This window comes from Streptomyces sp. ME02-8801-2C, from assembly GCF_033793965.1.
In the GTDB taxonomy this organism is placed as follows: domain Bacteria; phylum Actinomycetota; class Actinomycetes; order Streptomycetales; family Streptomycetaceae; genus Streptomyces.
Genome location: NZ_JARAXP010000006.1, coordinates 510029 through 566408 on the forward strand (window position 1 = coordinate 510029; position 56380 = coordinate 566408).

The following is a 56380-nucleotide window of genomic DNA, read 5'->3' on the forward strand; positions in this document are numbered from 1 at the left end:
AGCACCGCCCGAACCCCGAACCCGAACCGTGGGACCACCGGCGAGCACGTGCCGAGGACCGTATACGGGCCGCCCGTGCCGCCAGCCCGCCCGGCACCTCTCCAACACCGGCCCGCACCCCCAGTCCGCGCCGCACTACTCCGAAACCGGCCCGCCCCTTAGCCCGTCCGGCACCTCTCCAACACCGGCCCGCACCCTCAGCCCGTCCGGCGTTTGAGGACAAGGCCCGTTCAGGGCCGTAGGGGGGTCTGGGGGCGCAGCCCCCAGAAAGGGATGGGACGGGTAAGGGCGGCGGGGGCGAAAAACACCCCCTACCCCCGAGGCACCCCCGAAGACCCCCGAACCATCAGCTCCCCCCGAACCGTCGCGATCCCCCCGGGCGGCGGCTCCTCCCGCCCCATCGCGATCCGCCCCGCCCGAGCCCCCGCCTCCGACAACGGCAACCGCACCGTCGTCAGCGAAGGCACCGCGTCCACACTGAACGGCAGATCGTCGAACCCGGCCACGGACACGTCGTCCGGGATCCGCCGCCCCGAGTCGCGCAGCGCCGCGCACGCCCCGATCGCGACGGAGTCGTTCGCGGCGACGACGGCCGTCAGCGACGGGTCCCGGCGGAGCAGCTCCAGCGTGGCCTCGTACCCGGACCGCCGGTCGTACCGTCCGTGGACGGTCCACCGTGGGTCCTCCTCGATGCCGTGGACCGCCAGCGCCGCCCGGTGGCCCTCCAGCCGGTGCCGGGTCGTGGTCCGTTCCTCCGGGCCCGCGATGTACCCGAGCCGCCGATGCCCGAGTCCGATCAGGTGTTCGGTCAGTTCCTGCCCGCCCCCGCGGTTGTCGAAGGTCAGGGCGATCGCCGAGGTGTCCGGCGCCGGCGGACGCCCGCACAGCACCACCCTCGTACCCGCGTCCGCGAGCCGCCGCAGCTTCGCCGACACGGCCGCGAGGTGCGGCTCGATCTCCACCGCGCCCCCGGTCAGCACGACCGCCGCCGCCCGCTGCCGCTGCAGCAGGGTGAGGTACGTCAGCTCGCGCTCCGGCGAGCCCCCCGTGTTGCACACGACCGCCAGCCGCTCGCCGCCCGCGCGTCCGCCCGGGCCCGAGACCTCCGACTGGATGGCGCTCGCCATGATCCCGAAGAAGGGGTCGGCGATGTCGTTGACGAGGATCCCCACGAGGTCGGACGTGGCCGCGGCGAGCGCGCTCGCGGGGCCGTTGAGCACGTAGTCCAGTTCGTCCACGGCACGCAGCACCCGCTCGCGGGTGGATGCGGCCACGGGATAGTTCCCGTTCAGTACGCGCGACACCGTCGCGGGCGAGACCTGCGCGCGGGCCGCCACGTCCGCCAGGGTCACCGTCATCTCGTCGTCCTCCGGTCGCGCAGCATGTAGTCCATCGCGTGGGCGTCCATCGTGTGGGTGTCCGTCGCGTGGTCCCCCATCGCGTGGCCGTCCATCACGGTGTCGTCCAACGCGTGGTCGTCCATCACGTTGTCGTCTATCGCGGTGCTGTAAGTTGTCGTATTTTGCGTCTTCAGGTCCATACCGATGCAGACCCTATGACCTTTCCCCCTCGTTGTTCGCCCCCTCGAACAATTCGGCGCCTCTGTGCTCTTGTCCAGACCGCTGCACAGAGGCTAGCTTCTTCCTAGATAGAAAGCGCTTGCTGTGACGCTTGCCAGTGGGGCTGCCGGGGGCGGCTCTCCAACCGGGCGTACGCGGCGCGACACCGCGTACCCCGCCCCCTGTGGCACCTACGAAGGGAATGACGTGACACGCAAGACGGTGCGTATCGCCATGAACGGCGTGACCGGGCGCATGGGCTACCGCCAGCACCTGGTCCGCTCGATCCTCGCGCTGCGCGAGCAGGGCGGTCTCGACCTCGGCGACGGCACCGTGCTGTGGCCGGAACCGATCCTGGTGGGCCGCCGCGAGCACGCGCTGAAGGCGCTCGCCGAGCAGCACGGCCTGGACCCGCAGAACGTCTCCACGGACGTCGACGAGGTCCTCGCCGACCCGACCGTCGACATCTACTTCGACGCGCAGGTCACCTCGGCCCGCGAGGAGTCGATCAGGAAGGCGATCGCGGCGGGCAAGCACATCTACACGGAGAAGCCCACCGCCACCGGCCTCGAGGGTGCCCTGGAGCTGGCCCGTCTCGCGAACGCGGCCGGCGTGCGCCACGGCGTCGTCCAGGACAAGCTGTTCCTGCCGGGCCTGCTGAAGCTCAAGCGCCTCATCGACGGCGGCTTCTTCGGCCGCATCCTCTCCATCCGGGGCGAGTTCGGCTACTGGGTCTTCGAGGGCGACTGGCAGGAGGCCCAGCGCCCGAGCTGGAACTACCGCGCCGAGGACGGCGGTGGCATCGTTGTCGACATGTTCCCGCACTGGGAGTACGTGCTCCACGAGCTGTTCGGCCGCGTGAAGTCCGTCCAGGCCCTCACCGCCACCCACATCCCGCAGCGCTGGGACGAGAACGGCAAGCCGTACGACGCCACGGCCGACGACGCCGCCTACGGCATCTTCGAGCTCGAGGGCGGCGCGATCGCCCAGTTCAACTCCTCCTGGACGGTACGGGTCAACCGTGACGAGCTGGTCGAGTTCCAGGTCGACGGCACGGAGGGCTCGGCCGTCGCCGGTCTGCGCAACTGCCGCGTCCAGCACCGCAGTTCCACGCCCAAGCCGGTCTGGAACCCGGACATCCCGGCGACCTACTCCTTCCGCGACCAGTGGCAGGAGATCCCGGACAACACCGAGTTCGACAACGGCTTCAAGGCCCAGTGGGAGCTGTTCCTCAAGCACGTCTACGCCGACGCGCCCTACCAGTGGGACCTGCTGGCCGGCGCCCGCGGCGTCCAGCTCGCCGAACTGGGCCTGAAGTCCTCGGCCGAGGGCGTCCGCCTCCACGTGCCGGAGATCTCGCTGTGACCATCCAACTCCCGGACGCCACGGGCGTGTTGCGGGCCTACGAGCCCCGCGCCACCCCCCTCGCCGTCACCGCGGGCACCCCCTTCACCTCCCGTACGGTCTACTCGGCGGCCCACGTCGTCGCCGACCCGTACGCCGACGTGTCCCCGGACTCCCCGGCCGCCGTCGACTGGGACGCGACCCTCGCCTTCCGCCGCCACCTGTGGTCCCACGGCCTCGGTGTGGCGGAGGCCATGGACACCGCCCAGCGCGGTATGGGCCTGGACTGGGCGGGCGCCGCGGAACTCATCCGCAGGTCCGCCGCCGAGGCCAAGTCGGTGGGCGGCCTCATCGCCTGCGGCGTCGGAACCGACCAACTGACCACCCCCGGCGCCTCGTTGGCGGACATCCGCAAGGCGTACGAGGAGCAGCTCGCCCTCGTCGAGGAAGCGGGCGCCCGGACGATCCTGATGGCGTCCCGGGCGCTGGCCGCTGCGGCGCAGGGCCCCGAGGACTACCTCGAGATCTACGGCCATCTGCTGCGCCAGGCCACCGAACCGGTGATCCTGCACTGGCTCGGCCCGATGTTCGACCCGGCGCTCGAGGGCTACTGGGGCTCGAGCGACCTCGACGCGGCGACCGACACCTTCCTCGACGTCATCGCCGCGCACCCCGACAAGGTCGACGGCATCAAGGTGTCGCTCCTCGACGCCCAGCGCGAGATCGACATCCGCCGCCGCCTCCCGCAGGGCGTGCGCTGCTACACGGGCGACGACTTCAACTACCCCGAGCTGATCGCGGGCGACGAGCAGGGCTTCAGCCACGCCCTCCTCGGCATCTTCGACCCGCTGGGCCCGCTGGCGGCGCAGGCGGTACGCGTCCTCGACACCGGGGACACGGCCGGCTTCCGTGAACTCCTCGACCCCACGGTCGAGTTGTCCCGCCATCTCTTCCAGACGCCCACCCGCTTCTACAAGACGGGCGTGGTCTTCCTGGCCTGGCTGGCCGGTCACCAGTCGCACTTCACCATGGTCGGCGGCCTCCAGTCGGCCCGTTCTCTCCCGCACTTCGCCCGCGCCTACCAACTCGCCGACGGACTGGGCCTGTTCCCGGACCCGAAGCTGGCCGAGGAGCGGATGAAGAACCTGCTGTCCCTGTACGGAGTGGCCCAGTGAGCGGCGACCTGTCCCGTTTCTCCATCAACCAGATGACTGTCAAGCAGCTCTCCCTGCCCGAACTGGCCGACGCCTGCCTCGAGTTGGGCGTCCCCGGGGTGGGTCTGTGGCGGGCGCCGGTGCAGGAGTACGGCGTCGAGGCGACGGCGAAGCTGCTCCGCGACGCGGGCCTCGCCGTCACCACCCTGTGCCGGGGCGGCTTCTTCACCGCCATCGACCCGGCCGAGCGCGCGGAGGCCCTGGCCGACAACCGCAGGGCGATCGACGAGGCGGCCACGCTCGGCACGGACACCCTGGTCCTGGTCTCGGGCGGCCTCCCGGCCGGCTCGAAGGACCTGCACGGCGCCCGGGAGCGCATCGCCGACGCGCTCGCCGAGCTGGGCCCGTACGCCGAGAGCCACGGCGTCCGCCTGGCCATCGAGCCGCTGCACCCCATGTACGCGTCCGACCGCTGCGTGGTCTCGACGCTCGCCCAGGCCCTCGACCTCGCGGAGCGCTTCCCGGCCCAGCAGGTCGGCGTCACGGTGGACACGTACCACATCTGGTGGGACGACACCGCGCCCGCGCAGATCGCCCGCGCCGGCGCCGGTGGCCGTATCCACACCTTCCAACTCGCCGACTGGACAACGCCGTTGCCCGAGGGTGTCCTCAACGGCCGCGGTCAGATCGGCGACGGTTCGATCGACATGCGCGAGTGGAGGGCGTACGTCGAGGCCGCCGGTTACACCGGTCCCATCGAGGTCGAGCTGTTCAACGACGGCCTGTGGGCCAGAGACGGACGCGAGGTGCTCGCGGAGACGGCGGCACGGTTCGTGGAGCACGCGGCGTAGGGGTTGCCCGTGTTGTAGGTGCTACAGGGCCAGGCGTTCGCGCCTGGCCCTCCCTCATACGCGGCTCTCCCAGTCCTCAGACGCGGCTCACTGCCCTCACGCGCGGATCTCGATGCCGTGCGAGCGGTCGTCGGTGAGGATCTCCATCAGGGCGCGGTGTTCGGTGCGCAGCCGGTCGACCTTGCCGGTGACCTTGTTGCGCACCTCCAGTTCACAGCTGGTGATCTTGGTGTTGAGGCAGTGTTTGATGCCGCCGGGCGGGTTGTAGTAGTTGAGCCCGACGAACTGCTCCCGTGCCGCCAGGAACCGCCCGTTGACGGTCACGGTGTCGTCGCCCGTGCTGAAGTCCCAGTGGAAGTAACCGAATTGGGCCTTCGCCGTCAACGCCCGCCGCATCGACACGAGTTGGTACTCGCGGTCGTCGTGCCGCAGGACCAGGAAGGTCGCCAGCGGTGTCCGTACCGGGCCGATCTTCGCGCGGGCGGTGACGATCTCCAGGAAGCTGTCCGGGGCGTCGTCGAACCCGGCGACCTGCCCGAACGCGTAGTAATCGGTGTGCTGGCTGCCCCAGTTGTGGTTCTGGCTGCCCGTCCAGCCGTCCACCTCGACCGTCTCGCCGTCGACCGTGAGCGAGCCGTCGAAGCGGGCCAGCGGCATCCCGACCAGGCTCTTGGCCTTGGGGAAGCCGCCGGCGTACATCTTCTGCGGCAGCAGGAACAACGGAGGATCGGTGCCCTCGTACGTCAGGTCCCAGCCGACCGCGCCGTTCGGGCCCGTCGCCTCGCCCTTGAGGCGGCCCGGTTCCAGCACCCGGTCGCCGACCCGCGCGCCGAACGCCCCGCGCCGGAAGTCGCATTCGGCGATCGGATACTCCTCCTTGGCGACCACGTGCCGACCGGTCACCCCGTCGAAGTACACCGCCCACAGCTCCCCGATGGCCGCCTCCGGCATCCCGGCCGGGCTGAAGACGGTGTAGCGGATCCAGAAGGCGCGCGGCTCGGTCGGATGGTTCCCGCGCTGGTAGAAGCTCTCGTAGTGGCCCTGCGGCCGGGCCGGGTCGTACTGGACCGTGTTGAGCGGCAGGGTGTGCGGATCGTCCTGGCGCGTCACCATCAGAGGCTCCAAATGCGTTGCTGTGGCAGAGAGTTGGACGAGTTGGACGGTGGGCTTCGCATGGCTCAGTGTCGTGGGCGGCGGTCGTGCAGGGTCATCACCATGCCGTAGCGGGGGCGCAGGGTGATCGTGGCGTGGTCGACGACCCGGTGGGACGGGACATGCCGGAACTCGTAGCGTTGCAGCAGCGCGGCGAGCAGAAGATGCGCCTCCATGAGGGCGAAGTGCTTGCCGATGCACAGATGCGGCCCCGCGCCGAAGGGCAGATAGGCGAACCGATGCCGTTTCTCCCGTCCGGGGCCCTGCTGTACGCGGAAGCGGGCGGGGTCGAAGCGCTCGGCGTGGGGCCAGTGGGCCGGGTGGCGGTGGATGTTGTGCAGGTTGACCAGGACACGTGAGCCCTCCGGTACGAGGTGGCCGCCCAACTCGACGTCTTTCAAGGTCAGTCGGGGCACGATCGGCGCCGACGGGTACATCCGCAGCGACTCCTCGAAGACCCGCAGTGTGTACGGCATGGCGGCCAGGTCCTCGACGGTGGGCAGCCGTCCGCCGAGGGCGCCGTCGACCTCGCGCTGCACCGCCGCCAGGACGGCACGGTGGCGGGAGAGGAGGTAGAAGGTCCAGCTGAGGGTGACGGCGGTCGTCTCGTGACCGGCGGCGAAGGTGGTGATCACCTCGTCGCGCAGCTGTCGGTCGTCCATGCCCAGGCCGGTGTCCTCGTCCCGGGCGTCGAGCAGCATGTCCAGCAGATCACCGCGCCGGACACGCCCGGATTCTCCCGTCGCTGTCGCTGTCGCTGTCGCTGTCGCTGTCGCTGCCGCCTCGACCCGGCGTTCGCGGATGATGCGGCCGATCAGGGCATCGATACCGTCCATGACCTCCCGGAACCGCCGGTTGCGCGGGGTCGGCCAGTGCGTGGGCGGGCTGAACGGGTTCTGGAGCCGGTCGAACGCGAAGTTGATCGCCACGTCCACGGCGTCCGGCCCGAGTTCACCGAGCCCCTCGGTGATGTCGGTGCTGAACATGCACCGGCTGACGATGTCGAGGGTCACCCGCATCAGCTCGGTGTGCAGATCGACGGCGTCCCCGGTGCGGTAGGTGGCCGCCATGTGGGTCAGCTGGTCCTCGACCGAGCCGGCCATCGTACGGAACATGGAGGTGAGGGCCTGTTTGCCGTAGATCGGCTGCATCATGCGCCGGTTGGTGAGCCAGCTCTCGTGGTCGTCGCCGGTCAGCAGGCCCTCGCCGAGCACCAGGCGCAGCGGGTTGTCGGGCCCGAGCTTGCCGTACGCGGCGCTGTCGGTCAGCACCTCGCCGGCCAGCTCCGGGCTGGACACCCCGTGCACGGAGACGGGCCCGAGCCGGTAGCGGACGAGGTCGCCGCCCTCCCGCCAGCCGGCGCGCATCGCGGCGAGGATGTCCCGCCGGAAGGCCGGCACACTGCCGAGGACGGGCAGCCCGGCGACCTCGGGAGCGGTCGGGACACGCACATGACCGCTCGCCCTGCTGCACGCGGGACCACCCACCGGACTGGTCGCCGGACTGCCCACCGGACCGTTCACCCGGCTGCTCATTTGCTGCCGAGGGCGCAGACCCAGCCGAGGGAACGGCGGGGCTCGGCGACGAACCGGGTGTCCTTGAACCCGGCGACGTCGAGCATCGCCACGAGTTCGGCACCGGACAGGATGCGCAGCCCGTCCCGCTCGGACCGCTCGGTGAAGCGCCGCCCGAACAGCCGTTGGGTGAGCGTCGGTACGGTGGCCGCCTCCCGGCTCATCTCCAGGGTGACCGCCAACTGCCCGCCGGGTTTGAGGACTCGGTAGGCCTCGGCGAGTCCGCGCAGCGGATCGGGCCAGAAGTAGAACGTCTCGATGGCACTGACGCGGTCGAACTCGCCGTCCACGTACGGAAGTTGACCGACGTCCCCTTGTCGGATCGCGACCCGTCCCCGGCCGACGGCATCGGCGTTGCGCCGCACCGCCTGGCGGACCATGGTGGGGGAGTGGTCGAGTCCCGCGACGAAGCCCAACTCGGCCCGCCGGGCCAGCAGTTCCACGGCCATGCCGCTGCCGCAGCCGAGGTCGAGCACATGATGGGTACGGCGGACGTCGAGATGTTCCGCCGACCACTGGGTGAGCCCCCGATGCTGCACGGTCATCAGATGCCCGACCAGGGCACCCGGTGCACCTGCCGGGCGCCGGAAGTTGTCCTGCAGCAGCTGGTAGGGACCTCTGGTCAGGGTGTTCGTGCCGGGCATGGGCTCCCCCTCGTTTCTCGCTCGTCCCTCTCGGTCTCCACCAGGTTTTACGATCCCTCGCGCCGACGTCCCTCGTACGGATTCGCGCCGACTTGGGGCGGGTGTCGCCTTTCACACCGTGTTCCGCACCCCGCGATCGAGCCGTTCGAGATACCGACGCAGTGCCACCCGCCCCACACCACCGAGCGGCAGCGTGGGAGCGGCCGACCGATGCCAGGGCAGGGACGGCCCGCTCCCGCCTCCCCGACCGCCCGCCAACTGCCGTGCCACATAGGCCCCGTGGGCGACGGACAGGGCCAGCCCATGACCTCCGCACCCCCCGATGAACCACATCCCTGGTGCGTCGGCGGCGGGCCCCACCACGGGCATGTCGTCGAGGGTCACGCCGATCCGGCCGGTCCACCGGTGAGTGACGGCGATGTCGGCAAGAAACGGATGCAGGCCGCGCACGCGTTCGGTGAGCCACGCCCAGGTCGCGAGACGGGCCCTGTCGTCCCGCCACCCCCTTGCCGTGCCGACCGCCCCCGGCAGCGAGGCCCGCCCACCTCCGACCACCAGCCGTCCGTCGGGCGTCAGCCGAAAGTACGGCGCCAGCCGAGCCGCATCGATCAACGAGGCCCCAGACCCCTCCCCGAGCACCTCACGCGCCGCAGGCTTCAACGGCTCGGTGGCGACAGCGTGCACCTCCAGCGGGACGACCGTGCCCACTGGGAGGCCGAGGGCACCGGCGCCACCGTTGACGGCGAACACCCCGGCGCCGGTACGGAGTTCACCGCGCGGAAAGAGCAGCCGGGTACCACCACTGCCGGTGCCGGACCGGCCGACGACCGGTGAACGCCCGTACAGCCGGGCACCGCCCGCCTCGCAGGCCCGCGCGAGGGCGGCCGTGAGCTGGGCCGGGTCGAGGGTGGCCGCCCGCCGGTACAACAGCCCCGCCTGACAGGGCACGTCGACGCGCTCGCGCACCCCGGCCGCCGACAGGGACGGTACGTCCAGGCCGAGGGCACGACAGGCCGCCGCCTGTCCGGACAGCCGGGCCAGCCCCTCCGGTGAGCGGGCCACGACCAGCTGCTCGCCGGTGCGCACGGGAACGTCCAGGGCACGGCACAGCTCCAGGGCTCCGGCCACCGCGTCCTCGCTGGCCAGGTGCATACGACGGGCCGTGTCCGGGCCGTGGCGGCGGATCGCGCGGTCGACGGGCGGACCTGCCCGGGGCCCCAGGAGTCCCGTGCCGTGGCCGCTGGCTCCCGCCCCTGGGTGACCCGAGTCGACGACGGCGACATCGGCGCCGGGTGCGTACCGCAGCAGGTGGTAGGCGGTGGACAGGCCTGCCAGTCCGGCGCCGACGACGGTGAAATCGGCGCTCACCAGGCCTCGTACGGACGGGAGTTGGCGATCATCGGGACGCCGGCCGCGCCACGGCGGAGCCACCGTCACGGGTACGGGTCCGCCGAAGAGGTCGTCGCCGTACGGCTGCCGCTCACCCGTGGAAGGCATGGCCACCCTGTCCATGAAAGCCGCGGTCGTACCAGAGCAGCGGGCGCCCGGTGCCGGTGTGGGCGGCGAGCACCTCGCCGACGACCAGATGGTGGTCGCCGTACGCCCGTATGTCGGTCACCGCGCACACGGACCAGGCGAGGGCGTCGGTACGGACGGGCACGTCATGGACGTACGCGGCCTGCTCCTCGCCGAAACGCTCGGCGGCGCTGGCGAGCGGGTCGGCGCAGCGCTCGGCCCAGGGACGGTGCCGTTCGTCGAGGACGTGGAGGGCGAAGGAGCCGTGAGCGCGGAGGGCGGCGAGGGTACGGGAGCCGTTGGCCAGACACAGGGACATCAGCGCGGGTGCCGCCGAGACGGCCGCCGCCGAGGACACGGTGGCGCACACCGGCGGCCCGGCGGCACCCCGGGTGCTCACGACGCACACGCCGGACGCCAACTTGGCGTACATGTCCAGGCATTGGGCGACACCGGGCCGAGTGGCGAGGGACGACACCGGGTCAGCCATGCCGGGCGGCGGTGAGGTTCAGCGGGGCCATGGGGGCCACCCGGCCCATGAGCCCTTCGAGGATGCGCAGGATGTTGTCCCGCAACGTGCTCTCGGCGACCGGGTCGAGGATCTCCGCGAGGGAAGGGATGCCCAGATCGAAATCGGACCGAAAGGTGACCACAGTGACAGAGCCCCCTCCCTCCCCTTCCCGCTCCTCGCACGCCCAGGAGCCGCGGAACACCTCGAAGTCGCCCTTGATCTGCTCGAACTCGACGGTCAGCGTCTCCGGCACGAACCGGTCGAGCTCGCTCCACCGCATCAGCCCGTTACGGAAGATGACACTCCAGTCCGACCGCAGCGACCCGTCGGCTTCCGGCGGATGCACCACGACCTCGTTCACCTTGTCGGTCAGCTCGGGGTAGCGGCGGAAGTCGCAGATCAGGTCGTACGCCTGACGGGCCGTGCGTTCCTCGGTGACCACCTGGACGATTACTTCACGCATGTGCGGTGTACTCCTTTTCCGAAGTCTGCCGGGATGTCAGAAAGCGTTGGTTTCCCGCCCGAGCCGCCACAACGCGCCCGCCCGGACTCGTTTTCCCTGGAAGGCGATGTACTCGGGCAGCACGACATGCGGAGCCCATTTCTCCTTGTATTCGAGCTGGGCGGCGGCGGGATAGACCCGCTCACCGTGCTGACCGAGAAAACGCAGGACACGCGCCACGGCTCCACTCGCGCCGGGAACTTCGAGGGCGGGATCGAGACCGACGAACGGCGTGAATCCGAAGTGCAGCCATTGGTCGCCCTCTGCTCTCATCCGCTCGATCGCGGTCGAGTTGATGAGTTCCATCGTGCCGGGTGGGGCGTCGGTGCGACGCCGACTGAGATCGTGCAGCCACCCCGGACGACTGCCGAAGGCGGGGGAGTAGCTGATGTACCCCACGATGCGCCCGTCGAGGGAACCGGTGAAAACACGCTGATGCTTCTGCTCGGGCCCACCCCGCTCCCCGACGAGAAACCGAAGCTCTTTGGTGTGCTTCCCTTTCCCGCGCAGCCATTCACGATCGATGAGATCGAGCTCACCCGAAGCAGCCGAAGCACACGTGGGGTCGACCTCGGCGACCTCCACTCCCGCCCGCCGCGCCCGGGAGATTTTGTTGCGCAGCCGCACGAACGGCGACCCGCGCAACGTGAACCGCGCCAGATCGACGGCGTACGAGGCCCCGATCTGATTCACGGTGAACCCACGGGACGCATACAACTGAGCGTCAACAGCCTGGAGTTGTACGGCGATGACGCGCCGCCTCCCGGCCGATGCCCGCTCGAGAAAGGCATCCAGCAGCCCGGCACGGTCGCCGTCGGAGGCGAACGGGCCGCCGAGCTGGAGGAGATGCCGCCCCGCCGGCCGAAAGGCACAGACGCCGTCATGACGCTCGTCGAGAAAGAACTCGTTGCCGCTGTTGAGGGCGAGAAAAGCACTGGGATTGTCGGCGTGGGCGGACACCAGATCAAACGCGGACGGCATCGCGCTCCTTCCCTTCGTAGTCCCGCTGGAATGTCGCGAAGGCCGGATGGGCGGCGGGCTCGAAGGACACCCCGAAGGGTTTGAGGGAGTTTCCGAAGAGGGCCCGGTCGCCCATGAGGTGAATCGGCAGCGCGAGCAGCGCCCATTCGAGCCCGACCAGCCAGCTCCACAACCCGGCGAAGACAGCCCAGGTGACCAGCGAGTGCATGAGGTTGTAGGCGACGTAGTAACCGCGCCCGATGAGCCCGTCAGGACTCCGCCGAAAGGCAATGGCGCCCGGAATGTACCCGACGAGATCGATGGCGAGGAAAAGAGAAACGAATAGCCACCAGCGGATCTCGGAAAGATGTGTCAGGGCGGCAACTCCGGAAACGCTGAGCGCGACCGCCCATTCAAGCCGAACGAGCCGGGACGTGATTCTGGTGTCGAAGAGATTCCTGGCATCCACAAAGGCCCCCGTACGCCCGGAGCGAGACAATGAGCGGGACATTCTCAACTGTCTTACGGCCGTGGATGGAGCGTCCCTCGCGAAAATGTCGAATGGAGGGCGGAGGGTGGATCGCAGTCGTCGAAGCGGTGGCCCATCAGGCCCTCGAACGCCTTCTGCCAGCAGACAGCGTCTACGCTGTGACCTGCGGCAACCCCATGATCGTTGGTAGCGGAGGGCTTGTGCAACGTGGCGAGGTCTGGTGGGTTCAGTTCGACGAGCGGAGGTTGGTCGTACTGCTGTCAGGAGACGACGCGTCCGGGTTCCAGGTGATGCAGGTCGTCGCTCCGGCGGGCCTCGACATCAGCGGTCTGGGCATCGAAGTGGCGGTCGGCGCCGGTGAAGGGCTGCCGATCGAAGGCGTGCTGCGGCTCGCGTTCCCGCGTCCGGGCTTCACCCCGTGCACGTGGCTGACCACCGTGGACCGGGACGACCTGATGGAGCGGGCGGCCGTCCTGTCCGCCAGGAAGCTCGGCGAGATCGACGATGCCCTCCGACTCGCTGAACAAGCACAGGAGCCGACCCCGGCAACGACCGCGAGGCTCAGCGAGATGAGGGACGCCCTCCGTCGCGGTGAGCTCGGGTAGACGGAGAAGGAGCCGCCGCCCGCGACGGCGTGGGTGATCTCGGGCGAGACGACCCACGCTGGACACCTGCCGCCTCGACGCCCCTCAGACGGCGACGCCACCGTCCTTGACCGCCCCGACGAACGCCGCCCAGCCATGCACCGAGAACCCATCGCGAAGCACAGCCTCTGGACTGGTGAGCCCGCATGCTGCGCGCTCCCGGACGGCAGCCACCCCGTGATCGCCGGACGCACTGCCTGGCCGCTTCCTACAAGGCGTTGTCCAGTGTCAGCATGAGCTCGGCGATCCGCCACCCACCGCCGGACCGGCGCAGGCCGAACGTGTAGACCCCGGTCGAGATCACCTGGATGCTCTCGCCGGTGTTCCTCGTCTGCACCAGATAGGCCCGCACCTCAGCGGTGGCGGCGTCTGTCGTGGTGACCACGACATTGCCCAGGTGGTGCCGCACCTTTCCGGTCTGGGCCGTGTGTCCGTCACGGACGAAGTCGAGGACCGCCGCACGTCCGCTGACCGGGCCGAGCACTCCCTGTCCGGGCATCGTGAAGGTCCAGGTGGTGTCTTCGGTCAGGATCGCTTCCAGTTCGGGCACATTCAGTTCGTCCAAGGCGTGGGCGTAGTGCGCCACCACCTGCCGGAGTTCGGCGATCACGAGACCACCGTCAGCACGATCTTGCCTTGGATGTGGCCCTGCGCGGCCCGCGTATGTGCGCTGCCCGCCTCCGGCAGCGAGTAGGTGCTGTCCACCCCGACCTGGAGCTTGCCCTCGTCGAACAGGTGCCCGATCTCGGCGAGCTGGGGGCCGTTGGAACGCACCTGAATGTTCGAGACGGTGATGCCCAGACGCGCCGTCTCTTCCGGGTCGTACTGGGCGAAGAACACCGGAAGCATGGTGCCGCCGCGCTTGAGCACGGTCAGGAAGCGTGAGCTGTGCGGGCCACCGACGGTGTCGATCACCAGGTCGACGCCGCTGACCACGTCCGCGGCCTGTGTCGTGGTGTAGTCGATGAACTCATCGGCGCCGAGCTTCCGCAGGAACTGCTCGTGCCGGCCCGAGGCCACCGCGATGACGTGTGCCCCCTTCCATTTCGCCAACTGCACCGCGAAGTGACCCACTCCACCGGCGGCCCCGTTGACCAGCACGGTCATCCCCGGCGTGATCGGCACCGGCTGGTGCACCTGACCGGTGAATGGAGACGGCACGTCGTGGCCGAGCTCAACCAGGAACTGCCAGGCCGTCAGCACGGCCATCGGTGCCCCGGCCGCCTGCACGTGGTCGATACCGGCCGGCTTGAGAGCAAGGTCCGAAGCAGGCGCGGCCACGTACTCGGCGTACGTCCGGCCGTCGAATCCGGGGAACCGCAGCATGCCGAAGACCTCGTCACCGACGGCGAACCCCGGCACGTCCGGAGCGACCGCCTGGACCACGCCCGACATGTCCGTTCCAGGGATCAGGGGGAACTCCAGCTCCGGCCTCATCTCGGCCGGCATGACCTTCATCCCCTCACGCAGGTACCAGTCCGGCGGGTTGATGCCCACCGCGTGCACCCGGACGAGCACCTCGCCCGGGCCGATCTCGGGAACCGGCACCTCGATGTACCGCAGAACTTCCGGCCCGCCCGCTTCGTGGAACTGGATCGCCTTCATCACGCCTGCCGCTTTCTCGGGGAAACGTTGCTCCCTCAGTCAAGGTCCAGGACGGCACGGCCGTCCAAGACCGGTTCGGCAACCTGCTCATTCCGAAACGGCATGACACGTACGCTGCAAGGGTGAACGATCTCGGACAGGACCTGGAACTGCGGCTCGTGCGCTACTTCACCGTGGTGGCAGCGCACCAGCACTTCGGCCGGGCCGCCGACGAACTGCACGTGGCCCAGCCGGCACTGAGCCGCCAGATCCAACGGCTCGAGAAACATCTCGGCACACGACTGCTGGACCGCATCCCCCAGGGCACCCGGCTCACTCCGGCCGGCCAGACGTTCCTGCCCCGGGCCCAAGCCCTGCTCCAGGCCGCCCGCCAGGCCGAACTGGCCGTGCGCGAACAGGGCCGGACCGAACGAATCGTCATCGGCTACGTCGAGGACCTGGTGGTCACTGCCGCCGTACGGGAACTGCGCCGCCGTCACCCGGACGCCGAGATCGCCACCCGGCATCTGAGCTGCCACGACGTCGGGGCACTGACCGACAAGCGCGTCGACGCCCTGATCGCGCGAGCTCCGCTGCCGCTCGCCGCCGACGACCTGTTCACCACCCCGCTGTACGACGAGCCCCGGATGCTCGTGGTCCCGCACGGCCATCCCCTGGCCGACCGCGAGTCGGTGACCGCGGAAGAACTGGCCGGCGAACAGGCGGCGCCGTGCGCGTTCGAGACCGCGGACTGGACTTCCTACCGAGTCCTCGGCGCCGGCCTGCCGCCGATCGAGAGCTACGAGGACAAGCTCGAACTCGTCGCGAGCGGCGAGGCGATCGCCGTGCTACCGGTCGGCGACCGACGCAGCTCACTGCGTCCCGACCTCGTCACCGTCCCGATCGAGGGCGCTCCCCCCAGCCAGGTCGTCCTGGTCAGCCGCAAAGGCGACCTGAATCCGATGATCAGGAATCTCCGGCTTGCCGCCAAGGCCGTCCTGACCGGGACAGGGCCCGGGCCCGGGGCCGGGTCGGCGATGGCCATGGGCGGCAGGTCTCCCAGGGCATGCTGAGCCGGTGTCCGGGCCCTGCGCGATGTGGCCGCCGGGCTGGCGGTGTCTGTCCGGGGAGCTGGTGCAGGACCTCCACGGAAGTCCTCCAGGACGGGGCGGTCGGCGATGAAGCAGAAACCCCACGGCGCGAGCCGTAGGACTCCCCCTCGTTCACGAGGGGGAGGAAGTCAAGTGAGGATGCTGGGCATGTCCGGTCGTGCGCTGAGTTTCGGAGTGGTGGCGGAAGCCTACGAACGGTTCCGGCCGGGGTATCCCGTCGAGCTGTTCGACATGGTGATGGCGTACGCGGGCCATCCGGTTCGGACCGCCCTCGAGATCGGCGCCGGGACCGGCAAGGCGACGCGTCTGTTCGCTCAGCGGGGGGTCATGGTGACCGCTACCGAGCCTGACAAGTCCATGCTCGCCGAGCTGCGCAAGCACGTGCCGACGGACGTCAGGACGGTGCAGGCCGCGTTCGAGGATCTGCGACCGAATGGTGAGCGGTTCGGGCTGGTCTACGCGGCAGCGGCGCTGCACTGGACGAACCCGGAGGGCCGGTGGTCACGCGTGGCCGAACTGCTGGAGCCGGGTGGCGTGTTCGCCTCGTGCGGCGGGCCGTTCCGGCTGGCCGACCCGGCTGTGGAGGACGCCGTTCGCGCGGCGCGAGCCCCGTTCCTGGAGAGCGACGAGATACCGTCCCCGGACGGGACGCCTCCGGACCACGACATGCAGTGGCCGGGTACGGAGCTGCGACGGTCCGAGTGGTTCACCGACGTTCAGCAGTCCGTGATCGAACGGCGCGTGACGGTGAGCGCCCGCGACTACGTCGGTCATCTCTCCACCGTCTCGGCCTATCTCGTCCTGCCGGCCGCGGAGCGGGACCAGGTGTTCCGGCAGATCGCGCGGGTACTGCCGGACACCGTCGACATGACCGCCGACATCACCGTCCATCTCGCGCGTCGGCGCCGCGAAGACTGATCCGGGCCCCCTCTCATAGGAAAGAATCAGTGAAGCTCACCCAGCCCCAGCCCCGCCCGAGCAACGGAGCCCCCACCCATGTCCCTCGCCCGCGTCCACAACTTCACCATCTCGCTCGACGGCTTCGGCACCGGCGAGGGCCAGTCCCTCGACGCGCCGTTCGGTCACGCCGGTGAGCGGCTGCACCAGTGGATGTTCACCACCCGGTTCTGGCACGAGATGACCGGCTCACCCGGCGGGACCGGTGGCGTCGACGACGCCTTCGCCCAGCAGTTCGCCCCCGGGATCGGCGCCGAGATCATGGGCGCCGGGAAGTTCGGCCCGCCCGGATGGCACGAGGACCCGGAGTGGAAAGGCTGGTGGGGTCCCAACCCTCCGTTCCACACCCCCACCTTCATCCTCACCCACCACCCGCGTCCCTCGATCGAGATGGAGGGCGGCACGACGTTCCACTTCCTGGACACGTCACCCGCCAAGGCGCTCGAGGCGGCCCGCGATGCGGCGGGCGGCCAGGATGTGCGGATCGGCGGCGGCCCCACCGTGGTCCGCGACTTCCTCGCCGCCGGACTGATCGACCACCTGCACACCGTGGTCGTCCCGGTCCTGCTCGGCCGGGGCGTACGCCTCTGGGACGGCCTGGAGGACCTCGAGAAGGACTACCAGGTCGAGGCCACCTCCTCGCCCACCGGAGTCACCCACGTGACCTTCACCCGTACGGCCGGCTGAACCGACCCAGGCCCCGCCTCAGAAAAAGACCGCCTCAGAGGAAGACCGCCTCAGAAAAAGACCCCGCACCGCAGCAACACATTCGCGTACGGCCGGGCCTCCCCCGTCCGTACGACCAGCCGTGCCCCCGCCGACAGCTTCTTGAGCCGCTCGTGCGTGACGAGCGTGAGGTCGGGGCCGGGGAAGCGCCCCTCCAGCAGCTTCGCCGCCCCCGGATTCGCCTCCCTTACCTCCGTCGCCGCTGTCGCACCCTCCACCACCAGCTCGCTCAGCAACCCGTCGAGGACCTCCGCGAAGGACGGCACCCCGGCCCGGAAGGCGAGGTCGACGACGCGCGGCCCGGCCGGGATCGGCATCCCGGCGTCGCACACCAGCACCCCGTCACCGTGGCCCAACTCGGCGAGCGCGCCCGAGAGATGACGGTTCAGGATTCCTCCCCGCTTCACAGCGCGTCGACCTCCTCGGCCGTGGGGAACGACTCCTGGGCGCCCGCCCGCGTCACCGCCGCCGCGCCCACCCGGGCCGCGTACGCCGCCGCCTCGGCCAACGACTCGCCCGCACCCAGCCGCCACGCCAGCGCGGCGGTGAACGCGTCGCCCGCCCCCGTCGTGTCCACGGCGTCCACCGGCACCGACGGCACCCGCACCCGCTCCCCGGCCCGTACGGCGATCAGCGCGCCCTCCGCGCCCAGCGTGATGACGACCGAGCGCGGCCCCAGCGCCAGCAGCGTCTTCGCCCAGTCCTCCGGCGAGTCGCCCAGCTCGGCGTCCGCACCGGCGATCACCCGGGCCTCGTGCTCGTTGACGATCAACGGGTCGCAGGCCGCCAGCACTTCACGCGGCAACGGGCGCGGAGGCGACGGGTTGAGGACGAACCGCCCCTCGGGGGACAGGTTCCGGACGACCTCCACGACCGACTCGAGCGGAATCTCCAGCTGCGCGGACACCACCCGGGCCGCCTGGAACAGGCTCCCGGCGGCCCGGACATCCCCGGGCACCAGCCGCCCGTTGGCACCCGGTGACACCACGATGCTGTTGTCGCCGGAGGGGTCCACCGTGATCAGCGCGACCCCCGTGGGCGCCCCGCCGACCAGGACACCCACCGTGTCGACACCGGCGTCCCGCAGCGAGTCGAGCAGCAGACGTCCGTGGTCGTCGTTGCCGACCCGGGCGAGGAGGGCCGTACGTGCCCCCAACCGGGCTGCGGCGACCGCCTGGTTCGCGCCCTTGCCCCCCGGGTGGACGACCAGGTCGGACCCGAGCACCGTCTCACCGGCCGCGGGCCGCCGCTCGACCACGGTGACCAGGTCGGCGTTGGCCGATCCCACGACCAGCAGGTCGTAGTCGTACATGAAGAGTCTCCCCATACAGATCATTTGTACCGGCTGACGGACGGTCAGTCGGCAAAACGCCCGGTTCGGTCGGCCGGTCCGGCAGCGGGCAGGCCGGGCGGCCTCGACAAAGAGGCGCCGCCCGGCCGTTCCCGCTCTCCCCGCTACCCCTGGTGGGGGGCGGGCTCAGCCGCCGAACGCCGCCACGTTCTCCTTCGTGACCACCTTCACCGGCACCATCACCGCCTTCTCGACATCCTTCTTCTCGGCAACTCGCAGCGCGTTCTGCACCGCGATCCTCCCGAGCTCCTTCGGCTGCTGGGCCACCGACGCGTACAGCGAGCCGTCCGCGACCGCCTTCAGCCCGTCGGGTGTGCCGTCGAAACCGATGACCTGCACCGACTTGCCGGCCTTGCTGCCGAGCGCCTTGATCGCGCCGAGCGCCATCTCGTCGTTCTCGGCGAAGACACCGGTGATACCGGGGTTGGCCTGGAGGAGGTTGGTCATGACGTCGAGGCCCTTGGTGCGGTCCCAGTCGGCGGGCTGCTTGGCGACGACCTTGATGCCCGGGTAGGCCTTCAGCCCTTCGGCGAAGCCGGCCCCGCGCTCACGGCTGGCGGAGGTGCCCGCCTGGCCCTGCAGGACGATGATCTCGCCCTCGCCGCCCAGCTTCTCGGCGAGCGCCTTCGCGGCCAGCTTGCCGCCGGCCGTGTTGTCGGAGGCGACGAGCGTGGCGGTGTCGGCGTTGTTGACCGACCGGTCGACCGCGACGAGTGGGATACCGGACTTGTTCACGGCCCGTGCGGCCGGGCCCGTCGCGTCCGAGTCCACCGGGTTGACGATGATCGCCCCGAGGCCCGAACTGGTGAAGTTCTGCAGCTGGTTGGCCTGCTGGGAGGCGTCGTTCTGGGCGTCCGTGACGGTCAGGTCCACGCCCAGCTTCTTGGCCTCCGCCTGTGCGCCGGCCCGGATCTGCACGAAGAAGGGGTTGTTGAGCGTTGACAGGGACAGGCCCACCTTCTGGCTCGTCGCGGACGACGAGCCACTGTGGAGCAGGGAAGTGGCACCCACGACGGCCGTCGCGACCACAGCGGCAAGGACGTACGTCAGCGCCTGCTTGCGCCGGTCCCCACCACCGGCCGCCCCGGCGGGCGCCACCGTCGCCCCGCTCTTCCTGCGCACCGTGTCGAGCAGCACCGCCAGCGCGATCACGACACCGATGACGACCTGCTGCCAGAACGCGGACACCGAGAGCAGGTTGAGGCCGTTCCTGAGCACCGCCAGGATCAGCGCGCCGATCAGCGTCCCGGACGCCTTACCGGTACCGCCGGCCAGCGAGGCGCCACCGATGACCACCGCCGCGATGGCGTCCAGCTCGTACCCCTGCGCGGCCTGCGGCTGCGCCGAGGACAGCCGCGACGCGAGGACGATGCCCGCGGCGGCGGCGAACAGCCCGGACAGGGCGTAGATCGCCAGCTTCTGCCGCTTCACCCGCAGCCCGGAGAGCCGGGCCGCCTCCTCGTTGCCGCCGATCGCGTACATGGAGCGACCCAGGTACGTACGGCCGAGAATGAACGCGGTGATCAGCCCCATGGCCACCATCACCAGCACGGGCACCGGCAGCCAGCCGCCCAGCGTGTCACCGAGGTGCGAGACCGAGTCGGGGAACGCGATCGGCGAGCCCTGCGAGATCACCAGGGACAGTCCGCGCCCCACCGACAGCATGGCGAGCGTCGCGATGAACGGCGGCAGCTTCCCGTACGAGATCAGGAAGCCGTTGACCAGGCCGCACGCGATGCCGGTGAGGACGGCCAGGACGACCGCCATCGCGACCGGTACGCCCTCCGAAGTCGCCGCCCAGGCAAGGACGGTGGCCGACAGGGCGGCGACCGAACCGACCGACAGGTCGATGCCCGCCGAGACGATCACGAAGGTGACGCCGAAGGCGAGAACGGCCGTCACGGCCGCCTGGACACCCACGTTGAGCAGGTTGTCCGTGGTCAGGAAGTCGCCGGACAGCGCCGACATCGCGATGACGAGGACGATGAGCGCGCTCAGCGCGCCGTTGTCGAGCAGGACGCGGCGCAGGCCGCTCGTGGCGCCACTCGCGCCCGTAGTGCTCTTGAGCGTGTCAGTGGCCACGAGAGCCCTCCACAGCAGTAGTTCCGGAAGTTCCGACAGAGGTGGGTGTGCCGACGGCGAGTGCCATCACGGAATCCTGGGTGGCCTCGGCGGCCGTGAGTTCACCGGCGATCCGGCCCTGTGCCATCACCAGCACCCGGTCGCTCATGCCGAGCACCTCGGGCAGATCGCTGGAGATCATCAGTACGGCGGCGCCGGCGGCCGTCAGCTCGTTGATCAGCTGGTAGATCTCGACCTTCGCGCCGACATCGATCCCGCGCGTCGGCTCGTCGAGGATCAGCACACTGGTGTTCGCGAGCAGCCACTTGCCGATGACGACCTTCTGCTGGTTGCCCCCGGAGAGGGTGCGCACATGCTGGCCGAGCCCGGCCATCCGTACGCCCAGCTGCTCGGCGACCTTCACGGCGGCGGCCCGCTGCCCCTTGAGGTCGACCAGGCCGCCCCTGGTCGCGGCCCGCAGGGTGACCAGGCCGAGGTTCTCCTCCACGGAGGCGTCGAGCACCAGCCCCTGCCCCTTGCGGTCCTCGGGCACGAGCCCGATCCCGGCGGCCATGGCGGCCCCGACATCGCTCCCGCGCACGGCGGCGCCCGCCACGGTCACGGTCCCCTGGTCGTAGGGATCGGCGCCGAACACGGCGCGCGCGACCTCCGTACGCCCGGCCCCGACCAGCCCCGCGATGCCGACGACCTCACCTGCCCGCACCTCGAAGCCCACGTCGTGGAAGACACCGTCCCGGGTGAGCCCCTCGACCTTGAGGAGGGCGGCGCCGGTCTCGGGGGCCTCCCTCGGGTACTGCTGTTCGATCGACCGTCCGACCATCAGCCGTACGAGCTCGTCCGCCGGCGTGTCGGCCGGCACCTGTCCGACGCTCCTGCCGTCCCGGATCACCGTCACCCGGTCGCCCAGGGCGGCGATCTCCTCCAAGTGATGGGTGATGAACACGATCCCGACACCGTCCTCGCGCAGCCTGCGCACAATCGCGAACAGCTTCTCGACCTCCTCGGAGGTGAGCACGGCGGTCGGCTCGTCCATGATCAGGACCCGTGCGTCCAGGCTCAGCGCCTTCGCGATCTCGACCATCTGGAGCCGCGCGATACCGAGTTCACGCACGCGCGCGCGTGGAGACACGTTCACACCCACGCGCTCCAGGAGGACGGCGGCCTCGGCCTCCATCCGCTTGCGGTCGATCACCCCGTAGCGACGCGGCTGCCGCCCCAGGAAGATGTTCTCGGCGACCGTCAGATCGGGGACCAGGTTGAACTCCTGGTAGATGGTGGCGATCCCGAGCCGTTCGGAATCCTGCGCCCCGTGGATACGGGTCTCCTCGCCGTCGACGAGGACTCGGCCGGCATCGGGGCGGTAGGCGCCGGAGAGCATCTTGATGAGGGTGCTCTTGCCCGCGCCGTTCTCCCCGAGCAGTACGTGCACCTCGCCCCGGCGCAGCTCGAAGTCGACGCCGTCGAGCGCGACCACACCGGGGAAGGACTTCCGTATGCCTTCGATGCGCAGCAACTCGTCCGGGTTGCTCACGGCTGGCTCCTGTTCGTCACGGGGGGCTGTGCAGAGGGGGTCGCGGGGGCCGGCTCACCGCACGACCGCCGTACGACGAGACGCGCGGCCAGCGTCACGGACTGCGGGGGCCGTCCCTCGATCAGGTCGACCAGCGCCCGGACGGCGGCCCGCCCCAGCTCGCCGGTCGGCTGCGCTATGGCCGTGACCGGCGGATCGGTGTGCACGAACCAGGGGATGTCGTCGAAGGCCGCGAGCGCGATGTCCCGCGGAACACGCATCCCACGCGCGCGTACGGCGTCCAGGGCGCCCAGCGCCATCAGGTTGTCGGCCGCGAAGACGACCTCGGGCGGCTCGGCCAGGTCGAGGAAGGCGTCCGTCACCCGGCGCCCGCTCTCGGCCTGGAAGTCGCCCTGCCCGATGTAGGCGTCGGGCAGCGGCAGTCCGTACTCGGCCAGGGCCTCCCTGAAGGCCTCGACGCGCTCACTGCCGGTGGTGGTGGCCGCCGGACCCGCGATGATCGCGAGCCGCCGGTGACCGAGCCCGTACAGGTGGGAGACGAGATCCCGGACCGCTGAGCGCCCGTCCGCCCGTACGACCGGCACGTCCACGCCCGGGATCCAGCGGTCCACGAAGACCATCGGGGTGCCCCCGCGCGCGGTGTCGAGCATGAGCGGGGAGCCGCCGTCGGTGGGGGAGACGAGGAGGCCGTCGATACGGCGGTCCAGCAGGGTCCGTACGTGGTGGTCCTGGAGGTCGGGGCGTTCGTCGGCGTTGCCGATGATCACGCTGTAGCCGAGGGCGCGGGCCTCCTCCTCGACCGAGCGGGCCAGGGTCGCGAAGTAGGGGTTCAGCACATCGCTGATGACCAGGCCGAGGGTGCGGGTCTGGTCGGTGCGCAGGGAACGGGCGAGGGTGTTCGGGCGGTAGCCCAGCGTCTCGACGGCGGCCAGCACGCGCGTGCGTGCGTCCTCGCTGACCGACGGATGGTCGTTCAGGACCCGCGACACCGTGGCGACGGACACGCCCGCCTCGGCGGCGACGTCCTTGATGCTCGCCATCGCCGGACCACCTCCTTGTGGTTCCGTAGCCGCGTGGAATCGATTACACGGCTGTTCGAGGACTGATGGAATCGATTACAAACGAATAAATCAAGCCCCTGGCCGATTCCCGATACCGGATCGTGATGGGCGCCGCCCGGGCTCCGTGCGGTCGCGGACCCGGGTCGGCGGGGGCCACGCTGGAGGGGGAGCAGCCTGCTCCTGGGTCTGTCCATGGCCCGTCCGGGGCCTGCGAGGGCCGTCACGGGCCGGAGCGGAGGAGTCATGACGGCAACGACCCGGCACGACACGCCCGTCGCACTCGAAGGCGATGGCGTGGAACTGCGGACACAGGTGATCGGCGGAGGCTTCTCGGTCGGTTACGTGACCCTCCCCGAGGGCGTGCACATGGGCCCGGCGTTCAAGGGCCTGCCCGGCGACGCCTGTCAGTGCCCGCACTGGGGCTGCCTGCTCAAGGGCCGGCTGCTGATGCACACCGACGAGGGCGAGGAGACGTACGAGGCGGGCCAGGCGTACTACTGGGCGCCCGGCCATGTCCCCGAGGCCCTGGAGGACTGCGAGCTGGTGGAGTTCTCCCCGACGGAGGACTTCGAGAAGGTCCTCGACCACATCAGGTCCGCCATGGGGTGAACCCTTTCGCAGGCCGTTGTCCCCAGGCCCCGGCCGACTGTCGGTGCCGGGCGGTAGCGTCGGATCATGTCGAATCAGGCGGGCGGTCCGAAGCAGGCGGGGCGGGGGGAACGGCAACTGGCCGTCCTCGAAGGCGTCCTGGAGCGGATCACGTACGCCAACGAGGACAACGGGTACACGGTCGCCCGGGTCGACACCGGCCGCGGCGGCGGCGACCTCCTCACCGTCGTGGGCGCGCTGCTCGGCGCCCAGGTCGGCGAGTCGCTGCGGATGGAGGGCCGCTGGGGCTCCCACCAGCAGTACGGCAAGCAGTTCACCGTCGAGAACTACACGACCGTCCTGCCCGCCACCGTCCAGGGCATCCGCCGCTATCTCGGGTCGGGACTGGTGAAGGGCATCGGCCCCATCTTCGCCGACCGGATCACCCAGCACTTCGGCCTGGACACCCTGCGGATCATCGAGGAGGAGCCCAAGCGGCTCATCGAGGTGCCGGGCCTCGGCCCCAAGCGCACGAAGAAGATCGCCGACGCCTGGGAGGAACAGAAGGCGATCAAGGAGGTCATGCTCTTCCTCCAGACCGTCGAGGTCTCCACCTCGATCGCCGTGCGCATCTACAAGAAGTACGGCGACGCCTCGATCTCGGTCGTCAAGAACCAGCCCTACCGCCTCGCGTCCGACGTCTGGGGCATCGGCTTCCTCACCGCCGACAAGATCGCCCAGTCCGTCGGCATCCCGCACGACAGCCCCGAGCGCGTCAAGGCGGGCCTCCAGTACGCCCTTTCGCAGGCCACCGACCAGGGCAACTGTTACCTCCCCGAGGAACGGCTGATCGCGGACGCGGTCAAACTCCTCCAGGTCGACACGGGCCTAGTCATCGAGTGCCTCGCCGAACTCGCGGCACCCCCGGAGGAGGGCGAGGACCCCGGAGTCGTACGGGAGAAGGTCCCGGGTCCGGACGGCGACTCGGAACCGGTGACGGCCGTCTACCTGGTCCCCTTCCACCGCGCCGAACTCTCCCTCTCCGCCCAGCTGTTGCGCCTCCTGCGCACCGGCGAGGACCGGATGCCCGTCTTCCACGACGTGGCCTGGGACAAGGCGCTGGCCTGGCTCCAGAGCCGTACGGGAGCCGATCTCGCCCCCGAGCAGGAGGCGGCCGTCCGGCTCGCGCTGACGCAGAAGGTCGCGGTCCTCACCGGCGGACCGGGCTGCGGCAAGTCCTTCACGGTCCGCTCGATCGTGGAGCTGGCCCGCGCCAAGAAGGCCAAGGTCGTTCTCGCCGCCCCGACCGGCCGCGCAGCCAAACGCCTCGCCGAACTCACCGGCGCCGAGGCGTCCACCGTCCACCGCCTCCTCGAACTGAAACCCGGCGGCGACGCGGCCTACGACCGGGACCGCCCGCTCGACGCCGACCTGGTGGTGGTGGACGAGGCCTCGATGCTGGACCTGCTGCTCGCCAACAAGCTGGTGAAGGCGGTGGCCCCGGGAGCGCACCTGCTGTTCGTCGGGGACGTGGACCAACTCCCCAGCGTCGGCGCGGGCGAAGTCCTGCGGGACCTGCTCGCCGAGGGCAGCCCGGTCCCCGCCGTCCGGCTCACCAAGGTCTTCCGGCAGGCCCAGCAGTCGGGCGTCGTGACGAACGCGCACCGGATCAACTCCGGGCAGCATCCGCTCACGGACGGCATGAAGGACTTCTTCCTCTTCGTCGAGGACGACACGGAGGAGGCCGGCCGGCTCACCGTGGATGTGGCTGCACGACGAATTCCGGCCAAGTTCGGCCTCGATCCCCGACGGGACGTCCAGGTGCTCGCGCCGATGCACCGGGGCCCGGCGGGCGCCGGCAACCTCAACGGGCTGCTCCAGCAGGCGATCACTCCGGGGCGTCCCGGCCTCCCCGAGAAGCGGTTCGGCGGCCGGGTCTTCCGGATCGGCGACAAGGTCACCCAGATCCGCAACAACTATGACAAGGGCGAGAACGGCGTCTTCAACGGCACCGTCGGCGTCGTCACCTCCCTCGACGAGGTGGAGCAGCGCCTCACCGTACTGACGGACGAGGACGAGGAAGTGCCGTACGACTTCGATGAGCTGGACGAACTCGCCCACGCGTACGCCGTGACCATCCACCGTTCCCAGGGCAGCGAGTACCCGGCGGTGGTCATCCCGGTCACCACGGGCGCGTGGATGATGCTCCAGCGCAACCTTCTGTATACGGCCGTCACCCGGGCCAAGAAGCTGGTGGTCCTGGTCGGTTCCCGCAAGGCGATAGGCCAGGCGGTGCGCACGGTGTCGGCTGGACGGCGCTGCACCGCACTGGACTTCAGGCTGAAGTCGTAGCCGTTGCGGGCCGAAGTCGCCGTGATCGCCAAAAATGATCGATCAAATGAGTCACAAAGGTCACAGAGCACTTCCGGAACCAGGTCGGAGGGGGGCAGGATGAGTTAGTTGGCGGCACTGAGTGCCGCCAATAGGCCCAATGGTCGACCCCGAGTGCACTCTCCTGCGCCAAATGGGGGATGGTAGAGACAGTCAGGGCACCTCGAAGAAGAGGCACAACGTCGGTGAGGGATGACGTGAGCGAGCACACCAACAACGCTGTAGTACTGCGGTTCGGCGACGGCGAGTACACCTACCCGGTGATCGACAGCACCGTCGGCGACAAGGGCTTCGACATCGGGAAGCTCCGCGCTCAGACCGGTCTGGTGACGCTGGACAGCGGCTACGGCAACACCGCCGCCTATAAATCCGCGATCACCTACCTCGACGGTGAGGAGGGCATCCTCCGGTACCGCGGGTACCCCATCGAGCAGCTCGCCGAGCGGTCCACCTTCCTCGAGGTGGCGTTCCTGCTGATCAACGGTGAGCTTCCGACCGTCGACGAGCTCTCCGTGTTCAAGAACGAGATCACGCAGCACACCCTGCTGCACGAGGACGTCAAGAACTTCTACCGCGGTTTCCCGCGCGACGCGCACCCGATGGCGATGCTGTCGTCGGTGGTCTCGGCGCTGTCGACGTTCTACCAGGACAGCCACAACCCGTTCGACGAGAAGCAGCGCAACCTTTCGACGATCCGGCTGCTCGCCAAGCTTCCGACCATCGCCGCGTACGCGTACAAGAAGTCGATCGGTCACCCCTTCGTCTACCCGCGCAACGACCTCGGTTACGTCGAGAACTTCCTGCGCATGACGTTCTCGGTGCCGGCGCAGGAGTACGACCTCGACCCGGTCGTCGTCTCCGCCCTCGACAAGCTGCTGATCCTGCACGCCGACCACGAGCAGAACTGTTCGACGTCGACGGTCCGTCTGGTCGGCTCCTCCCAGGCCAACATGTTCGCGTCGATCTCGGCCGGTATCTCCGCGCTCTGGGGCCCGCTGCACGGCGGCGCCAACCAGTCCGTGCTGGAGATGCTCACGGGCATCCAGGCGGGCGGCGGCGACGTCGACTCCTTCATCCGCAAGGTGAAGAACAAGGAGGACGGCGTCCGCCTGATGGGCTTCGGCCACCGGGTGTACAAGTCCTTCGACCCGCGCGCGAAGATCATCAAGGCCGCCGCGCACGACGTCCTCTCGGCTCTCGGCAAGTCCGACGAGCTGCTGGACATCGCGTTGAAGCTGGAGGAGCACGCGCTCTCCGACGACTACTTCGTCTCGCGCAACCTCTACCCGAACGTCGACTTCTACACGGGCCTCATCTACCGCGCGATGGGCTTCCCGACCGAGATGTTCACGGTCCTGTTCGCCCTGGGCCGCCTCCCGGGCTGGATCGCCCAGTGGCACGAGATGATCAAGGAGCCCGGTTCGCGCATCGGGCGCCCGCGCCAGATCTACACGGGCGTGGTGGAGCGGGACTTCGTGCCGGTCGAACAGCGTTGACGGACGTGCCGGTGACGGGGCTGGTTTTTTAGGGGCGCGGGGCCGCATCGATTTGCGGCTCCGCCGCGGGGCGCGACCAGCCCCCACCGGCCGAAAGCCGGCAACGATCCGTAGCTCCAGCAAGAACCCGCAAAAGCGGAAGGCGCCCTGTCGACGGTCCCCCCACGGGCCGGCGTACAGGGCGCCTTCCCATGTCCCGGTGCGGATTCCCCCCACGGGATCCGGCCGGGCGTTTCGGAGGACAGCGCCTGAATTCGCTATCACTGGTGTGCAGGCTGCCGGGGCAACCGTTGTTGTGCGTACCGCCATAGTGACGGCTGTTGAGCAAAACGAGCAAAACTCGTCGTACTCCTGCTGTGTGCGGTCTGCCGGGACGCGCACGCTGGGGTGGGCCGCTCAAGCTTCCCGGTGTACGTGTCCCGGCAACGCATTTCCGAGGACGTCCCCCAAGACATCCTCAGACGTCAGCCTGCGCCCCCCAAGACGCTGGTCCGACATCGCCAACTTAGACCTTCGAAGCCCTTCGATGGTTACCTTCACAGCAGTGTGATCTGCGTCTCTCGCAGCGTCCTCGGATACGCCAGATCCCGGTTGTCGCGACCGGGGCCCAAGCGTAAGGAAGATGCGGGAGCCTTGTGAAGAGCTTATGTGAGGCTCGCGCCGGACTCCATAGGGGCTATGGCATCTACTTGTGCGTACTGCCGGTAACTTCGGCAGGTCGGGGGCCGATCTCAGCGGAACGTGCGCAGTCGGAGGCTGTTCGTCACCACGAACACCGAGGAGAAGGCCATCGCCGCCCCCGCGATCATCGGATTGAGCAGTCCGGCGGCGGCCAGGGGCAGCGCGGCCACGTTGTAGCCGAAGGCCCACACCAGGTTGCCCTTGATGGTCGCGAGCGTCTTCCGTGACAGCCGGATGGCGTCGGCGGCCACCCGCAGGTCCCCGCGCACCAGCGTCAGATCGCTCGCCTCGATCGCCGCGTCCGTGCCCGTACCCATCGCCAGGCCCAGATCGGCGGTGGCCAGCGCCGCCGCGTCGTTGACCCCGTCGCCCACCATCGCGACGGTCCGCCCCTCGCCCCGCAGTCGCCGTACGACGTCGACCTTCTCCTCGGGCAGGACCTCCGCGAACACCTGGTCGATACCGACCACCTTCGCCACCGCCTCCGCGACCGCCCGGTTGTCCCCGGTCAGCAGCATCGGCGTCAGCCCCAGCGAGCGCAGCTCGCGCACGGCCTCGGCGCTGGTCTCCTTGACCGCGTCGGCGACGGTGAGGACACCGCGCGCCTGCCCGTCCCAGGCGACCACGACGGCAGTACGTCCGCTGCTCTCGGCCTCCGCCTTCGCGTGGGCCAGCGCCTGCAGGAGCGGCCCCGACAGCCCGTCCGCGAGCCGTCCGACGGCCACCTCGTGCCCGTCCACCCGCCCGCGTACGCCCCTGCCGGGCACGTTCTCGAAGGCCTCGGCCGCCGGCAGCGCCCCGACCCGTTCCTCCGCCCCCGCGGCCACCGCTCGGGCGACCGGGTGCTCGGAGGCGTGTTCGAGGGCGCCCGCGAGCCGCAGCACCTGCCGCTCGTCGGTCCCCTCGGCGACGTACACCTCCTGGAGGGTCATCCGGCCGGTGGTGACCGTGCCCGTCTTGTCCAGGACGATCGTGTCGACGCGGCGCGTGGACTCCAGGACCTCCGGACCCTTGATGAGGATGCCGAGCTGCGCCCCGCGCCCGGTGCCGACCATCAGCGCGGTCGGGGTGGCGAGACCCAGCGCGCACGGGCACGCGATGATCAGGACGGCGACGGCGGCGGTGAACGCGGCGACCGTGTCACCCGTGACGCCGAGCCAGACCCCGAACGTACCGAGCGCGATCAGCAGCACCACCGGTACGAAGATCGCGGAGATCCGGTCGGCCAGCCGCTGCACCTCAGCCTTGCCGTTCTGCGCGTCCTCCACCAGCCGGGCCATCCGCGCGAGCTGGGTGTCCGTACCGACCCGGGTGGCCTCGACGACCAGCCGGCCCCCGGCGTTCACGGTCGCGCCCGTGACGGCGTCCCCAGCGCCCACGTCGACCGGCGCGGACTCACCGGTCAGCATCGACGCGTCGACCGCCGAGACACCCTCGACGACCGTACCGTCCGTGGCGATCTTCTCCCCGGGCCGTACGACGAACCGGTCCCCGATCGCCAACTCGCTCACCGGGACCCGCACTTCACGCCCGCCGCGCAGCACGGAGACGTCCTTCGCCCCCAGTTCCATCAGGGCCCGTAGCGCCGCGCCCGAGCGCCGCTTGGCGCGGGCCTCCAGGTAACGCCCGAGCAGGATGAACGCGATGACCCCGGCGGCGACCTCGAGATAGATCTGCGAGGTGCCGCCGCTGCGGGAGGCGGTGAACGAGAAGCTCTCCTGTATCCCCATGCCCTCCATGCCGTCCATCCCCGGCACCGGGGGCCGGCCCGCGTCGCCCCAGAACAGCGCCCACAGGGACCAGCCGTACGCGGCGAGCGTGCCGACCGACACCAGGGTGTCCATGGTGGCCGCGCCGTGTCGGGCGTTGGTGAACGCGGCCCGGTGCAAAGGCAGTCCGCCCCAGACGACGACCGGCGAGGCGAGCGTCAGCGCGAGCCAGTGCCAGTTGTCGAACTGGAGAGCGGGAATCATGGACATCAGGACGACGGGCACGGCGAGCAGTACGGCGACGACGAGCCGCTGCCGCAGACCGGCCAGCTCGGGGTCGTCGTCCCGCTCGGCCGCGGGCGCCTCCGTCACCGCCGGCGGGGGCGGCTCCTCGGCCGTGTACCCCGTCTTCACGACGGTGGCGATGAGGTCGTCGACCCCGACCCCTTCGCCGTACGAGACCTTGGCCTTCTCCGTCGCGTAGTTGACCGTGGCGAAGACGCCGTCCATGCGGTTGAGCTTCTTCTCGACGCGGGCCGCGCAGCTGGCACACGTCATCCCGCCGATGGTCAGCTCGACCTCGTGGGGCGTGACTATCGGGGGCTTCTCGGTGCTGGCACTGGTGCTGGTCATGGTCACCGCGTCCCTACGGGGTCAGGCCCGGCCGGCGAGCTCGAAGCCCGCCTCGTCCACCGCGGCGCGGACGGCGGCCTCATCGAGCGGGGCCTCGGACACCACGGTGACCTCGCCGGTGGCGGCGACGGCCTTCACCGAGGTGACCCCGGCGAGCTCGGAGATCTCGGCCGAGACCGAGCCCTCGCAGTGCCCGCAGCTCATACCGGTCACCTGGTAGACGGCGGTGACGGAACCGGGGGTGTCGGTCTGGGCGGTCATGTCGTTGCTCCTCTTCGAGGTGTGGCTCACGAGCCTTGTGAGTCTCACCCTACTATACCCCTGGGGGGTACTCGTCTCGCGACAGTGGCAAGATCTCCGGTACGGGGACGACGACGGCGACGCGAGGGTGAGGACGAGGGCGTATGCGCGCGGTGGTGTTCGAGCGGTACGGGGAGCCGGCCGAGGTACGGGAGGTGCCGGACCCGGTGCCCGCGCCGCACGGCGTCGTGGTGCGCGTCGAGGCCACCGGGCTGTGCCGCAGCGACTGGCACGGCTGGATGGGCCACGACCCCGACATCGAGCTGCCGCACGTGCCCGGCCATGAACTCGCCGGTGTCGTCGAGGCGGTCGGCGCCGGGGTGAGCGGCTGGCGGGCCGGCGACCGGGTCACCGTGCCCTTCGTGTGCGCCTGCGGGAGCTGCCCGTCCTGTGCGGCCGGCGACCAGCAGGTGTGCGAACGGCAGACGCAGCCGGGCTTCACGCACTGGGGTTCGTTCGCGGAGTTCGTGGCGCTGGACCACGCCGACGTCAACCTCGTCGCCGTACCCGAGGGGATGTCCTTCGGGACGGCGGCTTCCCTGGGCTGCCGGTTCGCGACGGCGTACCGGGCGGTGGTGCAGCAGGGCCGGGTGGCGGCGGGGGAGTGGGTCGCCGTGCACGGATGCGGGGGTGTGGGCCTGTCCGCGGTGATGATCGCGGCGGCCGCCGGGGCCAGGGTCGTCGCGGTCGACGTGTCGCCCGGAGCGCTGGAACTGGCGCGGAAGTTCGGCGCGGCGGAGTGCGTGAACGCGGCCACGACCGACGACACGGCGGCGGCCGTACGTGAACTGACCGGCGGCGGCGCCCAGTTGTCGCTGGACGCGCTCGGCTCACCGGTGACCTGCGCGGCCTCGGTGAACGGCCTGCGCCGCAGAGGCCGCCACGTCCAGGTGGGCCTGCTCCCGTCATCGACGGGCACAACCCCGGTCCCGATGGCCCGCGCGATCGGCCTGGAACTGGAACTCCTGGGCAGCCACGGCATGGCCGCCCACACCTACCCGCCGATGCTGGAGCTGGTGCGCGCGGGCGTACTGCGGCCGGAGCTGCTGGTCACGTCCACCATCCCGCTGCCCGAGGCTCCGGCCGCGCTGGCCGAGATGGGTACGGCGGCGGGCGCGGGCGTGACGGTCATCGAGCCGTGGCGCTGACCCCGGCCTTGGCCGCCCACTCGTGGTCGAGGATCGCCATCAGCACCTCGTCGGCCCACTCGCCGTCCCGCAACTGGACCTCCCGGCGGGTCCCTTCCACCACGAAGCCGACCTTCTCGTAGACGCGCAGGGCCCGGTGGTTGTGGGCCCAGGCCGCCAACTCGATGCGATGCAGCCCGAGTTGCTCGAAGCCGTAGGCCACGATGAGCCGGGTCGCCTCGGTACCGAGACCGCGTCCACGGCCCCTCGGGCCCAGCAGCGTACGGAAGTTGCAGCTGCGGGCGGCCGGATCCCACTCGTTCAGCACGACCTCGCCCACGAGTTCACCGGTGACGCGGTCGGTGACGGCGAGGTCGAGGCGGTCTGTCTGCGCGGACCGGGAGCCGTACCAGGAACGCAGGCGCTCGAGGGTGATCTCGCTGGTCGGATCGAAGGTGAAGCGGATCACCTCGGGGTCCTCGACGATCTCGGCGATCACCTCGGCATCGGCCTCGGTGAACGGCCGCAGCACAGTCCTGTCGCCGGTGAGGACGGGTTTGACGGAGAAGTCCACGGAGTCGTTGCTCATGCTGCGCACTGTGCCCCACTCGCGAGCGGGGCACAGGTGAATATTCGCAGGCCCTCAGCCCTCGGCTGTCAGTCGTCTCTTCGGCCCCGGTTGCCCGGTCGGGAGGCGACCCACGCCCGGACCGTGTCCGCGTACCAGTAGGGCTTGCCGCTCTCCACGTGGTCGGGCGCCGGCAGCAGACCGTGTTTGCGGTACGAGCGCACGGTGTCCGGCTGGACGCGGATGTGTGCGGCGATCTCTTTGTACGACCAGAGTCGTCGGTCGGTCATCGGTGCACCTCCCTGCGCGCGCGTCACGGAGTCGGCGAGGGTCGGCCGTCGGGGGAGCCGGACGTCGCGCTTGGCGATCACAAAGCCATTGCCCGTTGAACGACCTGTTGTCACCCTGGGTCAGGGCCTGTTGACAAAACGTAACCGACATCCCGAGTACGTGAGACATGCGTGACGGAAAGGGAGCTTTTGTGACGCAAGTGCCGCAAAGACGCACCCCCGCAGACCGGAGTGGCACGTTGACCCGCAGAGCGCACACCGGTAGGGGGGTCGCGGAACGCGCCCCCGTCAGGGGCGCGGGGAACTGCGCGACAAGCCCCCAACGGGCCCGCAGGCAAAAACGGCCCACCCTGCGGAGCTATGCCCCGCAGGACCGCAGAAACGCCCGAGTCCGCTGCGCGATCGGCAGCGGCTTGTCCGGCTCGCACGGATACATGTCCTGCTCGACGATCGCGAACAGATCCACGTCCAGCTTCTGCGCGGCGGCCAGGACCGGACCCAACTCCGGTACGCCGGCCGGGGGTTCGCACATGACACCGCGGGCGACCGCCGGACCGAACGGCACCTCGTTCGCCCGTACGTCCGCGAGGATCTCGGGGTCGACCTGCTTGAGGTGCAGATAGCCGATCCGCTCGCCGTAGGTCTCGATCAGCTTGACGCTGTCGCCGCCGCAGTAGGCGTAGTGACCCGTGTCGAGGCAGAGCGAGACGAGCGACGAGTCCGTGCCGTCCAGGAAGCGTGTGACGTTCGCCTCGCTGTCGATGTGGGTGTCGGCGTGCGGGTGGACGACGATCTGGAGGCCGTACCGCTCCCGCACCTCGTGTCCGAGCCGCTCGGTCAGCGTGGTCAGGTTGCGCCACTGCTCGGGCGTCAGGGTGTCCGGCTCGAGCACCACACCGGTCTTGTCGTCCCGCCAGAAGGACGGGATGACCACCAGGTGGGACGCGCCCATGGCCTGGGCCAGCACCGCGTTGTCCGCGACGTGCGCCCAGGTCTTCTCCCAGACGGATTCGCCGTGGTGGAGCCCGGTGAACACCGTGCCGGCGGACACCTTCAGGCCGCGCTTGGCGGTCTCCTCGGTGAGGACGGCGGGGTCGGTCGGCAGGTACCCGTACGGGCCCAGCTCGATCCACTCGTACCCGGACTGCGAGACCTCGTCGAGGAAGCGCTGCCAGGGAACCTGCTGCGGGTCGTCCGGGAACCACACGCCCCAGGAGTCGGGCGCCGAGCCGACCCGGATGCGCGACAGAGCGGAACCCGAAGAGGAGGAAGGGGACGTAGTCATGGGCGTCAGCTTCAGCCGACGCCCGGACGCGTGTCAAGGTCTGGTCCGAATGTCCGGACAAAGTATTGACAGGGCTCGGTGAGGCGGGCTAGACCTGAGGGCGAGCCGCTGCGCCGATCGGCGTGCCGAACCGATGTGCGAGCCGCGCGAGCCGCGTCAGCCGAAGAAACGCGAAGGGAAGTCGATGGCGTACGACCTGATCACCATGGGGCGGATCGGAGTGGACCTCTATCCACTGCAGACCGGTGTGCCGCTCGCCCAGGTGACGTCCTTCGGAAAGTTCCTCGGCGGTTCGGCGACCAACGTCGCGGTCGCCGCGTCCCGCCTCGGGCGGAGCACCGCGGTGATCACGCGGACCGGCGACGACGCCTTCGGGCGCTATCTGCACGACGCCCTGCGCGACTTCGGTGTGGACGACCGCTGGGTCACGTCGGTCCCCGGCCTCAACACCCCGGTCACCTTCTGCGAGGTGTTCCCGCCGGACGACTTCCCGCTGTACTTCTACCGGCAGCCCAAGGCGCCGGATCTTGAGATCGACGCCCACGAACTGGACCTGGACGCGGTCCGCGAGGCGCGGATCTTCTGGGTCACGGGCACCGGCCTGAGCGAGGAGCCCAGCCGCACGGCGACCCTGGCCGCCCTCGCCCACCGCGCCAAGTCCGGTACGACGGTCTTCGACCTCGACTGGCGCCCCATGTTCTGGAAGGACCCGGAGTCGGCGCGCCCCTTCTACACCGAGGCCCTGCGCCACACCACCGTCGCCGTCGGCAACCTCGACGAGGTGGAGGTGGCGACCGGTGTACGCGAGCCGCACGCCGCCGCCCGCGCCCTCCTGGACGCCGGAGTCGAACTGGCGGTCGTCAAGCAGGGCCCGAAGGGCGTCCTCGCCGTCAACAGCAAGGGCGAGACGGCCGAGGTGCCCCCGCTCCCGGTGAACGTGCTCAACGGCCTCGGCGCCGGTGACGCCTTCGGCGGCTCCCTCTGCCACGGCCTGCTCGAAGGCTGGGACCTGGAGCGCATCATGCGGCACGCCAACGCGGCCGGCGCGATCGTCGCGTCCCGCCTGGAGTGCTCGTCGGCGATGCCCACCCCGGCCGAGGTCGAGGCGGCGCTCGCGGCGGGAGCGGTGCGATGACCTCGACGACCTCGACCGCGTCCATCGACAACGGCACAAGCGCAGGCGCAGTCACCAGCACGGGCACCGGCATAGGCGCCGGCCCCCTCGCCCCGGTGGACCTCGCCGCCCTCGCCACCACCCGAGCCCGGCACCCCGAGGCCATCGCGGAAGCCGCCGCCCGGCGCACGCGCCGCCCCCTCCTCGGGGACTCCGGCCGGCTGATGATCGTCGCCGCCGACCATCCGGCCCGCGGCGCCCTCGGGGTCGGCAACCGCAAGCTGGCCATGGCCAACCGCGCCGAGCTGCTCGAACGCCTGTGCCTCGCGCTGTCCCGCCCCGGTGTCGACGGTGTCCTCGCGACCGCCGACATCCTGGACGACCTGCTCCTTCTCGGCGCCCTGGACGGCAAGGTCGTCATGGGGTCGATGAACCGAGGCGGCCTCTCCGGCGCCGGCTTCGAACTCGACGACCGCTTCACCGGCCACCGTCCCGAGGACATGGTCCGTCTCGGTTTCGACGCCGGCAAGCTGCTCGTGCGCATCGACTACGACGACCCCGGCTCCCTCACCACCCTGGAGTCCACGGCCCACGCGATCGACGCGATGGCCGAGCGGCAACTCCCGCTCTTCGTCGAGCCGTTCATCAGCAGGCGTGGCCCCGACGGCAGGCTCCGCAACGACCTCTCCGCCGAGGCGGTCACCAAGTCGATCGCCATCGCGTCGGGCCTGGGCGGCAGTTCGGCGTACACCTGGCTGAAGCTGCCCGTCACCGAGAATCCGGACGACATGGCCGAGGTCATGCAGACCTCCACCCTGCCCGCCGTGCTGCTCGGCGGCGAGGTCGGGGACGACCAGGAGGGTGCGTACGAGAAGTGGCGCGGCGCGCTCCAACTCCCCACCGTCCAGGGCCTGGTGGTCGGCCGCTCGCTGCTGTACCCGGCGGACGGCGATGTGTCCGCCGCCGTGGACACCGCCGTCGGACTGCTGTGAGGCGCGCGATGACCAAGGTGCGCGAGGCCTGTACCGTGCGGGCGACGTACGACGGGCAAAACGACTGCGGGCAGCACGGCACGGCGCACGACGAGTTCCAACTCCTGGGCGGGGAAAGCGTGTTCGCGTCGGTCACCGACCGCGCGTCGCATGCGTCCCGCGCCGCCCGGGCACTGATCGCCTCCGGCGCGGGAGGCCGCTTCGCCCTGGCAGGAGCGAGGTGCGGGCGACGACTCCCCGCTCGCTACGGCCCCGCGCCGGAGGTCCACTTGACCCACGTACACCGGACGGGGGGACACCGATGACCCCGCCGGTCTCCACCTCCACGACGAGACTCACGGTCGCGCAGGCCCTCGTACGCTTCCTGGCCGCCCAGTACACCGAGCGGGACGGCGTCCGCCGCCGCCTGATCGAGGCCACCTGGGGCATCTTCGGCCACGGGAACGTCGCCGGGCTCGGCCAGGCGCTCGTCGAGTACGCGGACGACATGCCGTTCCACCAGGGCCGCAACGAACAGTCCATGGTGCACGCGGCGGTCGGTTTCGCCCGTCAGTCGGGCCGTCTCTCCACCCACGCCGTGACGACGTCGATCGGCCCGGGCGCGACCAACCTCGTCACCGGCGCCGCGCTCGCCACGATCAACCATCTCCCGGTCCTGCTCCTCCCCGGCGACATCTTCGCGACCCGCCCGGCGGACCCGGTCCTCCAGCAGCTCGAAGTCCCGTACGCCGGTGACGTGTCGGTCAACGACTGTCTGCGCCCGGTGTCGAGGTACTTCGACCGGGTCACGCGCCCCGAGGCGCTGATCCCGGCGGCGCTGCAGGCGATGCGGGTGCTCACCGACCCCGTCGAGACAGGTGCCGTGACTCTCGCTCTCCCGCAGGACGTTCAGGCCGAGGCGTACGACTGGCCGGACGAGTTCTTCGCCGAGCGCGTGTGGCACGTACGCCGTCCGGTCGCCGACCCCGCCGAACTGACGGAAGCGGTACGGCTGATCCGTACCGCCCGCCGGCCTCTGATCGTCGCGGGCGGCGGAGTCCACCACAGCCGAGCCGAAGAGGCGCTGGCCGAGTTCGCCTCGGCGACCGGCATCCCCGTCGCCTCCACCCAGGCCGGCAAGGGCTCCCTGCGCCACGACCACCCCCAGGACGTGGGCGGCGTCGGCCACACGGGAACGGCGACGGCCGACGAACTCGCCCGCACGGCCGACCTGGTGATAGGCGTCGGTACCCGCTACACGGACTTCACCACGGCCTCGAACACCCTGTTCGCGGCGCCGGACGTCCGCTTCCTGAACCTCAACATCGCCCCGTACGACGGCCACAAGCTGTCCGCCACCCCGCTGATCGCGGACGCCCGCAGCGCCCTGCAACAGCTGACGGAGGCACTGGCGCTCCACGACCACCGGGTCCCGGACACCTACGCGTCCGAGTACACGGAGGACAAGGAGCGCTGGGAACAGCGCGTCGACGCCGCCTACGAGGCCGAGGAACCGGACGTACGTCCGACACAGCCGCAGGTGCTGGGCGCACTGGACGCGATCGCCGACGAGTCGGACGTGATCATCAACGCGGCGGGTTCGCTCCCCGGCGACCTGCACAAACTCTGGCGCGCCCGGTCGCGGGACCAGTACCACCTCGAATACGGCTATTCCTGCATGGGATACGAGATACCGGCCGCGATCGGTGTGAAACTGGCGGCGCCCGAGCGTCCCGTGTGGGCGCTGGTGGGCGACGGCACGTATCTGATGATGCCGACGGAGATCGTGACGGCCGTACAGGAGGGGATCGCGATCAAGCTCCTCCTGATCCAGAACCACGGCTACGCGTCCATCGGCGGTCTGTCCGAGTCGGTGGGCGGCGAGCGCTTCGGCACCGCCTACCGCTACCAGGCGGACGACGGTACGTACACGGGTGCTCCGCTGCCCGTGGACCTGGCCGCCAACGTGGCGAGCCTGGGCATGCGCGTCCTGCGCGCGAAGACGGTACGGGAGCTGCGGGCCGCGCTCGCCGAGGCCCGTGCCGCCGACACTCCCACTTGTGTCTACGTCGAGACGGAAACGGCAGACACAGTGTCGGGCGCGCCTCCGGCGCAGGCCTGGTGGGATGTTCCTGTGGCCGAGACCGCGACCCGCCCGTCGGCGGTCAAGGCCCGTGAGCTGTACGAACGGCACGTCTCTACCCGACGCCGCCATCTGTGAAGGAGAAACTGGGCATGACGAAGATCGTCAACCACTGGATCGGCGGCAAGACCGTCGAGGGCGCGTCGGGCACGTACGGGCCGGTCACCGACCCCGCGACCGGCGCGGTCACCACGAACGTCGCCTTCGCGACGGTCGACGAGGTCGACGCCGCTGTCGCGGCCGCCAAGGACGCGTACGCGACCTGGGGCAAGTCCTCGCTCGCGAAGAGGAGCACCATCCTCTTCAAGTTCCGCGCGCTGCTGGACGCCAACCGCGACGCGATCGCCGAGCTGATCACGGCCGAGCACGGCAAGGTGCACTCGGACGCGCTGGGCGAGGTCGCCCGCGGTCTGGAGATCGTCGAACTCGCGTGCGGCATCACCGTGCAGCTGAAGGGTGAGCTGTCGACGGAGGTGGCGAGCCGCGTGGACGTCTCCTCCATCCGCCAGCCCCTCGGCGTCGTCGCGGGCATCACGCCGTTCAACTTCCCGGCGATGGTGCCGATGTGGATGTTCCCCATCGCCATCGCGTGCGGCAACACCTTCGTCCTGAAGCCGTCCGAGAAGGACCCGTCGGCGGCGATGAAGCTGGCCGAGCTGCTGTCCGAGGCGGGCCTGCCCGACGGCGTCTTCAACGTCGTACACGGCGACAAGGTGGCGGTCGACCGCCTCCTCGAGCACCCGGACGTCAAGGCCGTCTCGTTCGTCGGCTCGACCCCGATCGCCCGCTACATCCACACCACGGCCTCGGCGAACGGCAAGCGCGTCCAGGCGCTCGGCGGCGCCAAGAACCACATGCTGGTCCTCCCGGACGCGGACCTGGACGCGGCGGCCGACGCCGCCGTCTCCGCCGCCTACGGCTCGGCGGGCGAGCGCTGCATGGCGATCTCGGCGGTGGTGGCGGTAGGTGCGATCGGCGACGAGCTCGTGGAGAAGATCCGCGAGCGCGCGGAGAAGATCAAGATCGGCCCCGGCAACGACCCGACGTCCGAGATGGGCCCGCTGATCACCGCGGCGCACCGCGACAAGGTGGCCTCGTACGTCACCGGCGCGGCGGCGGAAGGCTCCGAGGTGATCCTCGACGGCAGCGGCTTCACGGTCGACGGCTTCGAGGACGGCCACTGGATCGGCATCTCCCTCCTCGACAAGGTGCCCACGACCGCGAAGGCCTACCAGGACGAGATCTTCGGCCCGGTCCTGACGGTCCTGCGCGTGGACACGTACGAGGAGGGCCTGGCCCTCATCAACGCCTCCCCCTTCGGCAACGGCACCGCGATCTTCACCCGCGACGGCGGCGCCGCCCGCCGCTTCCAGCTCGAGGTCGAGGCCGGCATGGTCGGCGTCAACGTCCCGATCCCGGTCCCGGTGGGCTACCACTCCTTCGGCGGCTGGAAGGACTCCCTCTTCGGGGACCACCACATCTACGGCAACGACGGCACCCACTTCTACACCCGGGGCAAGGTCATCACGACCCGCTGGCCGGACCCGGCGGACGGCCCGTCGGCAGTGGACCTGGGCTTCCCGCGCAACCACTGAGCAACTCCCCACGCATGCCCGCCGACCTGGACTTCTCCGGGCCGGCGGGCATTGTCGTTCGGTAGAGCGTTTGCATGATCCACCTTCTCCCGACAATGCCGTGGGGCAACGCCTGCCGTCGCACGCCCGGCTACCTCGAAGTGCAGCGCGCCACCTGTTACGGGCGCCTCGGCCTCGGCGAGGAAGCCGTGTCCCTGTGGGACCAGGTCCTGGAGATCGTTCCCGGGACCGCGCGCAGGGACCGCGGCGTCTACATGGCCAGGCATGCGACAGCGGCGGCCGGGGCGGGTGAGCCGGATCATGCGCTGGAGATTCCCGCGTGGTCGTCGGCATCGCCGTAGAGACCCGTTCGGCGCGTATGCGACGGGAGTTGATCACCCTTCAGCGTGCGATGCGGCCATGGCAGGATGCCCCGGTCGGCCGGGAACTCGCGGAGGTCCTGGCGCCTGTGACCGACGGGAGTTGAAGCGTGGCAGACGCACCGGTGCCGCTGACGGAGGACGAGATCGAGGCGGCCCTACGAGAAACGCCGGGATGGCGGCGCGAGGGCGACGAGATCAGCCGCTCGTTCGGCATCCGCTATCACGGCGGGGTCGCGATGATCGTGCACGTCGCGGACGTCGAGCGGCTCATTGGCCATCACGCGGATATCGATCTGCGGTGGGGGAGGGCCCGGTTCGCGATCACCACACATGACGCCGGGCACAAGCTGACGGCTGCGGACTTCGACCTGGCGGCGCGCATCGACGGTATCGCGGCGGCGCACGGGGCCGTGCCCCTCGATGACTGACCGTTGGCGCTCGGCGCATGATGACCGTCATGGAGAGCGTGGTCGAGAAGATCAAGGTCTGGTTCCGGTTCGTCCCTCGCGAGGGGTGGTTCCCGCAGGACACCGAGGGCCTGTTTGCGACGAAGCTGAGCGACGGCACGGCCCGTGTTGAGAATGCCCCTTTCCTTCAAGACGGGGTCGCCGAGGGCGACGTGGTGAAGTACCAGACCGACTCCGACGGGCTCCACTGGGCTGTCGGACAGGTCAGCTCCGCCGGCAACTGCACAGTCCGTGTCGTGCCCATACCCACCGGTCCCTTGGGCGACAGCCCACAGGCGGTCCACGAGCGTCTTTCGCCGTTCGGGCTTGGAGGCGAGGTCTTCAGCGAAGGCTTCCCCATGGTGGCTTTCACCGTGCCGGCAGGCGCGGACTTCGCCGGCATCAAGGCTCTCCTGGCACGGGGGTAATCGGAGGAGTGGTGGCACTACGAGGTCGGCTGTGGCACCGGCGAATGGTGGGGCGCCTGATTTCTGCGGGAGCCTGCCGACCCTGCACTTCGAGCCCTGCCTCCCACTCGAAAGCGGCCTGGTTCGAGGAGCAATTCGACGCATCGATAGCCTTCATCACCATGATGCGCGCTTGGATCCTGCCGATGCTGCTGGTGCTCAGCGGCTCAGCCGTCGCGACTGGGCAAACCTTGAAGGGAAGCCCCGGCGCAGCCGCAGCATTCCTGCTGGCGTTCCTGACGCTCGTCGGCGTGAACTCACCCCTGATCTTCCCGAGGTCGATCGGTGCGCAGGAGGCACAACACCGCAGCGCGGTCGACGGCCGACCGGTCGTCTTCTGGCGGCCGGGCTGCAAGTACTGCATACGACTGCGCATCCGGCTGGGCCGCAGTGCCCGCCAGTTGCATTGGGTCAACATCTGGCGCGACCCGGCAGGAGCGGCAACGGTGAGAGCAGCCAATGACGGCAACGAGACCGTGCCGACCGTCGTCGTGGCGGGTCAGCCCCACACCAACCCCGATCCCGAATGGGTGCGCGAACAGCTCTCCCCCTCAGCGTGATCAGAAACCGCGCCCTACGGAGGCACCCGGTCACGCCTTCGGGATCGTCCATTCCCTCGGCTGGTCCAAGCCCTCAGGCTCGTACAGAACGGACTGCGGACGCCCACCGCCGGGAACCGAGAACACCAGCTTCCCCCGAGCACACTTGCCGGCAGTCACTGTGACGTCGGTCGGGTACTCGGGCTTGGGGAAGTCGCCGTACGTGGTGCCGGACCGGTTGATGCGGCTACCGTCGCTGTAGTAAAGCGTCCAGCTGAAGGAACTGTCGGTGTACGAGCCCTTCTCCGCGCACAGCTTCAGGTCTGCGTACGCCCAGACATAGTCTGGGTCACCGGACTCTTGGCTGGCGTTACCGACCGAGGTGAAGCCTTGCTTGTAGTCCAGCACGGTCAGGGTGCCTTCGAAGGGCTTGGCCGGGTCGTCGTTCCTCAGCTTCCAGGTGTCTCAGGCAACGGGACCGGGTGACGAGGAGTAGGCGAGAGACTCTCCCGCTCCGGGCTTGGTCGTAACGGTCTGTGTAGTGGTCGCTCCTGTGGTGACCGTGGCTGACGGGGCTGCCTTGTCGGTGCTGGAGCTGCCTGTGACGCCGATCAGCAAACCCACGAAGACACCGGCGAGGGCCGCACCCGCATGGCTCAGGATGCTCCACCGGAAATGCAATGGGCGAGGAGGCGTTTCGTTGTCGTCCGCGTTCTTCAGCGACCTTCCGGTGGGCCTGACGGGGTCCGACTCTTCATGGCTTCAGGGTGCGTCGGCCGACTTGTTCCCGCACGCGGGGACCCGGCGGCAGGGAGGAACGGCGGCGGGAGACGGACTGTCCTGTTTCACGAATCCCGCAGATGCGGAGGTCCTCCTTGGCTGAACCCACTCCCGAAAGCCGCCGCTCAGCCCCGCTTTCCAGCGCCTTGCTTGATCAGATCGCTGACGTCCGCGGTCTGTGCCGACGGCGGTGCCTTGACGTCTGTCGTGGCGCCGAACTTTCGGAAGTCCATCGTGACAGTCATCTTCCCGATCACCTGCTTGATCCGCACCGGCAGGTCCTTGGCGTCGACCCAGACGTCCATGTCGATGGAAGTCCCGCCCCCGGTGATGGAGTTGACGAGGTTGTCCTTGTCGCCGTAGGCGTCCTTGAACCTGCCCATCCCGCTCGCGTCGATCACGGCCCGGTAGTGGGTCGTGCGCTGTCCGCCGAGAGTCTGCTCGCCGAGGTCCTCCACGTTCTGCGCGTACTTGAGGCTGCGCATGGTGGCCGAAGGGCTGCCGCCGCCGGCGTTCCCGTCGAAGGCCTGGGCACCCTTCTCACCGAACACGACCGACCCGTCCAGCTTCATCCACTCCTTGCCCTTGAGCGGACCGGAGGGCTGCGGGTCGACGTCGTAGTAGTAGTCGCCGTTCACGAACAGCATGCGGATGGTCGGCGCGTCCTGGACGTCCTGCATCTGCGCGGCCTTGGTGTCCATCTCGACGTCGTACGCGAACCCGTCGCCCCAGGAGTACGTGCCCTGCATGGGAATCGGGGCCTTGCCGTTGCCGAGGTCCGTGGTCATGGACACCTCGGCAGAACCCAGCGCCTCGGTCCGGTCGGTGGCCCGTGCCAGCGCCGCCATGATCGCGCCGGTGTCGTCCACCGCCTCGGCGGCGTGCTTGACGCTCTGGCCGCCGCACCCGGAGGCCGCGACCATCGTCACCGCCGTGAACCCCGCCCAGGCAGCGGTGTGCCGCAGCTTCATGTGTCCCCACCCCATAGCTCTATGTCCGTTGTGAACACTGAACTGTAGTGCGAGGGACCGACATTGCTGCGACGGATTTTCGACTCCGCGTGCCTCTCCGCGCCCTACCCGAACTCCCACCCCACCACCGCACAAGCCCCGTCGTCCTTCCCGCCCGCACTCCGGTACGTGGCGAGGGCGACCTCGTTGTCCGTGTCGACCAGCACCCACATGCCGTAGCAGCCGCGTTCACGGCTCTCCTCGGCCAGTCGCCGCACCAGGGCCCGCCCGATCCCCCTGCGTCGATACGCCTCGGCCACCCCCAGCTCGTACAGCAGCATCTCCGCGCCCTTGTCGGGGTGGATGGTCTCGACGCCGCTCACAAAGCCGACCGGGGCGTCCTCGGCGGGGTCGTAGGCCAGGTACAGGTGGTGTCCGGTGGACGTCAGGAAGCGGTCCGCCCACTCCGGGCGGACCGGGTTGTCGAAGAGGTGTTCGGCGGCGGCCAGCTCGGCAGCCTTCATGGCGCGGCGAATCTCCATGGACCGGACCTCCGTCGATCGAATCTGCAAGGCCCCGTTCGTACCACGGCTGGAGTACGTCGGCCCCCTGTCGTACGCCCGCAGGATGGCGGGAGGTTCCGACCGGCGGTTGCCCCGGATGTCAGCGGCGGCCCGTACCGTTGACGCATGGATCTTCGAATGCCCGGACTGCGGGGAGCGCGGCCCCGGCGGCCACGACGGCTGATCGCCGTCGTGGCCGCCGCCGTCGTCCTCCTCGCCGGCGCCGGTACGTGGACGGCCGTCGCCTCGGACGACGCGCCCGCGGTGCACCGCGCCGACCGGGTCATGGATGTCGGAGGCGGGGTGCGTATCGACACCTCGTACTTCACGGCGGGCTCTGACACGTCCCGCCGCCCCGCCGTCCTGCTCGCGCACGGCTTCGGCGGCAGCAAGGACGACATGCGCGCCCAGGCCCAGAACCTCGCCCGCGACGGATACGCGGTGCTGACCTGGTCCGCCCGGGGCTTCGGCAGATCGACCGGGAAGATCGGGCTGAACGACCCGAAGGCCGAGGTCGCCGACGTCTCGAAACTCATCGACTGGCTCGCGAAGCGCCCCGAGGTCCAGCTCGACAAGAGCGGCGACCCGCGCGTGGGCATGGCCGGTGGCAGCTACGGCGGCGCCATCTCCCTTCTCGCCGCCGGGTACGACGACAGGGTCGACGCCATCGCACCCGCGATCACCTACTGGAACCTCGCGGACGCCCTCTTCCCGAACGGCGTCTTCAAGAAGCAGTGGGCCGGCATCTTCATCAACACCGGCGGCGGCTGCGAGAAGTTCGAGGCCACGCTCTGCCGTATGTACGACCGGGTCGCCGAGGCCGGCAAACCGGACGCGGCGGCCACCGAACTCCTCACCGAACGGTCGCCCTCCGCGGTCGGCGACCGCATCAAGGTCCCCACCCTGCTGATCCAGGGCCAGACCGACTCCCTCTTCCCCCTCGGCCAGGCCGACGCCGCCGCGAAGGCGATCCGCGCCAACAAAGCTCCCGTGGACATCGACTGGATCGCGGGCGGCCATGACGGCGGCGACCTGGAGACGAGCCGCGTCGAGTCCCGGGTCACCTCCTGGTTCGACCGCTACCTGAAGGACGACAAGGCCGCCGACACCGGCCCCGCCTTCCGCGTCACCCGCACCGGCGGCATCGACTCCACCGACGGCGCGGCGACCCTGCGCGGCGCCACCTCGGACACGTACCCCGGCCTGGAGAGCGGACAGCGCGCGTTCCCCCTGACCGGCAAGGAACAGACGTTCGACAACCCGGCCGGGGCGGCCCCGCCCGCCGTCTCCTCCCTGCCCGGCCTCGGCGCGGCGGGCGGCCTCTCCCAGCTCTCGTCGCTCGGAGTCGGCCTCTCCCTCGACTTCCCGGGACAGAACGCCCGCTTCGAATCGGCGCCGGTCACCGACGACGTACGCGTCACCGGTTCCCCCACGGTCACCGTCCACGTCAAGTCGACCAGCGAGGACGCTGTCCTCTTCGCCAAGGTGTACGACGTCTCCGCGAACGGCAGGCAGCAGGTGCTGCCCGGCCAGCTCGTCACCCCCCTCCGGGTCGAGGGCGCCAAGCAGGGCAAGGACGTCACGATCACCCTCCCGGCCATCGACCACGAGGTCGAACAGGGCCACCGTCTGCGCCTGGTCCTCGCCTCCACGGACCTCGGCTACGCGTCACCGGCCGCCCCGGCCACGTACACCGTCTCCGTGAAGAGCGACCTGAGGATCCCCACCGCCCCCGGCGTCACCACGGCCTCGGCCGGGCTGCCCGCCTGGGTGTGGTGGCTGCCCCTCGCGGGCGCCGCGATCGCCCTCGCCCTGCTCCTCTCGGGCCGCCGGCGTACGGCGGAACCCTCCGCCCCGGACCCCGACCTCGCCGAAGTCCCCCTCCAGATCACCGACTTGAGCAAGCGGTACGCCAAGTCGTCGGACCGGTACGCCGTACGGGACCTGTCGTTCCGCGTCGAAAAGGGCCAGGTCCTCGGACTCCTCGGCCCCAACGGCGCCGGCAAGACCACCACCCTGCGCATGCTGATGGGCCTCATCAAGCCGGACGGTGGCGAGATCCGCGTCTTCGGGCACGCCATCCGCCCCGGCGCCCCCGTCCTCTCCCGCGTCGGCGCCTTCGTCGAGGGCGCCGGCTTCCTCCCGCACCTCTCCGGCCGCGAGAACCTGGAGCTGTACTGGCAGGCCACGGGCCGCCCGGTCGCGGACGCCCACATGGAGGAGGCCCTGGAGATCGCGGGCCTCGGCGACGCCCTCGCGCGCGCCGTCCGCACGTACTCCCAGGGCATGCGCCAGCGCCTAGCCATCGCCCAGGCCATGCTCGGCCTGCCCGACCTCCTCATCCTCGACGAACCGACCAACGGCCTCGACCCGCCCCAGATCCGCGAGATGCGCGAGGTGATGATCCGGTACGCGGAGGCCGGCCGCACGGTCATCGTCTCCAGTCACCTCCTGGCCGAGGTCGAGCAGTCCTGCACCCATCTGGTCGTCATGGACCGCGGCAAGCTGGTCCAGGCGGGCCCGGTCAGCGAGATCGTCGGCTCCGGCGACACGCTGCTCGTCGGTACCGCCGACCCTGTGGAGGAACCGGTCGTCGAGAAGGTCGCCGCACTGCCGGGCATCGTCTCCGCCGTACGGACCGACGACGGCCTCCTGGTCCGCCTGGCCCCCGAGGACGGCAGCGCCCAGCGCCTGGTCGTCGAACTCGTCCGCCTCGAAGTACCCGTGGAGTCCGTGGGCCCCCACCGCCGCCTCGAGGACGCCTTCCTCACCCTGATCGGAGGCTCCGCATGAGCACGACGAACATGACGAATACGACGAACTCCACGAACACGCCGAGCGCGCTCGTGGAGCGGGCCGAGACAGCCGATGGTTACCGAGCCCGGCGGACACTGCCCCTCCGCGTCGAGTTGGTCCGCCAGCTCAAGCGCCGCCGTACGCTCGTCATGGGCGGCATCCTCGCCGCGCTGCCGTTCATCCTCGTCGCCGCGTTCGCGATCGGCGGCGAGCCCGGCGGCCGCAACGGCCAGGTCACCCTGATGGACACGGCCACCGCGTCCGGCGCCAACTTCGTCGCCGTCAACCTCTTCGTCTCCGCGGGCTTCCTGCTCGTCATCCCCGTCGCCCTGTTCTGCGGGGACACGGTCGCCTCGGAGGCGAGCTGGTCCTCCCTGCGCTATCTGCTCGCGGCCCCCGTGCCACGCGCCCGCCTCCTCTGGTCCAAGCTCGCCGTCGCCCTCGGCATGAGCCTCGGCGCGATGATCCTGCTGCCGGTGGTGGCCATCGCGGTCGGCACAGCGGCCTACGGCTGGGGCCCACTGGAGATCCCCACCGGCGGCTCGCTCGCCGCGGGCACGGCGGCACAGCGCCTCGTGGTGGTAGTGGGATACCTCTTCGTGTCCCAACTGGTCACCGCCGGGCTGGCGTTCTGGCTGTCGACGAAGACGGACGCACCCCTGGGAGCGGTCGGCGGCGCGGTCGGCCTGACCATCGTCGGCAACGTCCTGGACGCCGTGACGGCTCTCGGCGACTGGCGCGACTTCCTGCCGGCGCACTGGCAGTTCGCCTGGGCCGACGCGATCCAGCCCCGCCCGGAGTGGGGCGGCATGATCCAGGGCACGGCCGTCTCGATAACGTACGCCCTCATCCTGTTCGCCCTGGCCTTCAGGGGTTTCGCCCGCAAGGACGTCGTCTCCTAGGTCACCGAAGGATCACCAATCGGTCTCGACGGCCGCCCCTCGTGGCCACTTCGAGATTCATCCGCAACACTCCATACCGCACATTCCGGCCCTCTCCGCCGTCACAGTCACAGGAGTTGACGTCGCCGACGTCAACGGACGGAGGGGGCACGGCAGATGGAGCGGACCCGGATCCACCGAACACGGCGCCTGCAAGGCACGCTGATCGCGCTGACAGCCGCTAGCGGCCTGCTGCTCACCGGATGCGGCGGCGACACCGACGACAGCGGCCAGAGCAGCAAAGCGGACAGCCGGCAGGACTCCGGGGGCGGCTCTGGCTACGCGCCCGCGCCCGCCCAGAGCAACGGCTCCGGCGAACAGCAGGACGGCCGACTGAACGGCGATCAAGGCGACACGGAGGGGGAGAGGGAAGGAGACTTCGCCCCGTCCCCCGACTACCTCTCCACCTTCGCCCTCGACGTCGACACCGCCTCCTACGGCTACGCGCGCCGCACCCTGGCCGACGGCCACCGCCCCGACCCGTCGACGGTCCGGCCGGAGGAGTTCGTCAACAGCTTCCGCCAGGACTACGAACGCCCCGAAGGCAACGGCTTCTCGGTCACCGTCGACGGCGCCCGCACCAACGGCGAGGACTGGTCCCTCGTCCGCGTCGGCCTCGCCACCCGAGCCGCCGAGGGCGACAGCAAACGCCCGCCCGCCGCCCTCACCTTCGTCATCGACGTCTCCGGCTCCATGTCCGAACCAGGTCGCCTCGACCTCGCCCAGGACGCCCTGCGCACGATGACGAACCGGCTGCGCGACGACGACTCCGTCGCCATCGTCACCTTCAGCGACGAGGCCGAGACCGTCCTGCCGATGACCCGCCTCGACAACAACCGCGGCGAGCTCCGTGAGGCGGTCGACAGCCTGGAACCCACCGACTCCACCAACCTCGCCGCAGGCGTCGAGACCGGCTACGAGACCGCCGTCGAAGGCCTGCGCAAGGGTGCCACCAACCGTGTCGTCCTCCTCTCCGACGCCCTCGCCAACACCGGCTCCACGGACGCCGACACCATCCTCGAACGCATCGCGAGCGAACGCCGCGAGCACGGCATCACCCTCTTCGGTGTCGGCGTCGGCAGCGACTACGGCGATGCCCTCATGGAACAGCTCGCGGACAGGGGCGACGGCCACACCACGTACGTCTCCACCGAGGAAGAGGCCGAGAAGGTCTTCTGCGAGGAACTCCCGCGCCACGTCGACCTCACCGCCCGCGACGCCAAGGCCCAGGTCTCCTTCGACCCGCAGACGGTCGCGGAGTTCCGCCTGATCGGCTACGACAACCGGCAGGTCGCCGACGAGGACTTCCGCGACGACCGCGTCGACGGCGGCGAGGTTGGCCCCGGCCACACCGCCACCGCCCTCTACGCCGTCCGCACCAAGCCCGGCGCCGAAGGCCACCTCGCCACCGCCACCGTCCGCTGGCTCGACCCCGACAGCCGCACCCCGCACGAGGAATCAGCCGACATGGAGGCCTCGTCCCTGCACGGCGACCTGTGGGCCGCCTCCCCGTACGGTCTCCAAGTAGCCGCCGTAGCCGCTTACTTCGCCGACAGCCTCCGCCAGTCCGACGCCCGCTGGTCCGGCCTCCCGGGCCGCCCCTCCATCAGCGAACTCTCCTACCACGCCCACGACTTGGCGAGGGACCACGAGGACAAGGACGTGTACGACCTGGCCGACGCGATCGAAACGGCGGACGGCATGCTGCCATGACCGCGCTGCGGCCGGTCGCACCGCTGGTGCGGCGCCCACCCGGCGGCGGCAGGGGCGGGTCTGTCTGTCGTGCTGCGGACAGTCGTGCCGCTAGGGGCGAGGGGTAGGCACTACTGGACAACCCGGCCGCCACCGACGCCGCTCTCACCGACGGCTGGTTCGCCACCGGCGACCTCGGCGCGCTCGATGAGGATGTCTGTCCCCCCATCACCAGCCGCAAGAGGACGTCCTCATCACCTCCGGCGGCAAGAACGTTTCCCCGGCCGCCCTGGAAGACCGCCCGCGGGACCCCCGATCGGCCAGTGCATCGTCGTCCGGGTGGCGCACCCGCATTGCATGGTTCTGGGCTCTATGGTCGTATCACCCTGAAAAGGCACCTAACTCGCATTTGGGTGCCACGATCGAGGGCCGACCGCCCGTTGGCGGCTGCCCCAGTTCCCCGGAGGACCTTTGCCTCACCGCATGCTCCGTTCAGCGGCCACCGTGCTGCTGGCATCAGCACCGCTCTTCGCCGCCGCGCCCGCACAGGCCGCCGCGCAGCAGCAGGACTTCCCTTGCGCGGTCGGCCTCCAGAAGGTCGACAGCGCGGCGACCAGCGCGATCACCGTCAGCATCTATTGCCACGAGACGCAGACCGTCGATGTGACGATCACCGCGAATGGCGTCGAACTCGCAAATCTGCGGCGGACTGTTCAGGCAGATGTCCAGCAGGTGGCCACTCTCACCGTGCCCAAGGTCGCGCAAGCCTGCGCCACGCTGGTGGCCAACGGCCAGACCGGCACCGTCTGCGTCCCTGCTGCCGTTCGCCTGCCGGCGCCCGCTTGAGCGAAACGGCCGCCACCCATCCCGCGATCCGCCCGGGTCCCGTAAGTCGGTTGCGCCAAAAGGCTCGTAACTCGATTTGTGTCACTCGGTCGGGCGTATCGGAAATGGTGGGTCACGAGAGGCCCGTGTTAGCTTCAGTGACGAGCCGGACACGGTCCGTAAGGAGGGTCGTGTGCGTGAAGAAATCGGAGACGTGATGAACAAGCTCAAGAAGGCTGCGGCCGTAGCGGTCATGGTCAGCGGTCTCGGCCTTGTCGGCGGCGGGGTTGCCAGCGCCAATGGCGGCCACGACTACGACGACCCGTTCGGGTCCGCGATCGACAACCTGCAGATCGTGGAGTGCGACCAGACATTCGATGGCGGCTCCCTCTTCACCGCCTCTCCTCCCATCACTGGTGACGGGGAGCAGAAGATCGGCAACTTCTGCTCGGCGGTCAACACCGAGGACTGAACAGGCTGTGGTGCCTGCGGGCGGCGCTGCCGCCCGAGGTTGACTGGCGCCCCGGAAGGATGTTGGATTCCGGGGCGCGAACAAAACGCCTCCGGCGGGCAGTGGGAACAAGGCATGCCCCTTGTTCCCACTGCCCGCCGGAGGCATTTTGTTTTTGGGTGATCCGGGATAGGGCGGGGGTAATTCGCATACCTGCGACATCAAATCTCCGTCAACCGGATCGCCAGCCTACTCTGGTTGTCGTAAAAGGTGTGCATAACTTTGATTGGCCCTATTCGATTCGGCGTGTCTGAAATGGCGGAATGGGGGAAATCCATGTTAGCGTCTGTGACGAGCCGGACACGGTCCGTAAGGAGGGTCGTGTGCGTGAAGAAATCGGAGACGTGATGAACAAGCTCAAGAAGACCGCTGCCGTAGTGGCCATGGTTGGCGGTCTCGGCCTTGTGGGCGGCGGGGTTGCCAGTGCCCATGACGGCCTCGACTACGACGGCCCCTTCGTCGCCGACAACCTGCAGGTTGTGGAGTGCGAGCAGTCGTTCGACGGCGGCACCGCCTTCAGTGCTATTCCCACCATTGGTGGCGAAGGGGAGCAGAGCATCGGCAACTTCTGCTCGGCGGTCAACACCGAGGACTGACCGGGCTGTGGTGCCTGCGGGCGGCGCTGCCGCCCGAGGCTGACTGGCGCCCCGGAAGGGTGTTGACCTTCCCGGGGCGCTTTGTTTTGGGCTTTTTTGCTGCGGGTCGACGGGGAGCCCCTGCGTGTCTGCGCAATTCCTGTCTTGTGGCAGGCTCGTCGGGGCAGCCCGCGATATCAAATCTCGGTCAACCGGATCATCGGGCTACTCTGGTTGTCGTAAAAGGTGTGCATAGCTTGATTGGTCCTATTCGATCTGGCGTGTCTGAAATGGCGGAATGGGGGAAATTCGTGTTAGCGTCTGTGACGAGCCGGACACGGTCCGTAAGGAGGGTCGTGTGCGTGAAGAAATCGGAGACGTGATGAACAAGCTCAAGAAGACCGCTGCCGTAGTGGCCATGGTTGGCGGTCTCGGCCTTGTGGGCGGCGGGGTTGCCAGTGCCCACGGTGGCCTCGACTACGACGGCCCGGTTGTCGCCGACAACCTGCAGGTCGTGGAGTGCGAGCAGTCGTTCGACGCCGGCGCCGCCTTCGCCGCCCTTCCGACGGTCGCCACTGGCGACGCGGAGCAGAAAGTCGGCAACTTCTGCTCGGCGGCCAACCCCGAAGACTGAACCGACGTACGGCGGGGAACCGGGTCTCGCGCCTTCAGTGCGAAACCCGTTGCTCCCATACTTGTCGCGTCGGACACTCTGATCGATCCGGTGACTCCGGGTCGAAGGGGTAGCGGCATTAGTTCGTAGAAAAGGAGATGTCGAGATGCAAGAAGCTCGACATCTCCTTTGCCGTTCTGGACGGAGCCACGGCGTTTTGTAGTGGCCGCGAGTCAATCCAATGGAGTTATGCGTGCACAGGTTCAAGAGGATCATGCTGGTGACAACCGCTATCGGTGGTATCGGCCTGGCGGGGTCCGGGATCGCCCAGGCTCACTGCGCTGGAGACGACCAGCCCGAGGCCGCCATCGAAAACGCGCAGTTGCTGAAGTGTGACCAGGAGTACAGGTCCAACGCCCTGGTCGAGGCCAATGTGCCGATCACCGTCCTGGGGGACAGCGTCACGAATATCGGAAATTTCTGCACGCAGGTCAATCAAGAGCGTGGCAGTAGCTGACCCAGGGGATCCCGGGGCGGATTGAGAACTGAATGAAGCCGGATGTCTCCGTGCGTGCGCGGAGTCGATCCGGTGCAGACAGCGGCCATCGCTCCCCTGATGGCCGCTGACTTTTTTGCATATATCGAGATCGGCGTTTCTTCCAGGATCGAACAGAGTGGCATGTTCGCCAGATATCGTCCGATCAGCGCAATTCACATCAGCGGCCAATGCGGGGCCATTCGGATGAAGCTTGATGGCTACTCATCCGTAAGGCGGGTGCCCGCTTGATCCGGGGGTTTACTGCTGAGGTGTCATCGATTCCATCCTTCCGTGGAAGGGGAACTCGAGCCGAATCGCGCCTCGGAGGGGACATGACTGATGTAATTATCCTGCCGCGTTGCCCGGAGACGGGGAAGGCGTCGTTCCGTACTGAATCCGAGGCGAGGATCTGGCTGGTCAGACAGCCGCTGCTCGACAGGATCCCGGATCGTATCTACCGATGCTCTGACTGTCAGTACTGGCACTTCACCGGGTCCCATCACTGGACCAGCCGGAAAATCGGGTGGCGACGAAACTACGGCAGGCGTGAAATCGCTTCCCGACGCAACGGTGGGAAGAAAAGGAGGAACTGACTGCCGCGTCGGCCGGATCTTCCTACATATTCGATCAGAAAGACGACGAGATTGCGAAAGAACCTGAGCAGGGGAATGGTCGTGACCGCCGCCGCGACGAGTGTGCTGTCCCTGTATGTCATCCCGGCGTTCGCGGACTCGGCCCCCCGGGAGGCCCCGGGGCGCACACTCGGCGCCCTGTCCGACACGTCTGCTGTCTCGCCCGACGACAGTGGCCTCCAGATCCTGGAGAACGGTCCGGCGAACGCGGGACCCAACACCAGCGATGTAGGCGCCGCGCCCGACCCGTCCCCCGTGAACTCCCGCATGGGCCGTGCGAACCCCAGCGTGTCGCAGCGCGCCGCCCACGACTCGGCCTCGGCTGACGACCACGAGCACGGCGACCACGGACGCAACAGTGATCACGGCGAAGCTGCCGGGTACGGCGACGACAGCGACGGCGGCGACGACAGCGACGGCGGCTACGGCGACGACGGCGGCTACGGCGACGGCGGCTACGGCGACACACCGCCCACAAAGCCCCCCACCACGCCGCCGGTGTCACCGCCCATCACCACGCCACCGGTGAAGTCACCGCCTGCGTCGCCGCCCCCGACCGCTCCAGCCAGCATCCCGCCGCGAACGCCGCCGGCCTCGCCCCCGACGCAACCGCCCGGCCTGCCCGAGACCGGCGCCAACGAGCAGGTGCTGCCGGCGGCGGGCATCGCCGTGTTGCTGTTGACGAGCGGCGCCATCCTGTACCGACGAGGCCGTGCCGGGTCCCGTCAATAGTGCTCCGCTCGGGGTGCCGGAGGAAGCGCCTTCGGCGCCTGGCACCCCCTCCGTCGACGGCGCGTCCTTCACCTGATTCCTGCGATTCCTCCCCGGCGTTCACGCCAGGGAGGAATCGCATCCTGTGTCGGTCGGCGGAGCGTCGCGGCGTTCCGGTCTTCTGGGGAGCCGGAACGAGTGGGTGGGACGGGGGCGTGTGCGAAGAAGTCCCACGCCACGGAGAGAGTGCGGCCCCGCCACCGGCGGAAGCCGCGGCGGACATTTCGCGGTCGGTGCCACCAAAGCAGGCGCTGACCGAGATGGGCGGCAAGCGCGGGCGGGACGTCCGCCTGGTGCCCCCCATAGCCCTAAAGCGATGGGAGGCACCCCTTCGCGCTCTGTAGGAACGTACCCACACCTGCACCGCGGGCGAAGCCATGTCCCCAGGAACAAGAATTCCGCCGCGGGATGCTCGTCCGTGCTGGTCTGAACCCTGCTGGTGTCGAGATCGTAAGACCTCTTGGAGCGCTGCTTCAGGTGGCGGCCTGAGCCAGGAATCCCCCCTCAGGGACGGGGAGCTGTCAAGGTGCTTCTGTGCACCCCTGACCCACCGGTACCGGGATCACTTGAGCGGGCGGGCCGGAGCTGCGCAGTCGTTGGCGTACTCCTCGTACGAGCGTCGTCGCCGTGAAGGTCGCTCCGTGGACGAACCGCATGGCGGGGCCGAAGGTGGAGGTCGTCAGCAGGCCTGCCAGGAACAGCCCGGGGCACGAGGACTCGAAGTCCCGCCCGACAGCGGGGGAGCGGTCGGCTGTTGTTGTCAGGCTCGCGCGCAACTCGGTGGAGAGCAGGTCGAGCCGGTCCAGGGTCGGGCGGAACCCCGTTGCAGCGATTACGTGTTCGGTATGCACGAAGCTCAGTTCCCCAGTCCGGCTCACCGTCTTCAGACGTACGCCGCCCCCCACCGCACGGGCCGCGGCGATCTCGCGGCCGGGGAGCATCTCCACCACCGGCTCGACCCGGTCCCGCACCCACCAGGCACCCGCCGGCCCCAGCGCTGTGGTCGCGATGCGGGTGCGGGTCGACTCGGGGAGGCGACGGAACAGGTCCGGACGCTCGGCGTAGAACCAGTTGCGCCAGCCGCAGCCGAGCCCGCTGTGCGGGGCGCGGGCCGACTGCCACCAGGGGCGCTGCCATGGCGGTGGCACATCGTTCCAGGACAGCCGGTCGGCTCGGGCCAGTACCCGTACACGCGTTCCCTGTTCGGCGAGAAGCGCAGCGGTCTCCAGGGCCGCCTGGCCGCCGCCGATCACCGTGACGTCCCTGCCCCGGAAGCGGTCGAGGTCACTGTGGTGACTGCTGTGCGAGACGAGCGCGGGGTGCAGGCCACGCAGTGGGGACGGCACCTCCACGAAGGGCATGACGCCTACCGCCAGCGCCACCGTGCGGGCGTGCAGTACCTCTCCGTCCTCCGTGACCGCCTCGAATCCGGCCGGGCGGGCCGTCACCCGGCTCACCAGGCGCTCGTCCACGTGGGGTACGGCGTGGTGCGCGAACCACAGGCCGTACTTGGCGAACGTCGCCACCGGGATCGGTTCGGCGTGGCGCGCCGTCAGACCCTGGGTCGCGCAGTAGGCGTCCAGCTGCCAACGGCCCCCGGGGTCCGCGAGGTTGGAGGCCCAGGGTTCCGACTTCAGGAACATGCCGCGGGGCATGTGGTCCCGCCAGGACGCCATGGGTCGCCCGAGGACGCGCAGGTTCAGTCCGGCGGCCGCGGCATGGGACGCGATGGACAGGCCGTACGGGCCGGCGCCCACCACCAGTAGGTCGTACATCAGCAACTACTCGCCTTCTCGTCGTCGGTCGGGATCGGCGTGGCCGCCTGGCGGACCACACGCGTCGGTGCGGGTGCCGTCGCGGCCGAGCGCAGCCGGGCCGGCAGACGGCGGCAGGCGTGCCGGGTCCACAGGGCCCACATCGCCCAGCCGGGCGCGAGGTCGTCCGGGGCGTGCCAGGCCAGTTCACGGCCGGCCGGCGCCGGTCGCAGCGCGCTGAGCGGCGCGTAGTTCTCGACCACGAACGCCCGCCCGGGCCGGGGCGCCCCCTCGGGCATCGGACGGTTGGTCAGGTCGAGGTGCTGGGCGCGTATGACGTCCAGCCCGGCCGTGTCGGTGAAGAGCCGGAACTGGGCGCCGGGGCGCGGGTTGAAGTCGAGCAGGTGGTAGTCGCCGGTGGTGGCGCAGC

General features: G+C 69.6%; 54 protein-coding genes and 3 pseudogenes (1 of these 57 only partly in view). 30 read left to right on the forward strand and 27 right to left on the reverse strand.

Features of this window, described 5'->3' with window-relative positions; genetic code table 11:
* Positions 1-311: 311 nt before the first annotated feature.
* Both PV396_RS22520 and PV396_RS22525 read right to left on the reverse strand, forming a co-directional pair.
* A complete protein-coding gene (locus tag PV396_RS22520) occupies positions 312-1358 on the reverse strand; it encodes a LacI family DNA-binding transcriptional regulator (protein WP_319207207.1) in 1047 nt (348 codons plus the stop codon).
* Positions 1355-1540 (reverse strand): hypothetical protein, encoded by a 186-nt coding sequence (locus PV396_RS22525; RefSeq protein WP_319207208.1) that lies wholly within the window; start codon positions 1538-1540, stop codon positions 1355-1357. Before PV396_RS22525 ends, PV396_RS22520 begins: the two co-directional genes overlap by 4 nt.
* A gap of 226 nt (positions 1541-1766) precedes the next feature.
* Between PV396_RS22525 and PV396_RS22530 the strand changes: the two genes are divergently transcribed.
* From PV396_RS22530 to PV396_RS22540, 3 genes are read left to right on the forward strand one after another with little or no spacing between them, the layout of a single operon-like run.
* Positions 1767-2924, forward strand: a complete 1158-nt coding sequence (locus PV396_RS22530; RefSeq protein WP_319207210.1) for a Gfo/Idh/MocA family oxidoreductase — start codon at positions 1767-1769, stop codon at positions 2922-2924.
* The gene (locus PV396_RS22535) at positions 2921-4078 is read left to right on the forward strand and encodes a dihydrodipicolinate synthase family protein (protein WP_319207212.1); all 1158 of its coding nucleotides are present in this window, start codon (positions 2921-2923) and stop codon (positions 4076-4078) included. The genes PV396_RS22530 and PV396_RS22535 overlap by 4 nt, the downstream gene beginning before the upstream one ends.
* A gap of 32 nt (positions 4079-4110) precedes the next feature.
* Complete coding sequence (locus PV396_RS22540) at positions 4111-4908, forward strand: sugar phosphate isomerase/epimerase family protein (protein ID WP_319207405.1); 798 nt, start codon at positions 4111-4113, stop codon at positions 4906-4908.
* Positions 4909-5004: 96 nt separating this feature from the next.
* Here the strand turns inward: PV396_RS22540 and PV396_RS22545 are convergent, their stop codons facing one another.
* From PV396_RS22545 to PV396_RS22580, 8 genes are all read right to left on the reverse strand, one after another.
* Positions 5005-6021: a hypothetical protein gene (locus tag PV396_RS22545; RefSeq protein ID WP_319207214.1), complete on the reverse strand. Its 1017-nt coding sequence runs from the start codon at positions 6019-6021 to the stop codon at positions 5005-5007.
* A gap of 65 nt (positions 6022-6086) precedes the next feature.
* The gene (locus PV396_RS22550; RefSeq protein WP_319207215.1) at positions 6087-7511 is read right to left on the reverse strand and encodes a cytochrome P450; all 1425 of its coding nucleotides are present in this window, start codon (positions 7509-7511) and stop codon (positions 6087-6089) included.
* A gap of 80 nt (positions 7512-7591) precedes the next feature.
* The gene (locus tag PV396_RS22555; RefSeq protein WP_319207218.1) at positions 7592-8278 is read right to left on the reverse strand and encodes a class I SAM-dependent methyltransferase; all 687 of its coding nucleotides are present in this window, start codon (positions 8276-8278) and stop codon (positions 7592-7594) included.
* 111 nt (positions 8279-8389) lie between these two features.
* Positions 8390-9775 (reverse strand): FAD-binding oxidoreductase, encoded by a 1386-nt coding sequence (locus PV396_RS22560; protein ID WP_319207220.1) that lies wholly within the window; start codon positions 9773-9775, stop codon positions 8390-8392.
* The gene (locus PV396_RS22565) at positions 9759-10283 is read right to left on the reverse strand and encodes a flavin reductase family protein (RefSeq protein WP_319207222.1); all 525 of its coding nucleotides are present in this window, start codon (positions 10281-10283) and stop codon (positions 9759-9761) included. The genes PV396_RS22560 and PV396_RS22565 overlap by 17 nt, the downstream gene beginning before the upstream one ends.
* Complete coding sequence (locus tag PV396_RS22570) at positions 10276-10767, reverse strand: SRPBCC family protein (RefSeq protein ID WP_319207224.1); 492 nt, start codon at positions 10765-10767, stop codon at positions 10276-10278. The genes PV396_RS22565 and PV396_RS22570 overlap by 8 nt, the downstream gene beginning before the upstream one ends.
* Before the next feature lie 36 nt (positions 10768-10803).
* A complete protein-coding gene (locus PV396_RS22575) occupies positions 10804-11787 on the reverse strand; it encodes a DUF2156 domain-containing protein (RefSeq protein WP_319207226.1) in 984 nt (327 codons plus the stop codon).
* Positions 11771-12235: a hypothetical protein gene (locus PV396_RS22580; protein WP_319207228.1), complete on the reverse strand. Its 465-nt coding sequence runs from the start codon at positions 12233-12235 to the stop codon at positions 11771-11773. Before PV396_RS22580 ends, PV396_RS22575 begins: the two co-directional genes overlap by 17 nt.
* Positions 12236-12456: 221 nt before the next feature.
* Between PV396_RS22580 and PV396_RS22585 the strand changes: the two genes are divergently transcribed.
* Positions 12457-12861 (forward strand): type II toxin-antitoxin system PemK/MazF family toxin, encoded by a 405-nt coding sequence (locus PV396_RS22585; RefSeq protein WP_319207230.1) that lies wholly within the window; start codon positions 12457-12459, stop codon positions 12859-12861.
* 247 nt (positions 12862-13108) lie between these two features.
* Here PV396_RS22585 and PV396_RS22590 read toward each other — a convergent pair whose 3' ends face one another.
* Positions 13109-13510, reverse strand: a complete 402-nt coding sequence (locus PV396_RS22590) for a nuclear transport factor 2 family protein (RefSeq protein ID WP_319207232.1) — start codon at positions 13508-13510, stop codon at positions 13109-13111.
* Entirely contained in the window at positions 13507-14505 is a 999-nt protein-coding gene (locus PV396_RS22595) for an NADP-dependent oxidoreductase (RefSeq protein WP_319207407.1), read from the reverse strand. The genes PV396_RS22590 and PV396_RS22595 overlap by 4 nt, the downstream gene beginning before the upstream one ends.
* Positions 14506-14627: 122 nt before the next feature.
* Between PV396_RS22595 and PV396_RS22600 the strand changes: the two genes are divergently transcribed.
* The 3 genes from PV396_RS22600 (at position 14628) to PV396_RS22610 (ending at position 17240) form a co-directional block, all read left to right on the forward strand.
* The gene (locus tag PV396_RS22600; RefSeq protein WP_319207235.1) at positions 14628-15557 is read left to right on the forward strand and encodes a LysR family transcriptional regulator; all 930 of its coding nucleotides are present in this window, start codon (positions 14628-14630) and stop codon (positions 15555-15557) included.
* Between the two features lie 186 nt (positions 15558-15743).
* Positions 15744-16514 carry a class I SAM-dependent methyltransferase gene (locus PV396_RS22605; protein ID WP_319207237.1) on the forward strand — a complete coding sequence of 257 codons (771 nt, stop codon included), beginning with the start codon at positions 15744-15746 and terminating at the stop codon, positions 16512-16514.
* A 78-nt stretch (positions 16515-16592) separates the two neighbouring features.
* Complete coding sequence (locus PV396_RS22610; protein ID WP_319207238.1) at positions 16593-17240, forward strand: dihydrofolate reductase family protein; 648 nt, start codon at positions 16593-16595, stop codon at positions 17238-17240.
* 50 nt (positions 17241-17290) lie between these two features.
* Here PV396_RS22610 and rbsD read toward each other — a convergent pair whose 3' ends face one another.
* The 5 genes from rbsD to PV396_RS22635 form a co-directional block, all read right to left on the reverse strand.
* A complete protein-coding gene (gene rbsD / locus PV396_RS22615; RefSeq protein WP_319207239.1) occupies positions 17291-17686 on the reverse strand; it encodes a D-ribose pyranase in 396 nt (131 codons plus the stop codon).
* The gene (locus tag PV396_RS22620; protein ID WP_319207409.1) at positions 17683-18591 is read right to left on the reverse strand and encodes a ribokinase; all 909 of its coding nucleotides are present in this window, start codon (positions 18589-18591) and stop codon (positions 17683-17685) included. Before PV396_RS22620 ends, rbsD begins: the two co-directional genes overlap by 4 nt.
* A 165-nt stretch (positions 18592-18756) precedes the next feature.
* Positions 18757-20712, reverse strand: a complete 1956-nt coding sequence (locus tag PV396_RS22625; RefSeq protein WP_319207240.1) for a substrate-binding domain-containing protein — start codon at positions 20710-20712, stop codon at positions 18757-18759.
* Complete coding sequence (locus PV396_RS22630) at positions 20702-22243, reverse strand: sugar ABC transporter ATP-binding protein (RefSeq protein WP_319207242.1); 1542 nt, start codon at positions 22241-22243, stop codon at positions 20702-20704. Before PV396_RS22630 ends, PV396_RS22625 begins: the two co-directional genes overlap by 11 nt.
* On the reverse strand, positions 22240-23283 hold the full coding sequence (locus PV396_RS22635) for a LacI family DNA-binding transcriptional regulator (RefSeq protein ID WP_319207244.1): 1044 nt from the start codon (positions 23281-23283) through the stop codon (positions 22240-22242). Before PV396_RS22635 ends, PV396_RS22630 begins: the two co-directional genes overlap by 4 nt.
* 264 nt (positions 23284-23547) lie before the next feature.
* Here PV396_RS22635 and PV396_RS22640 point away from each other — a divergent pair, with 264 nt between their 5' ends.
* The 3 genes from PV396_RS22640 (at position 23548) to PV396_RS22650 (ending at position 27779) form a co-directional block, all read left to right on the forward strand.
* Positions 23548-23913, forward strand: coding sequence for a hypothetical protein (locus tag PV396_RS22640; RefSeq protein WP_319207246.1), 366 nt, complete (start codon positions 23548-23550; stop codon positions 23911-23913).
* A 66-nt stretch (positions 23914-23979) separates the two neighbouring features.
* Complete coding sequence (locus tag PV396_RS22645; protein WP_319207248.1) at positions 23980-26244, forward strand: ATP-dependent RecD-like DNA helicase; 2265 nt, start codon at positions 23980-23982, stop codon at positions 26242-26244.
* Positions 26245-26480: 236 nt separating this feature from the next.
* Positions 26481-27779, forward strand: coding sequence for a citrate synthase (locus tag PV396_RS22650; RefSeq protein WP_319207250.1), 1299 nt, complete (start codon positions 26481-26483; stop codon positions 27777-27779).
* Positions 27780-28510: 731 nt separating this feature from the next.
* On the opposite strand, the gene PV396_RS22655 is transcribed toward PV396_RS22650, so the two are convergent.
* Entirely contained in the window at positions 28511-30802 is a 2292-nt protein-coding gene (locus tag PV396_RS22655) for a heavy metal translocating P-type ATPase (RefSeq protein WP_319207252.1), read from the reverse strand.
* A gap of 21 nt (positions 30803-30823) precedes the next feature.
* Positions 30824-31063, reverse strand: a complete 240-nt coding sequence (locus tag PV396_RS22660) for a heavy-metal-associated domain-containing protein (protein ID WP_319207254.1) — start codon at positions 31061-31063, stop codon at positions 30824-30826.
* A gap of 143 nt (positions 31064-31206) precedes the next feature.
* On the opposite strand from PV396_RS22660, the gene PV396_RS22665 reads away from it, so the two are divergent.
* Complete coding sequence (locus tag PV396_RS22665; RefSeq protein ID WP_319207257.1) at positions 31207-32250, forward strand: zinc-dependent alcohol dehydrogenase family protein; 1044 nt, start codon at positions 31207-31209, stop codon at positions 32248-32250.
* Here the strand turns inward: PV396_RS22665 and PV396_RS22670 are convergent.
* The 3 genes from PV396_RS22670 to PV396_RS22680 all read right to left on the reverse strand — a co-directional run bounded on the left by PV396_RS22670 (position 32231) and on the right by PV396_RS22680 (position 34372).
* The gene (locus PV396_RS22670; RefSeq protein ID WP_319207259.1) at positions 32231-32818 is read right to left on the reverse strand and encodes a GNAT family protein; all 588 of its coding nucleotides are present in this window, start codon (positions 32816-32818) and stop codon (positions 32231-32233) included. The two genes, PV396_RS22665 and PV396_RS22670, sit on opposite strands and share 20 nt — an antisense overlap.
* A 68-nt stretch (positions 32819-32886) precedes the next feature.
* A complete protein-coding gene (locus PV396_RS22675) occupies positions 32887-33087 on the reverse strand; it encodes a helix-turn-helix transcriptional regulator (RefSeq protein ID WP_319207261.1) in 201 nt (66 codons plus the stop codon).
* A 358-nt stretch (positions 33088-33445) separates the two neighbouring features.
* A complete protein-coding gene (locus PV396_RS22680; protein ID WP_319207263.1) occupies positions 33446-34372 on the reverse strand; it encodes a sugar phosphate isomerase/epimerase in 927 nt (308 codons plus the stop codon).
* A 184-nt stretch (positions 34373-34556) separates the two neighbouring features.
* Between PV396_RS22680 and iolC the strand changes: the two genes are divergently transcribed.
* The 9 genes and pseudogenes from iolC to PV396_RS22725 all read left to right on the forward strand — a co-directional run bounded on the left by iolC (position 34557) and on the right by PV396_RS22725 (position 42030).
* A complete protein-coding gene (gene iolC, locus PV396_RS22685; protein WP_319207264.1) occupies positions 34557-35507 on the forward strand; it encodes a 5-dehydro-2-deoxygluconokinase in 951 nt (316 codons plus the stop codon).
* Positions 35504-36478, forward strand: a complete 975-nt coding sequence (locus PV396_RS22690) for a deoxyribose-phosphate aldolase (protein ID WP_319207266.1) — start codon at positions 35504-35506, stop codon at positions 36476-36478. The genes iolC and PV396_RS22690 overlap by 4 nt, the downstream gene beginning before the upstream one ends.
* An 80-nt stretch (positions 36479-36558) precedes the next feature.
* A pseudogene (locus PV396_RS22695) lies at positions 36559-36744 on the forward strand (5-deoxy-glucuronate isomerase); the annotation flags it as partial.
* A gap of 35 nt (positions 36745-36779) precedes the next feature.
* Positions 36780-38678 carry a 3D-(3,5/4)-trihydroxycyclohexane-1,2-dione acylhydrolase (decyclizing) gene (iolD, locus tag PV396_RS22700; RefSeq protein ID WP_319207267.1) on the forward strand — a complete coding sequence of 633 codons (1899 nt, stop codon included), beginning with the start codon at positions 36780-36782 and terminating at the stop codon, positions 38676-38678.
* Between the two features lie 14 nt (positions 38679-38692).
* Positions 38693-40195, forward strand: coding sequence for a CoA-acylating methylmalonate-semialdehyde dehydrogenase (gene mmsA / locus PV396_RS22705; protein WP_319207269.1), 1503 nt, complete (start codon positions 38693-38695; stop codon positions 40193-40195).
* Between the two features lie 95 nt (positions 40196-40290).
* Positions 40291-40661, forward strand: a pseudogene (locus tag PV396_RS22710) (Twin-arginine translocation pathway signal); the annotation flags it as partial.
* Between the two features lie 3 nt (positions 40662-40664).
* Positions 40665-40985: a 4a-hydroxytetrahydrobiopterin dehydratase gene (locus tag PV396_RS22715; RefSeq protein ID WP_319207272.1), complete on the forward strand. Its 321-nt coding sequence runs from the start codon at positions 40665-40667 to the stop codon at positions 40983-40985.
* Positions 40986-41002: 17 nt separating this feature from the next.
* A complete protein-coding gene (locus PV396_RS22720; RefSeq protein WP_319207273.1) occupies positions 41003-41431 on the forward strand; it encodes a DUF4265 domain-containing protein in 429 nt (142 codons plus the stop codon).
* Between the two features lie 161 nt (positions 41432-41592).
* The gene (locus PV396_RS22725; RefSeq protein ID WP_319207274.1) at positions 41593-42030 is read left to right on the forward strand and encodes a glutaredoxin domain-containing protein; all 438 of its coding nucleotides are present in this window, start codon (positions 41593-41595) and stop codon (positions 42028-42030) included.
* Positions 42031-42060: 30 nt separating this feature from the next.
* Here PV396_RS22725 and PV396_RS22730 read toward each other — a convergent pair whose 3' ends face one another.
* From PV396_RS22730 to PV396_RS22740, 3 genes are all read right to left on the reverse strand, one after another.
* Positions 42061-42417, reverse strand: coding sequence for a hypothetical protein (locus PV396_RS22730; protein WP_319207276.1), 357 nt, complete (start codon positions 42415-42417; stop codon positions 42061-42063).
* 497 nt (positions 42418-42914) lie between these two features.
* Positions 42915-43760, reverse strand: coding sequence for a hypothetical protein (locus tag PV396_RS22735; protein WP_319207277.1), 846 nt, complete (start codon positions 43758-43760; stop codon positions 42915-42917).
* Positions 43761-43864: 104 nt separating this feature from the next.
* On the reverse strand, positions 43865-44281 hold the full coding sequence (locus PV396_RS22740) for a GNAT family N-acetyltransferase (protein WP_319207278.1): 417 nt from the start codon (positions 44279-44281) through the stop codon (positions 43865-43867).
* Positions 44282-44428: 147 nt separating this feature from the next.
* On the opposite strand from PV396_RS22740, the gene PV396_RS22745 reads away from it, so the two are divergent.
* The 10 genes and pseudogenes from PV396_RS22745 (at position 44429) to PV396_RS22790 (ending at position 54157) form a co-directional block, all read left to right on the forward strand.
* Positions 44429-47095: an alpha/beta fold hydrolase gene (locus PV396_RS22745; RefSeq protein WP_319207281.1), complete on the forward strand. Its 2667-nt coding sequence runs from the start codon at positions 44429-44431 to the stop codon at positions 47093-47095.
* Between the two features lie 11 nt (positions 47096-47106).
* Positions 47107-48000: an ABC transporter permease gene (locus PV396_RS22750; RefSeq protein WP_319207412.1), complete on the forward strand. Its 894-nt coding sequence runs from the start codon at positions 47107-47109 to the stop codon at positions 47998-48000.
* Between the two features lie 156 nt (positions 48001-48156).
* Positions 48157-49752 carry a vWA domain-containing protein gene (locus PV396_RS22755; protein ID WP_319207283.1) on the forward strand — a complete coding sequence of 532 codons (1596 nt, stop codon included), beginning with the start codon at positions 48157-48159 and terminating at the stop codon, positions 49750-49752.
* A 116-nt stretch (positions 49753-49868) separates the two neighbouring features.
* A pseudogene (locus tag PV396_RS22760) lies at positions 49869-50097 on the forward strand (long-chain fatty acid--CoA ligase); the annotation flags it as partial.
* A gap of 117 nt (positions 50098-50214) precedes the next feature.
* Positions 50215-50577: a hypothetical protein gene (locus PV396_RS22765; RefSeq protein WP_319207285.1), complete on the forward strand. Its 363-nt coding sequence runs from the start codon at positions 50215-50217 to the stop codon at positions 50575-50577.
* A gap of 172 nt (positions 50578-50749) precedes the next feature.
* Positions 50750-51028, forward strand: a complete 279-nt coding sequence (locus tag PV396_RS22770; RefSeq protein ID WP_319207287.1) for a hypothetical protein — start codon at positions 50750-50752, stop codon at positions 51026-51028.
* 362 nt (positions 51029-51390) lie between these two features.
* Complete coding sequence (locus PV396_RS22775; RefSeq protein WP_319207289.1) at positions 51391-51663, forward strand: hypothetical protein; 273 nt, start codon at positions 51391-51393, stop codon at positions 51661-51663.
* A gap of 337 nt (positions 51664-52000) precedes the next feature.
* A complete protein-coding gene (locus tag PV396_RS22780; RefSeq protein ID WP_319207290.1) occupies positions 52001-52276 on the forward strand; it encodes a hypothetical protein in 276 nt (91 codons plus the stop codon).
* A gap of 232 nt (positions 52277-52508) precedes the next feature.
* Positions 52509-52772 (forward strand): hypothetical protein, encoded by a 264-nt coding sequence (locus PV396_RS22785; RefSeq protein ID WP_319207291.1) that lies wholly within the window; start codon positions 52509-52511, stop codon positions 52770-52772.
* Between the two features lie 695 nt (positions 52773-53467).
* Positions 53468-54157 carry an LPXTG cell wall anchor domain-containing protein gene (locus tag PV396_RS22790; protein WP_319207292.1) on the forward strand — a complete coding sequence of 230 codons (690 nt, stop codon included), beginning with the start codon at positions 53468-53470 and terminating at the stop codon, positions 54155-54157.
* 560 nt (positions 54158-54717) lie between these two features.
* Here PV396_RS22790 and PV396_RS22795 read toward each other — a convergent pair.
* Positions 54718-55971, reverse strand: coding sequence for an NAD(P)-binding domain-containing protein (locus PV396_RS22795; protein WP_319207293.1), 1254 nt, complete (start codon positions 55969-55971; stop codon positions 54718-54720).
* On the reverse strand, positions 55971-56380 hold the 3' portion of the coding sequence (locus PV396_RS22800; RefSeq protein WP_319207295.1) for an ATP-grasp domain-containing protein. Its footprint extends 856 nt past the window's final position; only the last 410 of its 1266 coding nucleotides appear in the window; the start codon falls outside the window, past its right edge; its stop codon occupies positions 55971-55973. The genes PV396_RS22795 and PV396_RS22800 overlap by 1 nt, the downstream gene beginning before the upstream one ends.

What these genes read in the sequence shown, in the direction of transcription:
- PV396_RS22675 (WP_319207261.1), bottom strand. Translation starts at nt 33,087, where the DNA reads ATGACCGACCGACGACTCTGGTCGTACAAAGAGATCGCCGCACACATC.
- PV396_RS22595 (WP_319207407.1), bottom strand. Translation starts at nt 14,505, where the DNA reads ATGAAGGCGATCCAGTTCCACGAAGCGGGCGGGCCGGAAGTTCTGCGG.
- PV396_RS22520 (WP_319207207.1), bottom strand. Translation starts at nt 1,358, where the DNA reads ATGACGGTGACCCTGGCGGACGTGGCGGCCCGCGCGCAGGTCTCGCCC.
- PV396_RS22540 (WP_319207405.1), top strand. Translation starts at nt 4,111, where the DNA reads ATGACTGTCAAGCAGCTCTCCCTGCCCGAACTGGCCGACGCCTGCCTC.
- PV396_RS22795 (WP_319207293.1), bottom strand. Translation starts at nt 55,971, where the DNA reads ATGTACGACCTACTGGTGGTGGGCGCCGGCCCGTACGGCCTGTCCATC.
- PV396_RS22745 (WP_319207281.1), top strand. Translation starts at nt 44,429, where the DNA reads ATGGATCTTCGAATGCCCGGACTGCGGGGAGCGCGGCCCCGGCGGCCA.
- PV396_RS22645 (WP_319207248.1), top strand. Translation starts at nt 23,980, where the DNA reads ATGTCGAATCAGGCGGGCGGTCCGAAGCAGGCGGGGCGGGGGGAACGG.
- PV396_RS22740 (WP_319207278.1), bottom strand. Translation starts at nt 44,281, where the DNA reads ATGGAGATTCGCCGCGCCATGAAGGCTGCCGAGCTGGCCGCCGCCGAA.
- PV396_RS22670 (WP_319207259.1), bottom strand. Translation starts at nt 32,818, where the DNA reads ATGAGCAACGACTCCGTGGACTTCTCCGTCAAACCCGTCCTCACCGGC.
- PV396_RS22655 (WP_319207252.1), bottom strand. Translation starts at nt 30,802, where the DNA reads ATGACCAGCACCAGTGCCAGCACCGAGAAGCCCCCGATAGTCACGCCC.
- PV396_RS22755 (WP_319207283.1), top strand. Translation starts at nt 48,157, where the DNA reads ATGGAGCGGACCCGGATCCACCGAACACGGCGCCTGCAAGGCACGCTG.
- PV396_RS22725 (WP_319207274.1), top strand. Translation starts at nt 41,593, where the DNA reads ATGATGCGCGCTTGGATCCTGCCGATGCTGCTGGTGCTCAGCGGCTCA.
- PV396_RS22690 (WP_319207266.1), top strand. Translation starts at nt 35,504, where the DNA reads ATGACCTCGACGACCTCGACCGCGTCCATCGACAACGGCACAAGCGCA.
- PV396_RS22620 (WP_319207409.1), bottom strand. Translation starts at nt 18,591, where the DNA reads ATGTACGACTACGACCTGCTGGTCGTGGGATCGGCCAACGCCGACCTG.
- mmsA (WP_319207269.1), top strand. Translation starts at nt 38,693, where the DNA reads ATGACGAAGATCGTCAACCACTGGATCGGCGGCAAGACCGTCGAGGGC.
- PV396_RS22605 (WP_319207237.1), top strand. Translation starts at nt 15,744, where the DNA reads ATGTCCGGTCGTGCGCTGAGTTTCGGAGTGGTGGCGGAAGCCTACGAA.
- PV396_RS22525 (WP_319207208.1), bottom strand. Translation starts at nt 1,540, where the DNA reads ATGGACCTGAAGACGCAAAATACGACAACTTACAGCACCGCGATAGAC.
- PV396_RS22610 (WP_319207238.1), top strand. Translation starts at nt 16,593, where the DNA reads ATGTCCCTCGCCCGCGTCCACAACTTCACCATCTCGCTCGACGGCTTC.
- PV396_RS22640 (WP_319207246.1), top strand. Translation starts at nt 23,548, where the DNA reads ATGACGGCAACGACCCGGCACGACACGCCCGTCGCACTCGAAGGCGAT.
- PV396_RS22555 (WP_319207218.1), bottom strand. Translation starts at nt 8,278, where the DNA reads ATGCCCGGCACGAACACCCTGACCAGAGGTCCCTACCAGCTGCTGCAG.
- iolC (WP_319207264.1), top strand. Translation starts at nt 34,557, where the DNA reads ATGGCGTACGACCTGATCACCATGGGGCGGATCGGAGTGGACCTCTAT.
- PV396_RS22570 (WP_319207224.1), bottom strand. Translation starts at nt 10,767, where the DNA reads ATGCGTGAAGTAATCGTCCAGGTGGTCACCGAGGAACGCACGGCCCGT.
- PV396_RS22575 (WP_319207226.1), bottom strand. Translation starts at nt 11,787, where the DNA reads ATGCCGTCCGCGTTTGATCTGGTGTCCGCCCACGCCGACAATCCCAGT.
- PV396_RS22545 (WP_319207214.1), bottom strand. Translation starts at nt 6,021, where the DNA reads ATGGTGACGCGCCAGGACGATCCGCACACCCTGCCGCTCAACACGGTC.
- PV396_RS22665 (WP_319207257.1), top strand. Translation starts at nt 31,207, where the DNA reads ATGCGCGCGGTGGTGTTCGAGCGGTACGGGGAGCCGGCCGAGGTACGG.
- PV396_RS22565 (WP_319207222.1), bottom strand. Translation starts at nt 10,283, where the DNA reads ATGGCTGACCCGGTGTCGTCCCTCGCCACTCGGCCCGGTGTCGCCCAA.
- PV396_RS22560 (WP_319207220.1), bottom strand. Translation starts at nt 9,775, where the DNA reads ATGCCTTCCACGGGTGAGCGGCAGCCGTACGGCGACGACCTCTTCGGC.
- PV396_RS22680 (WP_319207263.1), bottom strand. Translation starts at nt 34,372, where the DNA reads ATGACTACGTCCCCTTCCTCCTCTTCGGGTTCCGCTCTGTCGCGCATC.
- PV396_RS22720 (WP_319207273.1), top strand. Translation starts at nt 41,003, where the DNA reads ATGATGACCGTCATGGAGAGCGTGGTCGAGAAGATCAAGGTCTGGTTC.
- PV396_RS22635 (WP_319207244.1), bottom strand. Translation starts at nt 23,283, where the DNA reads ATGGCGAGCATCAAGGACGTCGCCGCCGAGGCGGGCGTGTCCGTCGCC.
- PV396_RS22735 (WP_319207277.1), bottom strand. Translation starts at nt 43,760, where the DNA reads ATGAAGCTGCGGCACACCGCTGCCTGGGCGGGGTTCACGGCGGTGACG.
- PV396_RS22660 (WP_319207254.1), bottom strand. Translation starts at nt 31,063, where the DNA reads ATGACCGCCCAGACCGACACCCCCGGTTCCGTCACCGCCGTCTACCAG.
- iolD (WP_319207267.1), top strand. Translation starts at nt 36,780, where the DNA reads ATGACCCCGCCGGTCTCCACCTCCACGACGAGACTCACGGTCGCGCAG.
- PV396_RS22765 (WP_319207285.1), top strand. Translation starts at nt 50,215, where the DNA reads ATGCTCCGTTCAGCGGCCACCGTGCTGCTGGCATCAGCACCGCTCTTC.
- PV396_RS22750 (WP_319207412.1), top strand. Translation starts at nt 47,107, where the DNA reads ATGACGAATACGACGAACTCCACGAACACGCCGAGCGCGCTCGTGGAG.